Origin of the sequence: Pseudomonas sp. BS3782 TE3695, assembly GCF_050435305.1 — a bacterium.
GTDB lineage: Bacteria > Pseudomonadota > Gammaproteobacteria > Pseudomonadales > Pseudomonadaceae > Aquipseudomonas.
On sequence record NZ_JBNDKB010000001.1, the window covers coordinates 2,994,755 to 3,050,182 of the forward strand.

At 55.7% G+C, this 55,428-nt stretch carries 58 protein-coding genes, 7 tRNA genes and 1 pseudogene (1 of these 66 running past the window's edge); 49 read left to right on the plus strand and 17 right to left on the minus strand.

The annotated features are described in order from the left end of the window. The 13 genes from accD to ABH909_RS13780 all read left to right on the plus strand — a co-directional run. On the plus strand, window positions 1-827 hold the 3' portion of the coding sequence (accD, locus tag ABH909_RS13720) for an acetyl-CoA carboxylase, carboxyltransferase subunit beta (protein WP_007905946.1). The gene continues 94 nt to the left of window position 1, outside the view; the window shows 827 of its 921 coding nt (coding positions 95-921); its start codon lies beyond the left edge, outside the window; the stop codon is at window positions 825-827. After that, window positions 824-2,131 (plus strand): bifunctional tetrahydrofolate synthase/dihydrofolate synthase, encoded by a 1,308-nt coding sequence (folC, locus tag ABH909_RS13725; protein WP_429433852.1) that lies wholly within the window; start codon window positions 824-826, stop codon window positions 2,129-2,131. The genes accD and folC overlap by 4 nt, the downstream gene beginning before the upstream one ends. Beyond that, complete coding sequence (locus ABH909_RS13730; RefSeq protein ID WP_429433854.1) at window positions 2,115-2,777, plus strand: SPOR domain-containing protein; 663 nt, start codon at window positions 2,115-2,117, stop codon at window positions 2,775-2,777. Before folC ends, ABH909_RS13730 begins: the two co-directional genes overlap by 17 nt. Before the next feature lie 98 nt (window positions 2,778-2,875). After that, complete coding sequence (locus tag ABH909_RS13735; RefSeq protein WP_192343326.1) at window positions 2,876-3,436, plus strand: CvpA family protein; 561 nt, start codon at window positions 2,876-2,878, stop codon at window positions 3,434-3,436. Window positions 3,437-3,477: 41 nt separating this feature from the next. Further along, the gene (gene purF, locus ABH909_RS13740) at window positions 3,478-4,983 is read left to right on the plus strand and encodes an amidophosphoribosyltransferase (protein WP_007905939.1); all 1,506 of its coding nucleotides are present in this window, start codon (window positions 3,478-3,480) and stop codon (window positions 4,981-4,983) included. A 79-nt stretch (window positions 4,984-5,062) separates the two neighbouring features. Beyond that, window positions 5,063-6,274: an O-succinylhomoserine sulfhydrylase gene (locus tag ABH909_RS13745; protein ID WP_401177099.1), complete on the plus strand. Its 1,212-nt coding sequence runs from the start codon at window positions 5,063-5,065 to the stop codon at window positions 6,272-6,274. Further along, complete coding sequence (locus ABH909_RS13750) at window positions 6,271-7,047, plus strand: SDR family oxidoreductase (RefSeq protein WP_429433857.1); 777 nt, start codon at window positions 6,271-6,273, stop codon at window positions 7,045-7,047. The genes ABH909_RS13745 and ABH909_RS13750 overlap by 4 nt, the downstream gene beginning before the upstream one ends. Window positions 7,048-7,296: 249 nt before the next feature. Further along, a tRNA-Val gene (locus ABH909_RS13755) sits at window positions 7,297-7,372 on the plus strand. A gap of 55 nt (window positions 7,373-7,427) precedes the next feature. Next, a tRNA-Asp gene (locus ABH909_RS13760) sits at window positions 7,428-7,504 on the plus strand. 93 nt (window positions 7,505-7,597) lie between these two features. Further along, a tRNA-Asp gene (locus tag ABH909_RS13765) sits at window positions 7,598-7,674 on the plus strand. Window positions 7,675-7,933: 259 nt separating this feature from the next. After that, window positions 7,934-8,443: a sigma-70 family RNA polymerase sigma factor gene (locus ABH909_RS13770; RefSeq protein ID WP_429433860.1), complete on the plus strand. Its 510-nt coding sequence runs from the start codon at window positions 7,934-7,936 to the stop codon at window positions 8,441-8,443. Continuing rightward, a complete protein-coding gene (locus ABH909_RS13775) occupies window positions 8,440-9,384 on the plus strand; it encodes a FecR domain-containing protein (protein WP_429433863.1) in 945 nt (314 codons plus the stop codon). Before ABH909_RS13770 ends, ABH909_RS13775 begins: the two co-directional genes overlap by 4 nt. Window positions 9,385-9,451: 67 nt before the next feature. Further along, window positions 9,452-11,875 (plus strand): TonB-dependent siderophore receptor, encoded by a 2,424-nt coding sequence (locus ABH909_RS13780; protein ID WP_429433866.1) that lies wholly within the window; start codon window positions 9,452-9,454, stop codon window positions 11,873-11,875. Between the two features lie 118 nt (window positions 11,876-11,993). Here the strand turns inward: ABH909_RS13780 and ABH909_RS13785 are convergent, their stop codons facing one another. Then, window positions 11,994-13,277, minus strand: coding sequence for an NAD(P)/FAD-dependent oxidoreductase (locus tag ABH909_RS13785; RefSeq protein ID WP_429433868.1), 1,284 nt, complete (start codon window positions 13,275-13,277; stop codon window positions 11,994-11,996). Window positions 13,278-13,461: 184 nt separating this feature from the next. Here ABH909_RS13785 and ABH909_RS13790 point away from each other — a divergent pair. From ABH909_RS13790 to ABH909_RS13800, 3 genes are all read left to right on the plus strand, one after another. Further along, a tRNA-Val gene (locus tag ABH909_RS13790) sits at window positions 13,462-13,538 on the plus strand. Window positions 13,539-14,154: 616 nt separating this feature from the next. Further along, the gene (locus ABH909_RS13795; protein WP_429433871.1) at window positions 14,155-14,409 is read left to right on the plus strand and encodes a hypothetical protein; all 255 of its coding nucleotides are present in this window, start codon (window positions 14,155-14,157) and stop codon (window positions 14,407-14,409) included. Between the two features lie 2 nt (window positions 14,410-14,411). After that, window positions 14,412-14,729, plus strand: coding sequence for a hypothetical protein (locus tag ABH909_RS13800; RefSeq protein WP_429433874.1), 318 nt, complete (start codon window positions 14,412-14,414; stop codon window positions 14,727-14,729). Window positions 14,730-14,782: 53 nt separating this feature from the next. On the opposite strand, the gene ABH909_RS13805 is transcribed toward ABH909_RS13800, so the two are convergent. Next, on the minus strand, window positions 14,783-14,998 hold the full coding sequence (locus ABH909_RS13805) for a hypothetical protein (RefSeq protein WP_429433877.1): 216 nt from the start codon (window positions 14,996-14,998) through the stop codon (window positions 14,783-14,785). Window positions 14,999-15,285: 287 nt separating this feature from the next. Further along, window positions 15,286-15,549: a hypothetical protein gene (locus ABH909_RS13810; protein WP_429433880.1), complete on the minus strand. Its 264-nt coding sequence runs from the start codon at window positions 15,547-15,549 to the stop codon at window positions 15,286-15,288. Between the two features lie 11 nt (window positions 15,550-15,560). Here ABH909_RS13810 and ABH909_RS13815 point away from each other — a divergent pair. The 7 genes from ABH909_RS13815 (at window position 15,561) to ABH909_RS13845 (ending at window position 20,811) form a co-directional block, all read left to right on the plus strand. Then, window positions 15,561-15,649: transfer RNA gene (locus ABH909_RS13815), tRNA-Ser, on the plus strand. Between the two features lie 483 nt (window positions 15,650-16,132). After that, window positions 16,133-16,459, plus strand: a complete 327-nt coding sequence (locus tag ABH909_RS13820; RefSeq protein ID WP_429433882.1) for a hypothetical protein — start codon at window positions 16,133-16,135, stop codon at window positions 16,457-16,459. An 89-nt stretch (window positions 16,460-16,548) separates the two neighbouring features. After that, entirely contained in the window at window positions 16,549-16,860 is a 312-nt protein-coding gene (locus ABH909_RS13825; protein ID WP_429433884.1) for a hypothetical protein, read from the plus strand. 317 nt (window positions 16,861-17,177) lie between these two features. Beyond that, window positions 17,178-17,513 (plus strand): hypothetical protein, encoded by a 336-nt coding sequence (locus ABH909_RS13830; protein ID WP_138866186.1) that lies wholly within the window; start codon window positions 17,178-17,180, stop codon window positions 17,511-17,513. A gap of 4 nt (window positions 17,514-17,517) precedes the next feature. Beyond that, the gene (locus ABH909_RS13835) at window positions 17,518-19,542 is read left to right on the plus strand and encodes a DUF3883 domain-containing protein (protein ID WP_429433887.1); all 2,025 of its coding nucleotides are present in this window, start codon (window positions 17,518-17,520) and stop codon (window positions 19,540-19,542) included. Between the two features lie 194 nt (window positions 19,543-19,736). Beyond that, window positions 19,737-20,366, plus strand: coding sequence for a hypothetical protein (locus ABH909_RS13840; protein WP_429433890.1), 630 nt, complete (start codon window positions 19,737-19,739; stop codon window positions 20,364-20,366). A 1-nt stretch (window position 20,367) separates the two neighbouring features. Continuing rightward, the gene (locus tag ABH909_RS13845; RefSeq protein ID WP_429433893.1) at window positions 20,368-20,811 is read left to right on the plus strand and encodes a hypothetical protein; all 444 of its coding nucleotides are present in this window, start codon (window positions 20,368-20,370) and stop codon (window positions 20,809-20,811) included. 222 nt (window positions 20,812-21,033) lie between these two features. Here ABH909_RS13845 and ABH909_RS13850 read toward each other — a convergent pair whose 3' ends face one another. Together ABH909_RS13850 and ABH909_RS13855 are read right to left on the minus strand one after the other, a co-directional pair. Further along, window positions 21,034-21,660 carry a recombinase family protein gene (locus tag ABH909_RS13850; protein WP_429433895.1) on the minus strand — a complete coding sequence of 209 codons (627 nt, stop codon included), beginning with the start codon at window positions 21,658-21,660 and terminating at the stop codon, window positions 21,034-21,036. 529 nt (window positions 21,661-22,189) lie between these two features. Further along, the gene (locus ABH909_RS13855) at window positions 22,190-22,474 is read right to left on the minus strand and encodes a helix-turn-helix domain-containing protein (RefSeq protein WP_429433898.1); all 285 of its coding nucleotides are present in this window, start codon (window positions 22,472-22,474) and stop codon (window positions 22,190-22,192) included. A gap of 123 nt (window positions 22,475-22,597) precedes the next feature. Here ABH909_RS13855 and ABH909_RS13860 point away from each other — a divergent pair, with 123 nt between their 5' ends. After that, window positions 22,598-22,906: a hypothetical protein gene (locus ABH909_RS13860; RefSeq protein WP_429433901.1), complete on the plus strand. Its 309-nt coding sequence runs from the start codon at window positions 22,598-22,600 to the stop codon at window positions 22,904-22,906. Window positions 22,907-23,514: 608 nt separating this feature from the next. Here ABH909_RS13860 and ABH909_RS13865 read toward each other — a convergent pair. After that, window positions 23,515-24,144 carry a replication/maintenance protein RepL gene (locus tag ABH909_RS13865; protein WP_429433903.1) on the minus strand — a complete coding sequence of 210 codons (630 nt, stop codon included), beginning with the start codon at window positions 24,142-24,144 and terminating at the stop codon, window positions 23,515-23,517. A 1,180-nt stretch (window positions 24,145-25,324) separates the two neighbouring features. Next, window positions 25,325-26,281: a tyrosine-type recombinase/integrase gene (locus ABH909_RS13870; RefSeq protein ID WP_429433905.1), complete on the minus strand. Its 957-nt coding sequence runs from the start codon at window positions 26,279-26,281 to the stop codon at window positions 25,325-25,327. Between the two features lie 51 nt (window positions 26,282-26,332). On the opposite strand from ABH909_RS13870, the gene ABH909_RS13875 reads away from it, so the two are divergent. The 4 genes from ABH909_RS13875 to ABH909_RS13890 all read left to right on the plus strand — a co-directional run bounded on the left by ABH909_RS13875 (window position 26,333) and on the right by ABH909_RS13890 (window position 28,371). After that, window positions 26,333-26,403, plus strand: a tRNA-Val gene (locus ABH909_RS13875). 176 nt (window positions 26,404-26,579) lie between these two features. Further along, window positions 26,580-27,047 carry an anti-virulence regulator CigR family protein gene (locus ABH909_RS13880; RefSeq protein ID WP_429433908.1) on the plus strand — a complete coding sequence of 156 codons (468 nt, stop codon included), beginning with the start codon at window positions 26,580-26,582 and terminating at the stop codon, window positions 27,045-27,047. A gap of 178 nt (window positions 27,048-27,225) precedes the next feature. Next, entirely contained in the window at window positions 27,226-27,702 is a 477-nt protein-coding gene (locus tag ABH909_RS13885; RefSeq protein WP_429433910.1) for a hypothetical protein, read from the plus strand. Between the two features lie 213 nt (window positions 27,703-27,915). Then, window positions 27,916-28,371, plus strand: coding sequence for a DUF2214 family protein (locus ABH909_RS13890; RefSeq protein WP_429433913.1), 456 nt, complete (start codon window positions 27,916-27,918; stop codon window positions 28,369-28,371). Between the two features lie 192 nt (window positions 28,372-28,563). Here the strand turns inward: ABH909_RS13890 and csrA are convergent, their stop codons facing one another. Continuing rightward, the gene (gene csrA / locus ABH909_RS13895) at window positions 28,564-28,758 is read right to left on the minus strand and encodes a carbon storage regulator CsrA (RefSeq protein WP_007905913.1); all 195 of its coding nucleotides are present in this window, start codon (window positions 28,756-28,758) and stop codon (window positions 28,564-28,566) included. Window positions 28,759-29,006: 248 nt separating this feature from the next. On the opposite strand from csrA, the gene ABH909_RS13900 reads away from it, so the two are divergent. Further along, complete coding sequence (locus tag ABH909_RS13900) at window positions 29,007-29,372, plus strand: SPOR domain-containing protein (RefSeq protein WP_429433916.1); 366 nt, start codon at window positions 29,007-29,009, stop codon at window positions 29,370-29,372. A 74-nt stretch (window positions 29,373-29,446) separates the two neighbouring features. On the opposite strand, the gene ABH909_RS13905 is transcribed toward ABH909_RS13900, so the two are convergent. From ABH909_RS13905 to ABH909_RS13915, 3 genes are all read right to left on the minus strand, one after another. Further along, window positions 29,447-30,136 (minus strand): endonuclease, encoded by a 690-nt coding sequence (locus ABH909_RS13905; RefSeq protein ID WP_429433919.1) that lies wholly within the window; start codon window positions 30,134-30,136, stop codon window positions 29,447-29,449. Window positions 30,137-30,140: 4 nt separating this feature from the next. Next, the gene (locus ABH909_RS13910; RefSeq protein WP_429433920.1) at window positions 30,141-30,431 is read right to left on the minus strand and encodes a DUF1654 domain-containing protein; all 291 of its coding nucleotides are present in this window, start codon (window positions 30,429-30,431) and stop codon (window positions 30,141-30,143) included. A 162-nt stretch (window positions 30,432-30,593) separates the two neighbouring features. Beyond that, window positions 30,594-31,682, minus strand: a complete 1,089-nt coding sequence (locus ABH909_RS13915; protein ID WP_429433923.1) for an asparaginase — start codon at window positions 31,680-31,682, stop codon at window positions 30,594-30,596. 328 nt (window positions 31,683-32,010) lie between these two features. Between ABH909_RS13915 and ABH909_RS13920 the strand changes: the two genes are divergently transcribed. From ABH909_RS13920 to ABH909_RS13955, 8 genes are all read left to right on the plus strand, one after another. Then, a complete protein-coding gene (locus tag ABH909_RS13920) occupies window positions 32,011-32,463 on the plus strand; it encodes a hypothetical protein (RefSeq protein ID WP_429439889.1) in 453 nt (150 codons plus the stop codon). A gap of 178 nt (window positions 32,464-32,641) precedes the next feature. After that, window positions 32,642-33,598, plus strand: coding sequence for a sugar ABC transporter substrate-binding protein (locus ABH909_RS13925; protein ID WP_429433926.1), 957 nt, complete (start codon window positions 32,642-32,644; stop codon window positions 33,596-33,598). 55 nt (window positions 33,599-33,653) lie between these two features. Continuing rightward, window positions 33,654-35,207: a sugar ABC transporter ATP-binding protein gene (locus ABH909_RS13930; protein ID WP_429433928.1), complete on the plus strand. Its 1,554-nt coding sequence runs from the start codon at window positions 33,654-33,656 to the stop codon at window positions 35,205-35,207. After that, window positions 35,204-36,181 carry an ABC transporter permease gene (locus ABH909_RS13935; protein ID WP_429433931.1) on the plus strand — a complete coding sequence of 326 codons (978 nt, stop codon included), beginning with the start codon at window positions 35,204-35,206 and terminating at the stop codon, window positions 36,179-36,181. The genes ABH909_RS13930 and ABH909_RS13935 overlap by 4 nt, the downstream gene beginning before the upstream one ends. 3 nt (window positions 36,182-36,184) lie before the next feature. Continuing rightward, entirely contained in the window at window positions 36,185-37,204 is a 1,020-nt protein-coding gene (locus ABH909_RS13940; RefSeq protein ID WP_429433934.1) for a LacI family DNA-binding transcriptional regulator, read from the plus strand. Between the two features lie 38 nt (window positions 37,205-37,242). Then, window positions 37,243-38,160: a ribokinase gene (gene rbsK, locus ABH909_RS13945; RefSeq protein WP_429433937.1), complete on the plus strand. Its 918-nt coding sequence runs from the start codon at window positions 37,243-37,245 to the stop codon at window positions 38,158-38,160. Further along, window positions 38,157-38,561, plus strand: coding sequence for a D-ribose pyranase (rbsD, locus tag ABH909_RS13950; RefSeq protein WP_429433940.1), 405 nt, complete (start codon window positions 38,157-38,159; stop codon window positions 38,559-38,561). Before rbsK ends, rbsD begins: the two co-directional genes overlap by 4 nt. Window positions 38,562-38,594: 33 nt before the next feature. After that, window positions 38,595-39,623: a nucleoside hydrolase gene (locus tag ABH909_RS13955; protein ID WP_429433943.1), complete on the plus strand. Its 1,029-nt coding sequence runs from the start codon at window positions 38,595-38,597 to the stop codon at window positions 39,621-39,623. Between the two features lie 38 nt (window positions 39,624-39,661). Here the strand turns inward: ABH909_RS13955 and ABH909_RS13960 are convergent, their stop codons facing one another. Continuing rightward, on the minus strand, window positions 39,662-39,868 hold the full coding sequence (locus ABH909_RS13960; protein WP_429433945.1) for a hypothetical protein: 207 nt from the start codon (window positions 39,866-39,868) through the stop codon (window positions 39,662-39,664). Between the two features lie 131 nt (window positions 39,869-39,999). On the opposite strand from ABH909_RS13960, the gene ABH909_RS13965 reads away from it, so the two are divergent. Further along, window positions 40,000-40,305 (plus strand): hypothetical protein, encoded by a 306-nt coding sequence (locus ABH909_RS13965; protein ID WP_429433948.1) that lies wholly within the window; start codon window positions 40,000-40,002, stop codon window positions 40,303-40,305. Between the two features lie 157 nt (window positions 40,306-40,462). Then, on the plus strand, window positions 40,463-40,780 hold the full coding sequence (locus ABH909_RS13970) for an I78 family peptidase inhibitor (RefSeq protein ID WP_095631479.1): 318 nt from the start codon (window positions 40,463-40,465) through the stop codon (window positions 40,778-40,780). Window positions 40,781-40,852: 72 nt separating this feature from the next. On the opposite strand, the gene ABH909_RS13975 is transcribed toward ABH909_RS13970, so the two are convergent. Further along, window positions 40,853-41,065, minus strand: a complete 213-nt coding sequence (locus tag ABH909_RS13975; RefSeq protein WP_003179963.1) for a cold-shock protein — start codon at window positions 41,063-41,065, stop codon at window positions 40,853-40,855. A gap of 290 nt (window positions 41,066-41,355) precedes the next feature. Continuing rightward, window positions 41,356-41,658, minus strand: a complete 303-nt coding sequence (locus ABH909_RS13980) for a hypothetical protein (RefSeq protein ID WP_123498778.1) — start codon at window positions 41,656-41,658, stop codon at window positions 41,356-41,358. Between the two features lie 374 nt (window positions 41,659-42,032). Between ABH909_RS13980 and thrS (ABH909_RS13985) the strand changes: the two genes are divergently transcribed. From thrS (ABH909_RS13985) to ABH909_RS14030, 10 genes and pseudogenes are all read left to right on the plus strand, one after another. Further along, window positions 42,033-43,955, plus strand: a complete 1,923-nt coding sequence (thrS, locus tag ABH909_RS13985) for a threonine--tRNA ligase (RefSeq protein WP_429433951.1) — start codon at window positions 42,033-42,035, stop codon at window positions 43,953-43,955. Beyond that, window positions 43,955-44,506 (plus strand): translation initiation factor IF-3, encoded by a 552-nt coding sequence (gene infC / locus ABH909_RS13990; protein WP_429439892.1) that lies wholly within the window; start codon window positions 43,955-43,957, stop codon window positions 44,504-44,506. The genes thrS (ABH909_RS13985) and infC overlap by 1 nt, the downstream gene beginning before the upstream one ends. 60 nt (window positions 44,507-44,566) lie before the next feature. After that, complete coding sequence (gene rpmI, locus ABH909_RS13995) at window positions 44,567-44,761, plus strand: 50S ribosomal protein L35 (RefSeq protein ID WP_002553160.1); 195 nt, start codon at window positions 44,567-44,569, stop codon at window positions 44,759-44,761. Between the two features lie 28 nt (window positions 44,762-44,789). After that, the gene (rplT, locus tag ABH909_RS14000) at window positions 44,790-45,146 is read left to right on the plus strand and encodes a 50S ribosomal protein L20 (RefSeq protein ID WP_007905879.1); all 357 of its coding nucleotides are present in this window, start codon (window positions 44,790-44,792) and stop codon (window positions 45,144-45,146) included. A gap of 109 nt (window positions 45,147-45,255) precedes the next feature. Beyond that, on the plus strand, window positions 45,256-46,272 hold the full coding sequence (pheS, locus tag ABH909_RS14005; RefSeq protein ID WP_429433953.1) for a phenylalanine--tRNA ligase subunit alpha: 1,017 nt from the start codon (window positions 45,256-45,258) through the stop codon (window positions 46,270-46,272). Window positions 46,273-46,298: 26 nt separating this feature from the next. Continuing rightward, window positions 46,299-48,680 carry a phenylalanine--tRNA ligase subunit beta gene (gene pheT, locus ABH909_RS14010; RefSeq protein ID WP_429433956.1) on the plus strand — a complete coding sequence of 794 codons (2,382 nt, stop codon included), beginning with the start codon at window positions 46,299-46,301 and terminating at the stop codon, window positions 48,678-48,680. Window positions 48,681-48,683: 3 nt separating this feature from the next. Then, complete coding sequence (gene ihfA / locus ABH909_RS14015) at window positions 48,684-48,986, plus strand: integration host factor subunit alpha (protein WP_002553164.1); 303 nt, start codon at window positions 48,684-48,686, stop codon at window positions 48,984-48,986. Further along, on the plus strand, window positions 48,967-49,323 hold the full coding sequence (locus ABH909_RS14020) for a MerR family transcriptional regulator (protein ID WP_003179985.1): 357 nt from the start codon (window positions 48,967-48,969) through the stop codon (window positions 49,321-49,323). The genes ihfA and ABH909_RS14020 overlap by 20 nt, the downstream gene beginning before the upstream one ends. Before the next feature lie 89 nt (window positions 49,324-49,412). Further along, a tRNA-Pro gene (locus tag ABH909_RS14025) sits at window positions 49,413-49,489 on the plus strand. A gap of 246 nt (window positions 49,490-49,735) precedes the next feature. After that, window positions 49,736-50,766 (plus strand): annotated as a pseudogene (locus ABH909_RS14030) (IS3 family transposase). Between the two features lie 53 nt (window positions 50,767-50,819). Here the strand turns inward: ABH909_RS14030 and thrS (ABH909_RS14035) are convergent. The 3 genes from thrS (ABH909_RS14035) to ABH909_RS14045 all read right to left on the minus strand — a co-directional run bounded on the left by thrS (ABH909_RS14035) (window position 50,820) and on the right by ABH909_RS14045 (window position 55,421). After that, on the minus strand, window positions 50,820-52,733 hold the full coding sequence (gene thrS, locus ABH909_RS14035) for a threonine--tRNA ligase (RefSeq protein ID WP_429433959.1): 1,914 nt from the start codon (window positions 52,731-52,733) through the stop codon (window positions 50,820-50,822). A gap of 124 nt (window positions 52,734-52,857) precedes the next feature. Beyond that, window positions 52,858-54,276: a chorismate-binding protein gene (locus ABH909_RS14040; RefSeq protein ID WP_429433962.1), complete on the minus strand. Its 1,419-nt coding sequence runs from the start codon at window positions 54,274-54,276 to the stop codon at window positions 52,858-52,860. Then, window positions 54,273-55,421 carry a 3-deoxy-7-phosphoheptulonate synthase gene (locus ABH909_RS14045; RefSeq protein ID WP_429433964.1) on the minus strand — a complete coding sequence of 383 codons (1,149 nt, stop codon included), beginning with the start codon at window positions 55,419-55,421 and terminating at the stop codon, window positions 54,273-54,275. The genes ABH909_RS14040 and ABH909_RS14045 overlap by 4 nt, the downstream gene beginning before the upstream one ends. Window positions 55,422-55,428: the final 7 nt, after the last annotated feature.

Sequence of the window (55,428 nt, forward strand, 5' to 3'; positions counted from 1 at the left end):
CGTCTTGCGAGGCGGTGCTGTATCGTCCGGAGCTGGAAAAGACCCTGGATGTTTGTCCCAAGTGCAACCACCACATGCGTATTGGCGCTCGCGCGCGTATCGACATCTTCCTCGACGCTGACGGCCGTGCCGAACTGGGCGCGGACCTGGAGCCGGTTGACCGTCTGAAATTCCGCGACGGCAAGAAATACAAGGATCGCCTGACCGCTGCGCAAAAGCAGACCGGCGAAAAAGACGCACTGATCTCCATGAGCGGCACCTTGCTGGGCATGCCGGTCGTGGTGTCGGCCTTCGAATTCTCCTTTATGGGTGGCTCGATGGGCGCCATCGTCGGTGAGCGTTTCGTGCGCGCCGCCAACTACGCCCTGGAAAACCGTTGCCCGATGATCTGCTTCGCTGCCTCCGGTGGTGCGCGGATGCAGGAAGCGCTGATTTCCCTGATGCAAATGGCCAAGACCTCCGCGGTGCTGGCGCGTCTGCGTGAAGAAGGCATTCCGTTCATCTCGGTGCTGACTGACCCGGTCTACGGTGGTGTTTCCGCCAGCCTGGCGATGCTCGGCGATGTAATCGTCGGTGAGCCGAAAGCCCTGATCGGTTTCGCCGGCCCGCGCGTTATCGAACAAACCGTTCGCGAAAAACTGCCGGAAGGCTTCCAGCGCAGCGAGTTCCTGCTGGAACACGGCGCGATCGACATGATCATTCACCGTCAGGAACTGCGTCCGCGTCTGGGCAACCTGCTGGCACAAATGATGGGTCTGCCGACGCCAAAATTCGTCGCCGCGCCGATCGAGCCGATCGTCGTTCCGCCGGTGCCTGCCAACATATGATCCAACGCACCCTTGGCGAGTGGCTCGCCTACCTTGAGCAGTTGCATCCTTCGGCCATCGACATGGGGCTGGAGCGATCGCAACAGGTAGCGTCTCGCATGGGGCTGGGCAAGCCGGCGCCTCGGGTGATCACGGTTACTGGTACCAACGGCAAGGGTTCCACTTGTGCGTTCGTGGCTTCGTTGCTGCGGGCGCAGGGCCTGAACGTGGGTGTCTACAATTCTCCGCACCTGCTGCGTTACAACGAGCGGGTGCAGGTCAATGGTGTCGAAGCCACCGACGCCGAGCTGTGCGAAGCCTTTGCAGCGGTCGAAGCCGGTCGTGGCGACACTTCCCTGACGTACTTCGAAATGGGCACCCTGGCGGCGTTCTGGCTGTTTCAACAGGCAGGGCTTGATGCGGTGGTGCTGGAAGTGGGTCTGGGCGGGCGTCTGGACACAGTGAACGTGGTGGATGCCGATATCGCGCTGGTCACCAGCATCGGCGTCGATCATGCGGACTATCTAGGTGATACCCGAGAGTCCGTGGCTTACGAAAAAGCCGGAATTTTCCGCCAGGGCGCGCCTGCGCTCTGTGGCGATCTGAATCCCCCTCAGCCTTTGCTGGATAAGGCGCGCGAGCTCAATTGCCCGTTTTTCCTGCGTGGGCGCGATTTCGACCTGGGTATCACCGATCACAACTGGCAATGGCGCGGTCTTGATGCTCAAGGGCGTGGAGTCGAGTTGCATGATCTGCCATTGCTCGATCTGCCGATGGAGAATGCCGCTCTGGCGTTGCAGGCTTACCTGTTGCTCGGGTTGCCTTGGGTGGATGCACAAATTATTGCTGCGCTGAAAGCCACTCGGGTGGTTGGTCGTCTCGATCGCCGTCAGTTCGACTGGCAGGGCAAGCGCCTGAATGTGTTGCTGGACGTGGGACACAATCCCCATGCGGCAGAATATCTGGCCCGTCGTCTGGCCAGTCGACCACCGGCCGGCAAGCGTCTGGCGGTATTCGGGTTATTGGCGGACAAGGATCTGGATGGTGTTGTCGGTGAATTGAATGCTAGTGTCCAGCATTGGGCTGTCGCCCCACTGGATTCGCCGCGGGCGCGACCCGTTGAGCAGTTGCACGCGGCGTTGCAGAACCTTGGCGCCTCGGTAACGTCTTATGACAGCGTGGCCGCAGCCCTGGAAGGGCAGTGCGCGCAGGCGACGAGCGACGACGAAATTCTGTTGTTCGGATCATTTTATTGTGTGGCCGAGGCCCTTGAATGGCTGGCCCGGCACTCCACGGAGGAAGCGGCAAATGGCTTTGCTGGATAAGGCGTACAAGCAGCGCATGGTCGGTGCCCTGGTGCTGGTGGCGCTGGCGGTGATTTTCCTGCCAATGCTGTTTTCCCGTCAGGACGAACAGCGCCAGGTGAGGGTCGACGCACCGGCTGCACCGCAGGCGCCAACTGCACCACAAGTGCAAGTCGAACCGGTGGTGGTACCTGAACCGCAGGCGTTGCCGCAAGAACCTGTGCCCAGCGATGACGAAATTGCCGCGCAGCAAGCGCCGTCGACACCGATTGCGCCAAGTGCTCCCGTGGCCCCAGCGCCACCGGCTGCCAAACCGGTCACGCCACCTCCGGCACCAGTCGCCAAGCCTGTGCCGGCACCTGCCCAGCCAATCGCTGCTGCACCGACCAAGCCGGCAGCCACCCCAAGCCGCGTCGATGCCAATGGCCTGTCGGTCAGTTGGTCGGTGCAACTGGCCAGCCTGTCGAGTCGTGAGAGCGCTGAAAGCCTGCAGAAAACCTTGCGCAGCCAAGGCTATAACGCCTACATCCGCTCTGCCGATGGCAAGAATCGGGTGTTCGTCGGGCCGCTGATCGAGCGCGCGGAAGCCGATCGTCTGCGTGACTTGCTGAGCCGCCAGCAGAACCTTAAAGGTTTTGTGGTGCGTTTTCAGCCTGAGCGCGGTTAAAACTATCACCCTGATTTGAAAAGCACTGACAATCTCAGCTTACCGACAGCCATGGGCTCTGCTAAAATGCGCCGCCTTATCTGTCTGTAGGCTGCACTGTGCCATTTACCTGGGTTGACTGGGCGATCGTTGCAATCGTCGCCATCTCCGCTTTGATCAGTCTTAGCCGCGGCTTCGTCAAAGAAGCACTCTCGCTGCTGACCTGGATCATCGCAGGAGCCGTTGCCTGGATGTTCGGTGGTTCATTGTCCGAGTACCTCGGCGGATACATCGAAACGCCATCGGCTCGCGTGATCGCGGGCTGTGCCATCATGTTTGTCGCCACTTTAATCGTAGGCGCAATGATCAATTATCTTATCGGCGAGTTGGTTCGCGTCACCGGGCTATCCGGGACCGATCGATTCCTCGGCATGGCCTTCGGCGCCGCGCGTGGCGTGTTGCTGGTGGTCGTGGCGGTCGGGCTGTTGAGCCTGGGGCCGGTACAGCAGGACGGGTGGTGGCAACAATCACAGCTCGTGCCAAAATTTCTATTGGTCGCAGACTGGTCCAAAAACCTGATTCTTGGGTGGAGCAGTCAGTGGCTTGCCAGCGGAATCAGCGTACCCGCTGATATACCGTTCAAGGAGCATCTCTTGCCGACGGCCAAAACGCCTCAGTGAGTTATGTTCAGTTCAGATCCATTAAGTAGGGGTTGCGTCGCATGTGTGGCATCGTCGGTATCGTCGGTAAGTCGAACGTCAATCAGGCGCTGTATGACGCGCTAACCGTCCTCCAGCACCGCGGCCAGGACGCTGCCGGTATCGTGACCAGCCATGATGGCCGGTTATTCCTGCGCAAGGACAATGGGCTGGTGCGTGACGTGTTTCATCAACGTCACATGCAGCGCCTGGTCGGCCACATGGGCATTGGCCATGTGCGTTACCCGACCGCGGGCAGCTCGACTTCGGCCGAGGCCCAACCGTTTTACGTCAACTCGCCGTACGGCATTACCCTGGCGCATAACGGTAACCTGACCAACGTTGAACAACTGGCCAAGGAGATTTACGAATCTGACCTGCGCCACGTCAACACCAATTCCGATTCGGAAGTGCTGCTCAACGTGTTCGCCCACGAACTGGCCCAGCGTGGCAAGTTGCAGCCGACCGAAGAAGACGTGTTCGCTGCCGTCACCGACGTGCACAACCGTTGCGTCGGTGGTTACGCGGTCGTGGCGATGGTGACCGGTTACGGCATCGTCGGTTTCCGCGATCCGCACGGCATCCGCCCGATCGTTTTCGGTCAGCGTCACACCGACGAAGGCGTCGAGTACATGATCGCCTCCGAAAGCGTTTCGCTGGACGTGCTCGGTTTCACCCTGATTCGCGACCTGGCACCGGGCGAAGCGGTCTACATCACTGAAGACGGCAAGCTGCACACCCGTCAGTGCGCGACCAACCCCTCGCTGACGCCGTGCATTTTCGAACACGTCTACCTGGCGCGTCCGGACTCGATCATCGACGGCGTCTCGGTCTACAAGGCCCGCCTGCGCATGGGTGAGAAGCTTGCCGAGAAGATCCTGCGCGAGCGTCCGGACCACGACATCGACGTGGTCATCCCGATTCCGGACACCAGCCGCACCGCGGCCCTGGAGCTGGCGAACCATCTGGGCGTCAAGTTCCGCGAAGGCTTCGTGAAGAACCGCTACATCGGCCGGACCTTCATCATGCCGGGTCAGGCTGCACGGAAAAAATCCGTGCGCCAGAAGCTTAACGCCATCGAGCTGGAATTCCGCGGCAAGAACGTGATGCTGGTGGACGACTCCATCGTTCGCGGCACCACCTGCAAGCAGATCATCCAGATGGCTCGCGAAGCCGGCGCCAAAAACGTCTATTTCTGCTCCGCGGCACCGGCTGTGCGTTACCCGAACGTCTACGGCATCGACATGCCGAGTGCTCACGAGCTGATCGCGCACAACCGTTCGACCCAGGACGTGGCTGATCTGATCGGCGCTGACTGGTTGATCTATCAGGACTTGCCTGACTTGATCGAAGCGGTCGGTGGCGGCAAGATCAAGATCGAGAAGTTCGATTGCGCGGTGTTCGACGGCCAGTACGTCACCGGCGACGTCGACGAGGCTTACCTGAACAAGATCGAGCAGGCACGCAACGATGCCTCCAAGGTCAAGACCCAGGCAGTCAGTGCGATCATTGATCTGTACAACAACTGAGTAACTACCGGCCCCCTAGGGGCCGGTTTTGTATCTACTAAAGACTCTCTAAATCAAGAGCAGGGCAAGGAGTGACAGCATGAGTCAGGATTGGGATGCCGGTCGGCTGGACAGCGACCTCGAAGGCGTAGCGTTCGATACCCTGGCCGTACGCGCCGGTCAGCATCGTACGCCGGAAGGCGAACACGGTGATCCGATGTTCTTCACTTCCAGCTATGTATTCCGTACCGCCGCCGACGCGGCCGCGCGCTTTGCTGGCGAAGTGCCGGGTAACGTTTACTCGCGCTACACCAACCCGACCGTGCGCGCGTTCGAAGAGCGTATTGCTGCGCTGGAAAGCGCCGAGCAAGCCGTGGCTACTGCCACTGGCATGGCCGCGATCATGGCGGTGGTGATGAGTCTGTGCAGCGCCGGCGATCATGTTCTGGTCTCGCGCAGCGTGTTCGGCTCGACCATCAGCCTGTTCGAAAAGTACTTCAAGCGCTTCGGCATCGAAGTCGATTACGTGCCCCTGGCGGACTTGTCCGGCTGGGATGCGGCGATCAAGGCCAATACCAAATTACTGTTCGTCGAATCGCCGTCCAATCCGTTGGCCGAACTGGTGGATATCAAGGCGCTGTCGGAAATCGCGCACGCCAAGGGCACGATGCTGGTGGTCGACAACTGCTTCTGCACCCCTGCGTTGCAACAGCCGCTGAAGCTGGGCGCGGACATCGTTGTGCACTCGGCGACCAAGTTCATCGATGGCCAGGGCCGTTGCATGGGCGGCGTTGTGGCTGGTCGTAGCGAGCAGATGAAAGAAGTTGTCGGTTTCCTGCGTACTGCCGGGCCGACCCTGAGCCCGTTCAACGCCTGGATCTTCCTAAAGGGGTTGGAAACGCTGAGCCTGCGCATGAAGGCGCACTGCGCCAATGCCCAGCAATTGGCTGAATGGCTGGAGCAGCAGGACGGTATCGAGAAAGTCCATTACGCCGGTCTCAAGAGCCATCCGCAGCACGAGTTGGCCCTGCGTCAGCAGAAAGGCTTCGGTGCGGTCGTGAGTTTCGAAGTCAAGGGCGGCAAAGAGGGTGCCTGGCGTTTCATCGATGCGACTCGCCTGATTTCCATCACCGCCAACCTGGGTGACAGCAAAACCACCATCACGCACCCGAGCACTACCTCCCACGGTCGTCTCGCGCCGCAAGAGCGTGAAGCGGCAGGGATCCGTGACAGCCTGATCCGCATCGCGGTCGGCCTGGAAGACGTGGCAGACCTGCAGGCCGATCTGGCGCGCGGGTTGGCTGCCTTGTGATCGAGTTGTCGACGCCGGCCACGGGCACCCATGGCCGCGTCGCGCTGGTCACCGGTGCTGCGCGCGGTATCGGTCTCGGGATCGCGGCCTGGCTGATCAGCGAAGGCTGGCAAGTGGTGCTGACCGATCTGGATCGGGAGCGCGGTTCGAAAGTGGCGAAGGTGCTTGGTGAAAATGCCTGGTTCATCGCCATGGATGTCGCGAATGAAGCGCAAGTGGCGCTGGGTGTGGCCGAAGTGCTGGGGCAATTCGGGCGTCTGGATGCGCTGGTGTGCAATGCGGCGGTGGCCGACCCGCACAACATCACCCTGGAAAGCCTCGATCTGGCCTACTGGAACCGCGTGTTGGCGGTGAACCTCAGCGGACCGATGCTGTTGGCCAAGCACTGCGCACCGTACCTGCGCGCTCACAGCGGCGCCATCGTCAATCTGGCCTCGACCCGTGCCGGCCAGTCAGAACCCGACACAGAGGCTTATGCGGCGAGCAAGGGCGGCCTGTTGGCCCTGACTCACGCCTTGGCCATCAGTTTAGGGCCAGAAATCCGTGTCAACGCAGTCAGCCCGGGCTGGATCGATACACGAGACCCCGCAATACGGCGCGCCGAACCGCTGACCGATGCCGATCATGCGCAGCATCCGGCGGGCAGGGTAGGCACGGTCGAGGACGTGGCGGCGATGGTGGCGTGGTTGCTGTCCAGGAACGCCGGGTTCGTCACGGGCCAGGAGTTTGTGGTCGATGGTGGCATGACCAAGAAGATGATTTACAGCGAGTAATAGGGTGGGGCGCTGTCTCCAGCATTGATGTTGAATGTACCGCCATCTCGCGAGCAAGCCCGCTCCCATACTGAATTTATGTCGATCACAAACCTGTGGTCCGCCGCAGATCCAGTGTGGGAGCGGGCTTGCTCGCGAAAGCGGTCTGACTGTGTAAGACACGATTTTGTCTTTTTCAGAAAAACTTCAAGCGGGGTATTGACTTAGCTTCGGTACCTGCGTAAATTTCGCGGCCTCGGAGATGCAAACGGGTGATTAGCTCAGCTGGGAGAGCGTCTGCCTTACAAGCAGAATGTCGGCGGTTCGATCCCGTCATCACCCACCACTTCCGAGAGTCTTGCGAAAGCAAGATGGAAGCTTTTAAAAGCCTCCACCGACGCGCAGCGGTAGTTCAGTCGGTTAGAATACCGGCCTGTCACGCCGGGGGTCGCGGGTTCGAGTCCCGTCCGCTGCGCCATATTTTCCGAGTCAGGTTTACCTGGGTCGAGATTGAAAAGCCTCGAAGCTTTCCAGTCAGACGAGTTACTTGGGCGAAAGTCCAAAGCGATACGCAGCGGTAGTTCAGTCGGTTAGAATACCGGCCTGTCACGCCGGGGGTCGCGGGTTCGAGTCCCGTCCGCTGCGCCATATCTGCCTCAAGGCCCACTGAACGCCTTGGCGCTACGAAGCTAGTCGCTGGTAAAGCCAGTGTCTATTTCGAGTCGATAGCAAAGACCCTGGTCGAAAGGCCGGGGTTTTTTGTGTCTGCGATTTGGCTTTTCCTTTCTCATGTCCTTCCCGCCCAACCTTTCTGCGCCCCAATCGCATAAAGGACTTGGTTCACAGCTCCGACATTAATTAGAATCACTCTCATTTACGACAACTCCTTGGCACAGGGCTTCTTGAGATGAGTGATGCAGCGATGCCGAAGGAGCAAACCTTCCACGACCTGTACCGCGATCACCGTGGCTGGCTGGAAGGCTGGTTGAGAAGACGCATGGGCAATGGCTGTGATGCGGCGGACCTGAGCCAGGATACGTTCCTGCGTTTGCTCGCCAGCTCTCAACGAATTGCCGATCTGCAAGAGCCTCGTGCCTATCTGCTGACCGTGGGCAAACGCCTGCTGAGCAATTTCTATAAACGTCGAAGCCTCGAGCAGGCTTATCTGACGGCACTGGTGGCGTTGCCGGAAGACTGTGTGCCGTCGCCCGAGCAGCGCTGGTTATTGCTCGAAACCCTGCAAGCCCTGGATGAGCTGCTCGATGGACTGCCAGCGGCGGTGCGTAGGGCGTTTCTCTGGAGCCAGCTGGAAGGCTTGAACTATCAGCAAATCGCCGAGCGCCTGCAGGTATCTGAGCGCACGATCAAACGCTACATGGCGCAAGCCTATGAGCATTGCTTGTTGGTGGAACTGTGAACAGATCGATTCCCGATGCCCGTCAGGCCGTACGAGCTGCCGCGCAGTGGCTCGCCTTGCTGGAGTCTGGAAGTGCCAATGAGCGGGATCGTGCGAATCTGCAGCGTTGGCGCGACAGTTGCGTCAGCCACGAGCAGGCCTGGCAGAAGGCTCAGGCCTTGCGTCAGCGGTTTGCCGAGCTGCCTTCAGCGTTGGCGCTCAAAAGTCTGGATCGCCCCGAGCCGGGTCGACGTGTGGTGCTCAAGCGTGCATTGGGTGCGGTGGCGTTGGTGCCGGCAGCTTGGCTTATCAGCCGACAGTTGCCACTGGATGTCTGGCGAGCCGATCTGCATACGGCCGTCGGAGAGCGCAAACAGCTGCAACTCGCTGATGGCAGTTCCTTGCAACTCAACACGGCCAGTGCCGTCGATGTGGATTTGCAGAGTCGTCGCTTGAAGCTGATTGAGGGCGAATTGTCGTTGAAGGTGCCGAGCGCGTCGCCGCTGACGATTCAAACGAAGTTTGGACAGATCATCGTCAGCCAGGGCGAAGTCTGTGTTCGTCAGGAGGCAAGCGGTTGCCACGTGTCGGTGTACAACGGCGCCGTGAAGTTGCAGCCCTTACGAGGGGCGGTATTGGCGTTGCGTAGCGGTCAACAAGTCAGTCTTCAAGCAGCTGGTGTCGGACCGATCAGCCCATTCGATGTGCTTGCGCCAGGTTGGCGAGAAGGCGTGCTGATGGCGAAAAACCAGCCGCTGGGAGATTTCCTGCGCGAACTCAGCGCTTATCGACCGGGTGTGTTGCGTTGGGAGCCGGAGCTTGAAGCGTTGCGTGTCACCGGCAGCTTCCGCCTGGACGACACCGATCGCGTCCTCGCATTGCTCGCGGCCAGCCTGCCGCTGGACGTGCATTCACGTACCCGTTATTGGGTGACGTTGCTGCCGCGCAAAAATAGTGTGTGAAGCCTGTCCCCTTTTTTCGACTCGCTTGTCATTCAAGGCATGTGAACGAATCAAGAGAGCTCTCCCAATGCCCGCAGTAATACCTTGCTGTCCGCGCCCGGCTTCTTCCCGCCTGCGTCCGTTGTTGCACCTGGGCCTGATGCTGGGCCTGAGTGCTAGTCCGTTATTCATCGCTACCAGTTGGGCCGAAGACAGTGCCCGGCGCAATTATCAGGTGCCTGCCGGTAGCCTGAGCGATGCGCTGACGCGGTTTGCCGGTCTGTCTGGGGTCAATCTCTCGGTCGATCCGGCCCTGGTGGGCGGTCGCAGCAGCTCAGGTCTCTCCGGCGAATACGCTGTCGAGGAGGGTTTTGCCCGGCTGTTGCAGGGTTCCGGTCTGCAATTGCAATCGGTGGGCGAACAAGCCTACATCCTGACCCCGGCGCCAGAAAGCAGCAGCCTGCAACTGGCCCCCACTTCGATTCTCGGTGCCACGGGCGGGGCGGGCGATGAGGTGTATGCCGGCGGTCAGGTCGCGCGCCGAGGTTCGCAAGGCTTGCTGGGCTCGAAAGATTTCATGGAAACGCCGTTCAGCATGACCACCTACACCGGCGAGGCGGTCAAAAATCTGCAGGCTCGGACTTTGGGCGACCTGATCGCCAGCGATCCTTCGGTTCGCGCCACCAACCCGGCGGGCGGGCGTTATGAGCAGTTCACCATTCGCGGGCTCAGCCTGTTCAACAGTGATGTCGCCTACAACGGTCTCTACGGCGTCCTGCCGACCTATACGATCGACATGGAGATGGCTGACCGCGTCGACATCATCAAAGGGCCGAGCCAGCTCATCAACGGCATCTCGCCGCGGGGCAGTGTGGGTGGCGGGATCAACGTGGTGCCCAAGCGCGCGACCGACAAGCCCATCACTTCGTTCACCGGCAGCTACGCTTCCGACAATCAGGTCGGCGGTGCCGTGGATGTCGGCCGGCGCTTTGGTGAAGACAACAAATTCGGTATTCGCTTCAACGGCGTGAAGCAGTCCGGCGACACCGAATGGGATCACCAGAGTGTCGACCGCGAGATGGCCGTGCTGGGCCTGGATTTTCGCGGTGAGCGCCTGCGACTCTCGACGGACATCGGGCGCACCGAGCGAGATACCGATGCCCCGCAGGAGCGCGTGCAGGTTGGCGCCAATGCCAAGGTGCCGAATGCGAACGATGTGCGCGACAACTATGCGCAGCCCTGGAGCAAGGCGAGTACCAACGACACGTTCGGGGCGGTGAACGGCGAATTCGATGTCAGCGATTCCGTCATGCTGTACGGCGGCGTGGGCGCGCGTAAAAGTAATCATGACTTTCTCCGGCATGCCGTTGCGGTCACCAACGACGCCGGCGATTTCAGCGTTCAGCCGCGTGACTTCACCCGTGATGAAAATGTCCGCACGGCCACGGCAGGGGTGCGCAACTGGTTTCATACCGGCCCGGTGAGCCATGAAGTCAATCTGGCCGCCAGCTATTTCTACATGGACTTCGAAAATGGCGGCGCCCGTTATGCCGCCGCCCGCAGCAACCTCTACGACCCCGTGGAAACACCAACACCTGTCAGGCCTACTCGGCTCGATTCGAAGGTCTACACCGAAAACCGCTTCAGCGGCGTGGCATTGTCCGACACGCTGGGTTTCTTTGATGACCGGCTTTTGCTGACCCTCGGTGCCCGCTGGCAGCGCGTGAAGGTTGACGACTGGGCGGATGATGTCAAAGGTGCCACGGCCTACGATGAGGAAAAGGTTTCGCCGTCGGGCGGCATCCTGTTCAAGGCAACCGATAAGCTGTCGCTGTATGCCAACTACATGGAGGGCCTGAGCCAGGGCAAGATCGCGCCATCGACCTCGGTGAACGAGGACGAGATATTCCCGCCGTTCATCAGCCGGCAGATCGAGGTCGGGGCCAAGTATGACGCGGGTGCGTTCGCCGTGACTGCCGCGGTGTTTCGGATCAAGCAGCCGGCCTATGAAACCAACGCCACGACGCGGGTTTTCGGCCCGAACGGCAAGCGTGAGAACACGGGTATGGAGCTGAGTGTGTTCGGCGAACCGCTCAAGGGTTTTCGCCTGCTCGGTGGTGTCATGTACATCGACAGCGAGTTGACCAACACCACCAATGGCACCTTCGACGGCAACCGGGCGCCAGCCACGCCGAAATACAACGTCAACCTGGGCGCCGAGTGGGATGTGCCGACCGTACAAGGTCTGACCCTGACCAGCCGCGGCCTCTATTCCAGCTCGCAGTATCTGGATCAGTCCAACAATAAGGAAATCGACGCCTGGGAGCGTCTCGACGTGGGGGCACGCTACGCGTTCAAGATCGATGAAAAGAACATCACGCTGCGTGCCAATGTCGAGAACGTGGCGGACAAACGCTACTGGAGTTCGGCCGGGGCCTCGGATGACAGCGAGCCTGGCTTGACGCTCGCGACACCGCGCACCTACCTGCTTTCAGCGACAGTCGACTTCTGAATCAGCGAAGGGGCGCATTCAGCGTAATGCCAGTGAATGAACCGCTTTTCGCAGGAGCCAGGCTTGCCAGCGAAGGCGCGTGATGACGCCTTCGCTGGCACCTTTTCACTTCTATCGATCAGTATCCGAGCTTGTCCCGCAATCCGTAATACCAGGCGCCCAATGCAGCGAATGGTGTACGCAGCAATTGCCCGCCAGGGAATGGGTAGTGGGGCAGGTCGGCAAAGGCGTCGAAGCGCTCGGCCTGACCGCGCAATGCTTCAGCCAGTACCTTGCCCGCCAGGTGCGTATACGTCACGCCATGGCCGCTGCAACCCTGGGAATAGTAGATGTTGTCGCCTAGTCGTCCGACCTGGGGAAGGCGCGATAGCGTTAGCAGGAAATTACCGGTCCAGGCGTAATCGATTTTCACGTCCTTGAGCTGCGGGAAGGCCTTGAGCATCTTCGGTCGAATGATCGCCTCGATGTTCGCCGGGTCGCGCGCACCGTAGACCACGCCGCCGCCGAAAATCAGGCGTTTGTCAGCGCTCAGGCGGTAGTAGTCGAGCAGGTAGTTACAGTCTTCGACGCAATAGCCCTGAGGCAACAGGCGCTTGGCCAATTCATCGCCCAAGGGTTCGGTGGCGATCACTTGAGTCCCGCAGGGCATCGACTTGGCCGCCAGTTCCGGCACCAGGTTGCCGATGTACGCGTTGCCGGCGACGATGATGAATTTGGCCCTGACCTTGCCCTGAGGCGTATACACCACCGGATTGGCGCCGCGCTCGATGCGCACCGCTGGCGACTGCTCGTAAATAGTGCCACCCAGCGACTCCACGGCTGCTGCCTCGCCGAGGGCAAGGTTGAGCGGATGCATATGCCCGCCGCTCATATCGAGCATGCCGCCGACGTATTGATCGCAAGCCACTACTTCTCGGATACGTCGCTGATCCAGCAGCTCAAGTTGCGCATGACCAAAACGCTCCCACAGCCGTTTCTGGGATTCCAGATGGCCCATCTGCTTGGCAGTAATGGCGGCGAACACGCCGCCGTCCTTCAGGTCGCACTGGATATTGTATTTGGCCACCCGCTCACGAATGATCCGTCCACCTTCGAACGCCATTTGCCCCAATAGCTGAGCTTGTTTGGGGCCAACAGTGCGTTCGATTACATCGATATCGCGGCTGTAGCTGTTAACAATCTGGCCACCGTTGCGGCCCGATGCGCCAAAACCCACTTTGACGGCTTCCAGGACTGTTACCCGAAAACCGCTCTCCAGCAAAAACAGGGCAGAGGACAGGCCGGTATAGCCGGCACCGATGACACAGACATCAGTCTCTACATCGTCCTGCAAAACCGGGCGCGGCGGCGCCACGTTAGCCGACGCAGCGTAATAGGACTCTGGATAGGGAGTGTTCGCCATTCCTGTAGCCTCTGTTTAATATATTTTACGAGTGCATCGATCCTACCCGAGTTAAAAAACCACCGCCAGCCAGCGGAAAATCTTCTTTGCCACAGCAAAATTAAATATTTTGCATATTCATAGGGTTAGGTGAAAAAAAGGTGTTGACACCCCTTCGGAATTCCGTAGAATGCCGCCTCACAGCAGGCACGTAGCTCAGTTGGTTAGAGCACCACCTTGACATGGTGGGGGTCGTTGGTTCGAGTCCAATCGCGCCTACCAAACAAAATCCGCTCTGCTGGGCGGTGTGAAAAGGGTCAACCCACGGGTTGGCCCTTTTTTTCGTCTTGGATTTCATGCAGAACGTTCACAAAATATCGGGTTCGTTCACACTGGGCAATGTGAACGCCGATATTCGTATGGCGACTACAGCAATCGCAGCGAACCGTGACGGATGCATGCGTGTCATCGAGACGAAAAAAAATTTATTAACTTAAGAGTGAACAAAATTGCGCTTTATGTGAATTCATGTGCATTAAGACGCAATTCTTGCTTCCGTACACAATTTACGCACAGGTTTATCCACAGGTAGTACGTTGCAACACCCTGTAAAACGCATTATCTTGTATCTCAGCGGCGAAAAAACCCTACATGTTGGGGTTTGCCGTTAGCTTCTGACCTCGAACGAGGTACTTAGAAAAGTCTGCGAATGGTCGTGCTTCGGTCTCCACAACTTAGAACACAACCATCCGCACCAACTAAAGCTAAACAGTAGCGATTACGTTAGCCCTAGGGGGACTGCATTGAGCCAAACATTGACGTGATCGTCAACAGCTCTCTGCTGGCCGGTAATCCTTGGGGCTGACAAATCTATCCTTTGCTACAAAGGTAAAACGTCATGCCTAGTAATAAAAAGCAGTCCTCATCGAAATCGGCCAAACTGGCCTCTGAAACCCTCCGCGATCCCCATGCCTCTAAAATTGCCAAAAGTCTCGCAGCCTCCACGTTGGCCCAGGCCAACACTGGAAAGCAAACGAGTGCTGAGATGGAAACGGTTGCGGGCAAGGTTCTCCAGAGCAACAAATACAGTGAGGAAACGAAAGCCCTCGCGGCGTCTGTTGTCTCCCAATCCAACCAAGCGCGGGGGAATTAATCATGCCTTACCACGCGGTTGTAACGGTTGATTTGGATAACGGCGTCAGCTCAACAGCTCGCACGAAATTCAACGAGGAGCTGAAGAAAAAGAACTTCAGCAAACACAAACTCACGACTCTCTGGACAGCGATCTTTACACCAGCGACAACGAGAGAAGGCGCAGTCAAGTACGCACGCGACAGTATTGATGCTGCTGCTGCGTCCGCAGGTATTTCCACCTACGAAGCCTTCGTGTCAATCAGTGAAGCGCCACCGATAGAGTGGGCGAAAAAGGGAAAAGAGTCGCTAGTTGAAGCACTTATGCGATTCCAGAACTAATGCTTCGGCCCCACCTCGGTGGGGTTTTTCACATTTGGCCAGCTGGTTTTTAACTACTGATGATTCTGACGCAGCTTTTCTATGGCTGTGGTGATGACATCTGCGTTCAAATCTAACGTTTCTAATGCGGTGGTGATGTTGTCGTGCGTATCGACAGAGCCGCGTGCCTTGATCCACAACGCCACTTCCTCAAGTCCCGCGACGATAGCCTGTTGGTTGAGCAGAAGCAGTTCCAATGCGTCGGCCATCGTTTCGTTGTTGTCGGTCATCGGGTGTCATCCTTGATTGCGTCGGATGAAGATCGTAGCTCGGTTCAAGCTTGATTTCCCAGTTCCGGCGAAAATCGCGATAGCACTTCTGATCTAATTTCCCAAAATCCCGCCAAAAATAATGGCCCCGAGTTTGGAAGGCACCCCCCTTCATTCTGAAAACGGTCGGCCTGTCCCAGGTGCTAAGCAAAACGCACAGGGTCGATATAGAAAGCTGCGGAATATTGAAATAACCCTAGCCCGCCGGAAGCTCCTACAGCCTCAGAACGAAACGTTGAAAGTCAGCATCAGGCGACGTACTGCTGTTGGAGTGAACTCGCTACCACGAGCGGTACGGAAGCTTGAGCGTTGAGGCAATCGGCTACTGACTGAAGCGTGTTGATCTTGTCGTGCAGGCAAGCTTTAAGGTGCGGTTTTATGGCCGCTTGATGCGCATTCACGTTCTTCATGCGTTGATCATTGGCGACAGTAATATCAGCGACAGCACGGCCTTTGGGGAGTGCATCAGAACGGTTCTGCACCTTCTTCACTACAATTGCATCACCATCCACAGCACGACCTTGGAGATATGCCAGAGTGGCCGAATGGGACTGAGTCGAAATCCGTGTACCTTCACCAATGCCTAGGGTTCGACTCCCTATCTCTCCGCCATACATAGAAAAGCCCCGTAGATTAAGGTCTACGGGGTTTTTTCGTTTCTGCGTTGTACTACTCAGCTGTACTACTCAAGTTCCCTTCTAAAGCCGTCTTCTTGGCTTTTTCTGTCCCGGTCCTGTTGATCGCCGTAGCGTGTCTTGTGACAGGCTGTGATGCGCTCCTGTGCCTATCCAAGGCAGGATACTTTAACTAGGCTTCGATTCGGCGTTACGCTCCCCAAGCAGCGCAGGGGTTGCACGCCAGGACATCGTCAAACTGGTGGAGCTGAGTATCGAGGGGAGCTATCGGAGCTGAAATCTGAGCATGAGCACGTCAGGTGGCAGCTATCAGCTAAGCTGCTAGCGTATAGCCAATAGGCGGTGAAGCGTCTTAATGCGTATGCCGACGCAGTGGGCGGCGCATAAGTGGACGCCTGCGTAGTTACGCAAGGTGTGATGGGCGGACGCTTACACCAAGCGAGCAATTCAAGGAGGATGTATGGAAAAAGATGATCTATTCAGAGCAGTGTTGAGGGAAATGGAGCGTGTGTGGGGCGAGGATGGATTTGGCGGTGAGCTAGTGGCCTATGATTGGCTCTATGAGCATTACGGCATATCTGAGCGTGACGATCTTCATTGGCAGGACATTTTGAGCCATTACACTGATGAGCTGCCGGATTCGCTAGGAGACTTAACAGAGGAAGAAATTGCTGAGGTGATGGAATTTGTTGAGGATGACACACGGGTTGTGAGATTTCTAGAGCGCCTCCTAGAGCAATATAGAAGCTCTACTGCTGTATATCCTCAAAAATCAGAAGAAGATTAATCGTTGGTCGAACGTTACGGCTACTCGAACTGCGATTGCTTGACTATGCTTTGATAAAGCAATTAGCCACCTCTTGCAAGGACGGGGCGATGAACGAACAGATATTCGTACTGGTCAGCCAGAAGAGGAGCACCAACCATATTTTACACCTGCTTCTTTGCGTCCCGACGTTCGGATTTTGGCTGATCGTCTGGTTCATTGTTGCGATTAACAACGCGAATCATAACGATAAAATTCAAAGAAGAATTGACAAGCTCTTACAGCCCGAAGCCAGCGGTATGAATGATGCCGAAATGTATCGACGGAAAACACCCGAAGAAAGCGCCGCATCTCTTCGCAGAGCCTTATGGATTGTGGGGGGCATTGTAATAATGACTTTAATATCTTTCGCGTTTGGGTAGTTGGCATGGTTTAAGTCGAGACATGTGTGAAACTCTTGATGTGTTCCAGATTCGCTTGGGAAGGGAGCGGCCGCAGCGGCGACATTATAGTGGCCTTGTGCGGTCGTGATTGGCATTAATGCTTGCAAAGGTTGCGGTGTGTCAAGTATGAAGCAGGTGGCTAGCGTTGACTCTGCCTGAAATAGATCGATTGGTCCTAAGGTAGATGTACTAATATCCAAACTGTGCCCGTAGTTTCTTTTGTTTAGGTGCGATGTTGGATATAGAAAATTTGTTAAATTTAGTTGTTTAACTAGAAGTGCATAGGAGCAGGGTTTGTGGCAAAAGTTGATTTGACATCAAAGATTGAGCGGATTGAGGCTTTTGAAGAGCGGGTTGGAGTGAGATTTCAGGGGATGTCCGCCTTCCTGGAAGCTGACGACGACTATATTTCACTACAAGTTCACGGAGAGATACATGCTTCTAGTGGTGCAGAGCTGATGGATGACGTAACCGTGGTTATCGCGGTTTATGATCAGTCGGATCGGGTGATTGGTACGGATACTAGCTATTATTATAGTGAGTCATTTTTTGGATTTGAGGCTTTCAGTGAGTCACTGAATCTTTCGGTTAAAAATATTTCTAAAATCAGAGTTTATCCGAAGAAAGGGTGATTAAATGTTACAGGAAGTTCGTTTGCCTTTGCTGGAAGAAGCACAGCGTTCCCCTCATCTGCTTTCTGATTTGGCAGGTCTAGAGAAGTATGTGGCTGAAAGCTATGACTCTCGATCGTTTATAGAGTTGCTTCAGAATGCTGATGATGCAAAGGCTACGAGCTTTCTTGTAAAGAAAATTCATGGTTACTTGATAGTTGCAAATAATGGAAATCCATTTACAGTAAGTGATTTTGAGTCTATTTGCAGGAGTGCGTCATCTACAAAGTCTCGTGGGAGTAGTATTGGCTATCGAGGAATAGGGTTTAAGTCGGTAGTTGGCTTGGCTGAGGTGGTTCATATTATTAGTGATGGGCTGGAGACTACTTTCTCTAGAGATTTGACAGCTAGGGCGGTACCTCAAGCTAGTCGAGTTCCGCTTATACGCATACCGCATGAGTTGGACAGTGCGACTCGCCAAGCTATTATTCCTGAAGTTGAGGTGCTTCGAAAACAAGGCTATGTGACATTTTTTGTATTTGGTGACTTTACTGCAAGTGCGATAGATAATGAGTTTTTGAGTTTTGATGCTACCTCTCTGTTGTTTCTGAGGAATATTCAAAAATTAAGTCTTGTAGCTGGCGCTGTGGAATCTTACGTGGTCGGTAGGGAAGAGTGGGGCGGAGCGGTGCGACTGGTGCAGATCAGTTCAGAACGTGAGGTATCTAATTGGATTGTTGTAGGTAATCAGGAGGGTTCAGTTGCCTTTTATCAAGACTCCGTTAGCGAGGTAATTGAGAGACTTCCTGAAAGTGATGCGGTAGTTCATGCATTTCTGCCGACTAATGAGTCTACTGGTCTTGGCGTTAAGCTCAATAGTGATATTAGTACAGATCCTTCAAGGACTAGGATTGTTTTTGATGATAGGACAGATCAAGGAGTTTCGGATTTAGCAGCGATATTAGCTGGCTTGGTGAATGATATAGTTCTAGATAAGCCAATGCCTGACTCAATCGGAATGCTAAAGGCACTTCTTCCTCTTGATGACCCTAGAATGCATAAATACCAGAAAAGGTCATTTAAGTCAGAGCTGTTCAGGAGGCTCCAAGAAGTATGCAAGTTGGATAGGTTTGTGCTGCGTCCGTTGTGGCTTAATTCCATAGACTTCGAGTTATTGGCTAAGTTGAGCGGGCTTGAACCTATGCCTCAATCTGTCGAAGGTGTTGACGGGGCGTCTGCTTTAATGCGATATCTTGGCGCTAAGGATGTCGGCGTTAATGACATGTCGAGGTCATTCGTGAGTCAAAATATCTCGCAGGGTGGGTGTTCTGAGATAGTGTCTGAGTTAGTTAGGTTGGCTGATACGAAGCAAATAAATGTTAGTGATATAGATGTGTCTTGGCCTATTTGGGTATCTGGAAACAAAAAGCTTTCTATAGCTCAGATTGATGAAAGTGAGTTAGTGTTGGATGAGGCTTTCATTGATATGGTGGTTGAAAAAACCGCTGGAGCTGGAGGGGTGTCGCGTCTGGTGAGTGCCCTTACAAATCTAAGTGCTGCTTCAAAAATTATTCCTACTGTTAGAAAGGAAACTGCCTCCTTAGATAGTGTGCTTCAGAAGAACTCAGAATGGTCGGTTGATTCTGTTTTTGATCAGGTAACCTCCTTGAGTCTGAAGAAGTGGAGAGGGGCGGAAGAGCAAGTTAAGCATATTTTCATGGCGCAAGGATGGATTGCTAATGATGTAAGTAGGCAGAATCTTGGCTATGATATTGAGTGTGTCGATAAGGATGGGAAAAAGATTTTTGTTGAAGTCAAGTTGATAGCTTCACCGTCGCAGCCATTTACTTTGACAAGTAATGAAGAGGCTGTTGCTAGACAGAAGGGTGATTCGTATTACTTGGCAATAGTTCAGCAGTTGGGCGATTTTTTGGATGTGTGCTTTATACCTAATCCAGTTGACAAGCTAGAGCTTGTTCGATCTTGTAGGCAGTGGGTGTGGGAATGTAGTCAATATCCATTCGCGCCTGTTCGATTTGAACTGTGTTGATGGTTCCTTGGCGAGTGTCTGGGGTTCATCAATGGAGTTAGATCAGCGACGTCCTTCGCGGCAGTACCTCAGAGTATCCGTGCATGCCCTCGCAGACGGACCGAATGAGGATAAGGGGCGACTAGCAATCGGAGACATGCTTACTCTATAGACGAAGAAGTCTGCTCTAAATACCGCTCAGGGAGAAATGGCAGATGTTCAGCGAGATAATCTTGGATGGTAAGGACAAGACGGCAGAAATCAGGGAGTTTGTGGAGACCATCGGCTTGAACCGCCTTTCCCTTGGTAGGTACAGCACTTACTTTGCCATGCAGCTCTACTGTCAGTCGGTATTGGCTGGCACACTACCGATTGGGCGTGTGATGGCAGAAGTTGAAGCACTGGAGAACTCGGAGAAAGAGAGTGCAACCAAACCACCCGTTCGTTTCAACAGATTGCCATTGAAGGGGCTTTGGCATAAGCACCATCCGGTGATCGGCATATCGTCGATGGCGACGAATTTGCGGAACGCTCTCAACAGGTACGGGCTGCCGAAGCTTGAACAGAAAGTTAAAGAGGTAGAGGCATCGGGGGAAGAACGCTACTTTGAAGTTTCAGACATAGCTGAAATTGTCCAAGAGGTTGTCCAGGAGAATTACGAGAGGCGATACGACGCGGGCGAGATGACTGGCGAGTGGATTGTCTATGCCATCTACGAAGGACAGAACTACTACCTTTGCCTCGGGACGCATAAGTCAGGCGACGATGCTCTGAGACAACAGATCGACCTAACCTGTGTTCCAGAGTTTCCATTCCTGAGGGAAATTCTTGCTCCGGTCGCCTGAGATGCAGTTAGCCCTAGGTAACATTGCCAGATCACATATCGAGGGCGTCACCATGAAGGCAGGAATAGCGACAGCGGTCGCACTGGCAGCGACAACGAATGCATGGGCGGCGGAAGACTACCGCTGCACGATTGAAAGCACGGTTGCCGCGAAAGAAAAGCCGATAAACCGAATCTACATCGGCAAACAGTTCACCGTAGAAAGACGGACTGGATTGATGGCGGGAGCTTTGAAGAACTCTTACGTCACCGACCCACAAGTGATTGACTACGGATCGACTGAGAATAGCTACAAGGCCGTAGCGACCATGCGGAAAGACCAAGGGGCTGGAGTCGGCTCAAGCATCTATGCCTTGACCGTCAACGAGTACGAAGAGGATGGCAAAAAGCCGTTCATCTTCTTGAGTAATGACGAGGCGTTTCTTGGTTGGTGCGAACACTTCTGATTGGGTAGACATTTTTCCTGAGGCCATACCCCCCGCCGCCAGAAAATCAATGCACTTCGATATCGGTTTGGTTCGTTGGCTGGAAAAAGTAATCCTGGTGGTTTTGCCTGACCTTCTAAGCCATGCGTGAGGGGGGCAAATGAGCACCGCCAAAATCGATAAATAAGTTCAAGCTTGCTCTGTAGCTGCTGATCATATCAATAGACACAGGGCGAACATCTATCACGCTGCTGTCGTCTCTTTCTTGATCCGATACACAGTGGCGACACCACAGTCAGCCTGCTTGGCGATCATGTCAGCAGACATCGTTGGATGCTTCCGCATCAGCGCCTGTACCTCTGCCCACTTGGCAGCGTTTCTACCTTTGCCTGCTGGCTTCCACTCAGGATCAGCAGCACGCTTGTTCTCCAGTCCTTGCTTGATGCGTTCCACGCGTTTCTCTTGATCCAGTCGTGCCATGGTTGCCATAAGATCAATCAGCATGTTGTTGATAACATCCATGATTTGGCCTGTTATTCCCTTGGCTTCAACCAGCATGTGACTAGTAGGCAGATCAGCTACAACCAACCGTAGCCCCTTGGCCTTGATGGTGGCCTTGAGAGTGTCCCAATCAGCCTGTGAAAGGCGACTGAGGCGGTCTACAGACTCAACCAGTAGAACGTCTCCCTTCTCGGCAGTATCAAGCAAGGCGAGCAACTGAGGACGGTCGAGCTTGGTGCCACTGATGTTTTCTGCATACACGCCAACGATGCTCAAACCTTTTTCGGCAGCGAACAACTGCAGTGCAACTTTTGCACGGTTGGCGTCTTGGTCTTTGGTCGATGCTCGGAGGTAGAGGTGGGCATTCATGGCGGACTATCCTTTGAACTTGAATTCGATAGAGCAATGATAGTTGAATCAAATGGCTGTCTGCAATAGATATTTGATAGTGGTTGGCGAGCGGCTATCGAGCTACCAGTTACGTCTACTCCATTGATAGCGGCAATCGATTCGTGGGGTTGTGGAATGATGGTGGCTGACGGCTATAGTCAAGTCGCCACAAACTGCTGGCTATAGAGGGACAAGGAGAAGTTATGGCGCTGTATAAAAATGGTGGGGCACTGACTCACACGCTCGATAACGCATTTGATGGAACTCATTCCCCCGGAACCGCTGCCCCTCACCCCGGAATCTATAGGTGCACTGGCTGTGGAGACGAAATCGCAATTGCGGGCGGGCACATCCTGCCGCCTCAGAATCATCGGCAGCACAACACGGCGGCAAAAATTGCTTGGCAACTATTGGTTTACCCTGTCCAGCAGAAGTAGGGACTGTGATTGATCGACCGAGCGGATTTGTGGTGCTGAGCGGTAAGGCATGTGCGAACAACTCCGCAAGGTCACTTTTCTGGATCGAGGCAACGAGCGGCAACTGAGCCCTCGACCAGTAGTAAATTCTCAAATTCCTCTACTAGCTCTGCAAGACCAACTCCCAGGACTTTGCACAAGTCGCGAAGCTGCACGATATCCAAACGACGTGTCCCGCTTTCAACGTCACTCATAAAGGACTGTGGACGCTCCAGAGCCTTTGAGCACTGGACTTGAGTTAGGCCAGCCGCTTTCCTGTGCTTCTTCAGCAACGACAGAAGCACGGCGTGTTCGGGTCTATAGATGGTCTTGGGCATGGCTGAATGGCTACGGGTGGGCAGCCCTCAACCTATATCTGGTTTTCAGATATCTGAATTTGGGATAAATTCAATTCCCAAGAAACTCCACTCAAACCACCAGCCATGTCGCAGGGATGAATCATGAACGAGAAGCTATTTGTACTCACCAGCCAAAAGAAGAGCACGAACCACATCTTGCACGTGATTATGACCGTGCTGACCGGAGGTCTTTGGTTGATCGTGTGGGGGCTAACCATGCGAAGCAATGACGCCCACAACACAAAGCTCGACCGACAGATCAATCAGATCATGCACTACAAGACACAAGGCTTGAGCGACGTGGACACCTACAAACAGATCAAGGTGGACAAAACCAACTCTGACGTAATCCAAGGACGTTTGATATTCGTCGTTCTGGTTGTGGTGTTCCTCTACTTCTACCTCCGGTAGCTGTTGCACACGCAAGATAACTGTTGCACACGTAAAGCGGAGCTTTGAGCATGATACCTTCCCAGCTCCGCTGAAGTGTGTTTGCACCAAAGTGTTCGCATCGAAAGCGTGAGCTTTCAACTGTACTCAGCTACGGCGTGACCGCCGACTTTCCTTCGGATGTACTCTAGTAATTAAATGAAATTTACACAAACCCAGCTCTTCGCTTGTGATCTTGATCTTGTTTGTTGGTGCAGAAATGAATACGGAAGTATTCAGTGTTCCCCCGTCAGCGGACGCTGACAGTTTATACACATCACCTTCGGTGGGAGCAGATCAAGAGCAAGAGCTTGGATGTGTATTGATTTCATTTTATTAACTGGAGTGTTGATCCAGAATCGGGACGATGCAGGTAGGTGCCAGTTTTCAGTGTGTAACTGTGGACGCTTCGTCCCAATGGATTTAAAGCTGTAAGCTGTAAGCTGTCGCTTACCGCAGAGTTCCTTCGTCGGCGTCGCCGAAGAAACTTCTTTTATATAATAGGACTAATAGGACTTTTTCACACCCCTTGATTTACGTGGCCTACAGGCGATTTCTTGCGTAGATTTTTTAAAAAAGCTACGTATTTACTACGCAGCCATATTGATGCATTGACCCAGCTCATTTGCGTCTTCCAGTCTCGAAGACAGCCCGTCAACAGGGCGATACCAGTCCATAACGTACTCTCCACGCGAGTAGTCGCCTCCCCTGAAAACGAATCGAGGGTTAATAGCGAGTTTGATTTCACCCTTGCGCATGTTGCCATTTCGCGAAGTGGTCACACGCAACAGATTCGCCTCTTCCAGCACTTTCAACTTCTTCATCAGGTTTGACTCGACAGTGCCTAACGCACTTGCCAAGGAGGCTTGCGTCATGAAGATAACATTGCGGTACACAACGAGCTGATGCAGTCTTTCCAACAACCTTTGCTGGGGTACCGTGATACGACAATCGACTCCTTCGCGACACCACACGCCACGAGCATAGTCCACCTCATCACGTAGTAGGTGCAGGGTATGTGCAGGTAATTTGCGTCGATCAACAAACGTTAAGTAGCGTTCAAAGTCGTCCACGCTTCGGCAGTCATGTAGGCTCGGCTGATAGTAAGCCAGGGTGGAAAAGGCCGATGGTTTAACAATTTCTCCCGTGAGCTTGTCTACTACAAAGCCATCAACGGTGATCAGATTCTTCGTGGGGATAGCGGGGGGCATGTTGCTCATTGTGGTTCTCCTTGTTCAGTTCAATTTCATAGGCATTCCTCTCGGGTATTGCCGATTTAGTTATCCAAGTATTTTTCTGAGGGTGTGCTTTACCAAATACTGGCAATTACACCCCCGCATATGCTGGCTGAAACCCATGTAAAAACACCCAGCCCATAGGGTAGGTAGGGGTAGGCTTTTTTGCATGAGTTTAGACCAGCAAATAGTGGCTCTAGCCCCGTGCCTGTAACAACTCAAGAAACGCAGGGCTGACACTCGCTAGCTCTCCGGCGTCTACCAAAGTTCCGTTTCGGGACCGCAGTCCGGCCCTTTTATCATATTTAGCCAAAATGGCATCGGACGCCCGTATCGCTCGATACTTTGCGATTAGTCTCGGCTTGACGCTTGAGCAAATAATTTTTACGATCAGATTTGATTCTTTGTCTACAACGATGTAGTTCGACACTTTCTATTTCTCCTTGTGTTGTTTTGTGTTGGCGTTCACCTCTATTTGGTTGTGCCTGTATATTTTTTGTCGCGGCAACTTGCTAATGCATGGCCGATGCAGTGCAGGCGAGTTAGGTAGGGTCGATGTTCATATATACCTCCGTATGTTGAAATTTTTGCAAAAAAATACCGACACATTGGTCGGCATCATCGGCAGTATTCTTTCTACGAAGTAGTATTGAATTCAGCTATTTGATGTCGGCGACCTCGTGGTTGTTTTTGCTTGCTTTTGCAATGTTCATGGCATTTCTCATGGTTTGCATTGACCGTCGGTGGTGGTCAGCCAATTTGCAGACGCAACAACACCGATCATCTGGCACTGTATGGGTGCGGGACGTATTCGGTATGTTTGGTTGAAGTGGCGAATTCTACACGCCCCCCCGTTTCTTGTCAACCAGCTAGTTGACGCGACGTGAACTTGTTGATCTAGAAAGTTGCTCTTGCACCATTTGGCTCAGTCTATTCTTCGCCCTTTTCAGTTCGAATCTTTATGAAACCGATTTTCGGTGCGGAATACGCCCTTTGCTTAGCCCAGACGGTCAGTTCACCTCGTAAACACTGGGTGGAATGGAAGTGGGTGATTGGAGCATGACGAATTCAGTGCAGGTTATGCTTGGGTTTACCGTTGGTTTCTGACGAGTTTTCGAGGCCGCCAACCCTTCAGTTAATCGAGGCTGGCAGCCCATCCGGTTGGTCAATCAATAAGGTGCAGCACATCTCTGACGTTCAAGTGAGAGTAACGCGCTACGGATCGAGTATCTCTGTGTCCTGAGACGATCATGATCTGGGCGTTGTTGAATCCTTTCTTCGCCACATTGGTGATTCTGGTGTGCCTGAGCTGGTGCAGTCGGACGCTGCTATCAAGTCCGGCCTTTACGCGTGCAAGACGCACGGCCTGAGATACTGCGTGTGGAGTGACAGTGAAGAGCAGGTTGTTGGGGTGGCGCTCCACAGTGGCCCATAGCTGGGCGAGTTCAAGAATCTCTATAGCACGGTGGGTGAGGGGAACGGATCGTGTGCCGTTCTTTCCGTCAATCACATCAGCAATACGGTCCTTGAGGTGTAGGCAGTCTTTGGTTAGCTTTAGGATTTCAGATCGCCGCATGGCAGTCTCATATGCCAGCTCAACAATGAGCTTCATGGTGGGAGACAGTTTGGCCAGCAACAGCTCAAGCTCACTCGCACGGATCACCTTGTCAGAAGACCGATCAAGCTTTGGCAGTGCGATATCGCTGACTGGGTTGTGGATGTCGATCAGCAATCCGCGTTTAGCGAATCTGTAGAACCGCGACATGAAGGCGAGCTGCGTCCTACACGTCGAAGGCTTTACCTTCTTCAATCGCATGATCTTGAAGTCGTTGATCATCTGCGGGGTGATTTCGTGAATGGGCTGCGTGAAGTGCTTGCCCAGATGCTCCACGATCTTCATTGCGTGGTCGTAGCTGCCTTTACCTTTGAGCATCGTTTCGCAGTACGTCATGCCCAGCGTGTAAATGGTGTGGTGCTTGCGATCCATCGTCACAGCTTCGACCTGGCTCGCCCATGACTCTGCTTCAGCTTTGGTGCTGAAGGTTTTCGACTGTGGAGATTTACCCTTTACCCGTACCTGTGCGTTCCAGTTGCCGGACGGAAGTAAGCGGAAATTGGCCATTTTTGACGCCTCATAATGTGAATGGGCGTTCTGTGAAACCCTTGAGCACCAAGGCTTGCAGCTTGCTCAAGCAGACCTTGACATGGTGGGGGTCGTTGGTTCGAGTCCAATCGCGCCTACCAAACAAAATCCGCTCTGCTGGGCGGTCTAGAGGGGCTCACCGAAAGGTGGGCCCTTTTTTGTTCTCTGCGATTTAACTTGAGCCCATGGCCCACCCCCAGCGAACATAGTTTCTGAACTAACACAGCCATAACCGTCTATACATTGCAGGGGCCATCCCCTTTCTGAGAGAACGGATATGTTTAGATCTCGCTCGTTGATTGCCGCTATGACGTGTCTTGCCTTGGCGTCCGGTTCAATGACTGCATTGGCCGACCCGGGAAACGGGAAGGGCCAGGGAAGCGGCAAGGGAAATCCACAAAACAGCCAGGACCATGGCAATGCCAGTCATGGAAACAAAGGCAAAGGTTCAGGGGGTGACGATTGGAGTCACGGCCCGAGCATCAACCATGGAAGCGTCCTCGGCGTCCTGGGTGGTTATCGCGACTACTGGAGCCCCGGGCCTGCCTTGCCCCCCGGCATTCAGAAAAACCTCGCCCGCGGAAAACCGCTACCGCCGGGGATCGCCAAAAAACTCGATGGCCGATTACTCGGCAGACTTCCGCATTACGATGGCTACGAGTGGCGCCAGGCTGGCACTGACTTGATATTGGTGGCGATCGCTACTGGGATCATCTACGAGGTACTCAATGGCGCATTCGATTGATATGAAGCTGACCCATTCAATCGCGTCCCCGCACCATAACGACCTGTAAATCACGGGAAGCAATGTGCATTTTTTTCGATAATTGCACATTGCCTGCCCGCTGGTCGTCGGTTGTTGAACTGTGTGCCACCGAAACAGTCAATTACTCCGTGCAATATCAACCACACGGAATCTCCCCATGTTATTAAAAAACAAGAGTTTTGCAGCCGTCATGTCATGCGTGATGATGCTCGCAGCCGCCCCATTATTGCCTGCTGACCTGTCCATCATGAGTTCCGCCTATGCGAAGGGTGGTGGTGGTGGTGGTGGTAACGGCGGCGGCAATGGTGGTGGTAATGGTGGTGGCAATGGCGGCGGTAACGGCGGTGGCCACGGTAGTTCCGGCCATTCCGGCGGTGTCAGCAATGGCCACGGTAATGGTTTGAGCAGTGATCACGCAGGCAAAGCTGTTCGCGACCGTGGCCTCAGTGGTAACCACTACGGTAACGATCGTAATGGTGATAGCGGCCATGGTTCGGTGACTTCGGGTATTGCGAATTCCCGGGATACGCGGGGAGTAACGAAGGCTTCTGCCATTTCGGCCTCTACACCCGGTGATCACAATGCGAAAGGATTGAGCAACGCTCGCACTTCGACCTCAAAAAGAACGGATTAAATCCAAAGTTCTCAAAAAGCCGGGTATCCATCAGGAGCCCGGCTTTTTTGTGCGTGCGATTTGCCAATTGAGCCTGGCGTTGAAACCCCGGCCCTTGATCGCCCCGGCGGTGGTGATGTACGGGTAATCAGCAAAACCAGGTGCGTGGGCAAATCCCCTCGAATGGACTACTACTGTAGGGCTGTTTCAACTTCGTCTGTAAGGAGTATGCCGATGCTGGTTCACTGGTTTCTGGCGGCGATTCACCTCTTGGCCTTTGCGCTAGGTTTCTGGGCGGTACTGACTCGCGGTACGGCGTTACGTCGCTTGATTGCCGGGATGGGGGAGGCGCGCAGTGTTTTGGTTGCGGATAATCTGTGGGGGATCTCTGCAGTCACTCTCTTGGTCACGGGAGGGATGCGAGCTTTTGGTGGGTATGAAAAAGGCACTGATTACTACCTTCACCAACCGCTGTTCCACCTCAAGATGACCCTCTTTGTCCTTATTCTGCTGCTTGAAATTGCCCCGATGGTGGCGCTGATCAAATGGCGGATTGCGCTGGGGCGTGGGGCGGCGATCGATACCCGGCGCGCAACGCTGTTTGCCCGTATCAGTCATATCGAAGCGCTGTTGCTGGTGCTGATGGTTGTGGCCGCCACGGGCATGGCGCGAGGGGTCGCGTTTAGCTAGCCGGGGACGAGAAAGCCCTTTCTCGCAGCAGATCCGAAACGTCTGACAGTCAGGCGTGAGGCGAGGGCGCTAGTATCGGCTCCACGGTGCAAAGGCATAGCAAAAAGGCTGGGCGGAGAACGATGCGGTGCTTGAATCTTTAGCCAGCCGTTGTTCGAGGCTGAATAGGCTGGCTACTGACCACAGCAGGATTCAGGGGGTTTGTGGCTTGTCTGGAGCGGTCAGGCCAGCCTGAATACGTTGATAGATTTCTTCGCGATGCACCGCAACGTCTTTCGGGGCGTTGATGCCAATCCTGACTTGCTGGCCGCTAACGCCCAGAATGGTGATCGTTATGTTGTCACCGATGTTTATGCTTTCACCGACTTTGCGGGTGAGTATCAGCATGGTTTTCTCCTTGATTGCTTGTAGGGCACCTGATTCGGACAGTGCAGAGGTCGGTATATTTATAGATTAGTGCGAAGTCTCGCGGTTTGGGTGCCTCTTTCTGACGCGCAGATGCTGCATTAATTCCCAAGGCGTAACTATACAGAGGCCGCACCCATCATTCTCGTTGTTTTGCGCCCATTTTGCGGCACTCGAGTCGGATCCATGAGTGTTAAAATCGTCGCTTTCAGCATTCAGAGGGAAGCGTTGTGCGCAAAGTGGCCTTGGTAATCGCAGTATTGATGTTGGTCGGGTGCGATAAGGCTAAGGAGGCTGGCACTCAAAAGCCGCAACCGGCAGTCGCCTTCGCGCCCGCAGCGACAACCGGTCCACAATGGGACGTCGAGGTGCGCGGCGAAACTCCTCAGGCGGTCAGTGACCTGAGCGGCTGGTTGATTGAGCATAGCTTCGTTTCCAGCGTCATCAGGGAGAATGGAAAGGTTCGTATCCTGATAGGGCCGTTTAATTCCAAAGCCGAGGCACAAGCCAAGCAAGCTGAGGTGACGGCAGCGCTCACCCGGGCAAAGAAAAGGAATATCGAGGCGTTGGTGGTCGAACATCCGACGGCTCAATAAACAGAAAACGGCGGTTGGAAACGAACAAAGGCCTGAGGTGTGATGCCCCAGGCCTTTGTGTTTTCAGCGGCCGGTCAGCCGCAGGTTTTCATGTCCACCGGGCCGACAAACTCGTTGCCGCGCCCCATCACGCACGCAACGCTCTGATTGCGTTGACGTTCCCAGGCCTGAACCGGATAGGTCTTGTTCCAGGCTTCATACAGTTGCCGATCCTGTTTTGACAGGCGCAAGCCGTATTGCTTACTCATGTAGAAATAAGTCCGGGCGATCATGCCGCGAATGGAAGGGCGAGGCATGACCTTCTTCGCCTTGAAGTCGACCTGCGTCAGGCACGAACCGTATTGACCGGTTTGCACTGGCAACCAGCCGAAACTGAAGTTGCTGCGATCGCCATTCACCTCGCCGATGCTCGGCACCAGATTGTGCAGATCGGCCTCGGCTTTCTGATAGGTCGGGTCGTAGCGTGTGCAGTTCTTGCGACCGCCTTGTTGCCAGCATTCGCGCTGATGGCCGATCTGCCAGGCCGGGACAATGTGCTCCCACTCGATGCGCGAGGCGCGTTTGGCATTTTTGCGCGGCACATAACCGCAGGCCGCGAGGTCTATGCGGTTGCCAGTGTATTTGCAGCCACAATAAAACTCGGTGGATTGCGGAGCGTACAACTTCCACGCGACTTTCTTGGCTTCGTTAAAGGTGCGAGGGGCGCCAGCCTGGGCGCCAAGGGTGATACACAGAAGCAGTAAAGCAAACCAGCGGACACTCATTGACTCAGTCTTCCTTCGGCACAACCCAGAAAATCTGCACACCGCCATCGTCGCGATGGGCAAGGGTGACGTTGTCGTTCTCGTCGATTTCTTCGAGCAAGCGTTCCCACTCATCCACCGGTTCATCGGGGAGACGGAAGATCAGTGCTGCTTTGGCTTTCTGAGCGGTGGGGGAATTGATGATTTTCTGAACCCGCATACCCAGGCGTTCATAGGTATCAGGAGGGAGAGAGGTAGTGGCCACGGAATTATCCTTATTAAGCTGTACGGGCATACAGTATTTAACTGTAGGCATTTTCGCAACTGCTTAAAATTCAAGAAAATCCTCTGACAGTAGTTTTTTCCGTTTGGTGTAGGACGATGGGAAATTTTTTATCGGAATAGGTCATGAACCACTCGCCAAGGCTGGCGAGTGGTGACCGCCTTGCCCGACCAGGACAGGTCGGGCGAGGGTGGATCAGTATTCCCAGAACATCCGTTGCAGTTCTTTGCTGTCATTGGTCTTGGCCAATGCGACCATGGCCAGGATGCGGGCTTTTTGCGGATTCAGGTCATGCGCCACAACCCAGTCGTACTTGTCGTCGGGCTGTTCGGCGTTACGCAGCACGAAACCACCGGCATTGACGTGAGAGGAACGAATGATTTGTACGCCGTCCTTGCGCAGGGCTTGCAGGGCGGGAACTACGCGGGACGAGACCGAGCCATTGCCAGTGCCGGCGTGGATGATGGCTTTGGCGCCCGATTGAGCCAAGGCTTTGTAGGCGGTGTCGCTGACGTTGCCATAGGAGTAGGCAATTTCGACGTCAGGCAGGCTCTTGATGGTTTTGATGTCGAATTCCGAATCCATCGTGTGGCGCTTGGCCGGCAAGCGGAACCAGTAGGATTTGCCTTCGACCACCATACCCAATGGCCCCCAGGCACTTTTGAATGCCTCGGTCTTGATATTGATCATTTTGCTGACGTCGCGACCCGACTGGATTTCATCGTTCATGGTCACCAGTACGCCTTTGCCGCGTGCGTCTTTGCTGCTGGCCACAGCGACGGCGTTGTACAGGTTCAGCATGCCGTCGGCCGACATCGCGGTGCCTGGGCGCATGGAGCCGACGACGATGATCGGCTTGTCGGTTTTTTCCACCAGGTTGAGGAAGTAAGCAGTCTCTTCCAGCGTGTCGGTGCCGTGGGTGATGACAATACCATCGACGTCACTGCTGTCGGCCAGCTCAGCCACCCGGCGACCCAGTTGCAGCAGGTTATCGTTGGTGATGCTTTCGGAAGCAATCTGCATCACCTGTTCGCCGCGAACGTTGGCCAATTGGCTCAGTTCCGGAACCCCTGCGATCAACTGTTCGATACCGACTTTCGCCGCTTGATAGGTGGCGCTGTTGGCGGCGCTGGCACCCGCGCCCGCGATGGTGCCGCCGGTGGCGAGGATCACCACGTTCGCCAGTTTCTGTTTTGTTTCGGCTTCTTTTGCCTGAAGGGCGGTCGGAAGCAGAAGCAGGAGGGCCAAAGCGCCCGGAATAAAAGTGTTGAAGACAGATTTCATTATTGTTTTCTCTAGTAGTGAGACAGCCAAATTCATCTAGAAGCGCCCCAGGCAAATCTGAACGCCGGGGGTGTAGAGGAAGAGCAGGATCTGTACCAGCCTGACATTCAACAACGCGATCTTTTAAACCCATGATTTTTATATAAATTATTGAAACATTCGGAAAAGTGTTCGCGCTCGCTCGTCCGGGTTCCCGAACATGGATAACTTTTGCGTTCGGCTCTCCGACTCCCATTTAGAAAGTCGCCTTGCAAAATCGACAATCAGTGCTAAAGAAACTGGCGCGCAGGTCGATGCTCTTTTAAAGGGATCTTTTCCAGGAGTTCACATGTCGTTTGCTGTCGGTTTTCCAAATGCAGGTGCCATCACTATCGCGAGCAAGTCTGCGGCGACCATCAATGCCTTGAGTGAGGCGACATCCGACGCCTCGGCTCAAGCGCTGGGTGAAGAGGCGGGTAGTGAGAATCAAGTCAGAACCGGTGGCGGTACGCAGACTCCGGGCGAAACCAAATCCGGAAAAAGCAGCAATCAAAGTATTGCGGTGCAGGTATTGCTCAAACGCATGCAGGAACTTCAGCAGCAATTGCGTGAACAGCAGCAGCAACTGGCAGCTACTCAGGCAGCGAATTATCCGACTCCGGAAGCCAAGGCCACCGCTGTCATGTCGATTCAGGGGCAAATTGCCGATACCAGTGCTGCGCTTGCGCAAGTGACGGGCAATCTGGTGAAAGAGCTGGCCAAGGGTTCCAGCAGCGGCAATCTGGTCAGCACCACGGCGTGATGTAAAAGACCAGCCGAGACACAAAACGGGTCGTTGACAAAACTCCATAGTCTTCGCATAGTTCTGTCTACGCAAACGTTTGCGCGGTTGTCTCAGGGCTTGATCCAGTGAAGTCAGGATTCCAGGGAGAGTCCAGCGCAAGCGTTGCTCAGAATAATCATAAGATCGGAGTGCACCCATGAAGCTGCCATTTGCTGGACGTCTTCTCGCTGTCGCCATGCTGGCTGCCGCGTCCGCTGCGTTGCCCGTCTCTTCGGCTTTCGCCGAAACCCCTGCAAAACCTAAAGTCGCATTGGTCATGAAATCCCTGGCCAATGAATTCTTCCTGACCATGGAAGATGGCGCCAAGGCTTACCAGAAAGATCACTCCGGCGACTTCGAGCTGATCTCCAATGGCATCAAGGACGAAACGGACACGGCCGGCCAGACGCGCATCGTCGAGCAAATGATTTTGTCCAAGGTCAATGCATTGGTCATCGCTCCGGCAGACTCCAAGGCTATGGTCCCGGTTATCAAGAAAGCGGTCGATGCCGGCATCACTGTGATCAACATCGATAACCAGCTGGACCCGGCCGTGGTCAGAAGCAAAAACATCACCGTTCCATTCGTAGGCCCGGATAACCGCAAAGGCGCGCGTCTGGTGGGTGAGTACCTGGCCAAACAACTGAAGGCGGGTGACGAAGTCGGCATCATTGAAGGCGTTTCCACCACCACCAACGCCCAGCAGCGTACGGCGGGCTTCAAGGATGCGATGGAAGCGGCGCAGATCAAAGTCGTGTCCCTGCAATCCGGTGATTGGGAAATCGACAAGGGCGGTAAAGTTGCCTCGTCGATGCTCAGCGAATACCCGAACATCAAGGCTCTGTTGGCCGGCAACGACAGCATGGCCGTCGGCGCAGTATCTGCCGTGCGCGCGGCGGGCAAGGCCGGCAAGGTGCAAGTGGTCGGTTACGACAATATCAACGCCATCAAGCCAATGCTCAAGGATGGCCGCGTCCTGGCCACCGCCGACCAGTTTGCTGCCCGGCAAGCGGTGTTCGGCATCGAGACGGCGCTGAACATCATCAGCGGCAAGAAAGTCGATAGCGGCGTCAACGGCGTCATCGAAACTCCGGTAGAGCTGATTACCAAGTAGTCCTTCTGGCAACACAACGGTGCTCGCCTCTTGGGCGAGCACATGGAGCGTTTTTATGTCCGTTTGCGCCCCGAGCGCTGTCCTTTCGGTCAGCGGGATCGGTAAGACCTATGCTCAACCTGTCCTCACCGGCATCGACCTGACGCTGATGCGCGGTGAAGTGCTGGCGCTGACCGGCGAGAATGGCGCCGGTAAAAGCACCTTGTCGAAGATCATTGGCGGGCTGGTCACACCGACTGCCGGCCAGATGCAATTCCAGGGGCAGGATTACCGTCCCGGCAGCCGGAGCCAGGCCGAAGAGCTGGGCATCCGCATGGTCATGCAAGAACTCAATCTGTTGCCGACATTGTCGGTGGCGGAAAACCTGTTTCTCGACAACCTGCCCAGCCACGGTGGCTGGATCAGCCGCAAGCAATTGCGCAAGGCGGCGATCGAGGCCATGGCCCAGGTCGGACTGGACGCCATCGATCCGGATACGTTGGTTGGTGAGCTGGGTATTGGTCATCAGCAAATGGTCGAGATCGCTCGCAACCTGATCGGCGATTGCCACGTGCTGATTCTCGATGAGCCGACAGCCATGCTCACGGCCCGTGAAGTCGAAATGCTGTTCGAGCAGATCACGCGCCTGCAGGCTCGTGGCGTGTCGATCATCTACATTTCCCACCGCCTTGAAGAACTGGCACGGGTGGCCCAGCGCATCGCGGTATTGCGCGACGGCAACCTGGTCTGCGTCGAGCCGATGGCCAATTACAACAGCGAGCAACTGGTCACCCTGATGGTCGGCCGTGAATTGGGCGAGCACATCGACATGGGGCCGCGCAATATTGGCGCGCCGGCCTTGACGGTCAAAGGGCTGACCCGTTCCGATAAGGTTCGAGACGTGTCCTTCGAAGTGCGCGCCGGTGAGATTTTCGGGATTTCCGGTTTGATCGGGGCAGGGCGCACCGAGTTGTTGCGCTTGATCTTCGGCGCCGATACAGCTGACAGCGGCACCGTCGCGCTGGGGGCGGCGGCTCAGGTGGTGAATATTCGTTCGCCAGCCGACGCGGTCGGTCATGGCATCGCGCTGATCACCGAAGATCGCAAGGGTGAAGGCCTGCTGCTCACGCAATCGATCAGTGCCAACATCGCCTTGGGCAATATGCCGGTGATTTCCAGCGGTGGCTTCGTCAACAACGGTGACGAGATTTCTCTGGCCCAGCGTCAGATCAACGCCATGCGCATTCGCAGTTCCAGCCCGACGCAATTGGTTTCGGAATTATCCGGCGGCAATCAGCAGAAAGTCGTGATCGGCCGCTGGCTCGAGCGCGACTGCACGGTGATGCTGTTCGACGAGCCGACCCGTGGTATCGACGTCGGCGCCAAGTTCGATATCTATGCATTACTCGGCGAGTTGACCCGTCAGGGCAAGGCGCTGGTGGTGGTATCCAGCGATTTACGTGAACTGATGCTGATCTGCGATCGCATCGGTGTGTTGTCGGCAGGGCGTCTGATCGACACCTTCGAGCGGGACAGCTGGACCCAGGATGATTTGCTTGCCGCCGCATTCGCCGGCTACCAAAAACGTGATGCGCTGCTCAACGAAGCAGCGCCTAGGGACCTTCCATGAATACTGCATCTTTGGCCGGCAAACGTAGTGGCAATTTTTACGGCCTCGGTACTTATCTGGGCCTGGCCGGTGCCTTGCTGGCAATGATCGCGCTGTTCTCGGTCTTGAGCAGCCATTTCCTGTCCTATGACACCTTCAGCACCCTGGCCAACCAGATTCCCGATTTGATGGTGTTGGCAGTCGGCATGACCTTCGTATTGATCATCGGCGGTATCGACTTGTCGGTGGGGTCGGTGCTTGCGCTCGCGGCTTCGGCGGTCAGCGTGGCGATTCTCGGTTGGGGCTGGAGCGTCTTGCCCGCGGCCTTGGTCGGCATGGCGGTAGCGGCATTGGCCGGGACCATCACCGGCTCGATCACCGTGGCCTGGCGGATTCCATCGTTCATCGTGTCCCTCGGCGTGCTGGAGATGGCGCGAGGCCTGGCGTATCAAATGACCGGTTCGCGCACTGCCTACATCGGTGATGCCTTCGCCTGGCTGTCCAACCCGATCGCGTTTGGCATCTCGCCGTCATTCATCATCGCCTTGCTGATTATCTTCATCGCCCAGGCCGTGCTGACGCGTACCGTTTTCGGTCGTTACCTGATCGGCATCGGCACCAACGAAGAAGCCGTGCGTCTTGCCGGGATCAATCCGAAGCCCTACAAGATCATGGTCTTCAGCCTGATGGGGCTGCTGGCCGGGATCGCTGCGTTGTTTCAGATTTCGCGCCTGGAAGCGGCGGACCCGAACGCCGGCTCCGGTCTGGAGCTGCAGGTGATCGCCGCGGTCGTGATCGGCGGCACCAGCCTGATGGGCGGACGCGGTTCGGTCATCAGTACATTCTTTGGCGTCCTGATCATCTCGGTACTGGCGGCCGGTCTGGCGCAGATCGGCGCGACCGAACCCACCAAGCGCATCATCACCGGTGCGGTTATCGTGGTGGCGGTGGTGCTCGATACTTATCGCAGTCAGCGCGCAAGCCGGCGGACCTGAGTCATGGCAACAATCAAGGATGTAGCGGCACTCGCGGGCATTTCCTACACCACGGTTTCCCACGTGGTGAACAAGACGCGGCCGGTCAGTGAAGAAGTGCGGCTCAAGGTCGAGGCGGCGATCAAAAGCCTCGACTATGTGCCCAGCGCCGTGGCCCGGTCGTTGAAAGCGAAAACTACCGCGACCATCGGCCTGCTGGTGCCCAACAGCCTCAACCCGTACTTCGCCGAGTTGGCCCGTGGCATCGAGGATCACTGCGAGCGCAACGGCTATTGCGTCATCCTCTGCAACTCCGACGACAACCCGGACAAGCAACGCAGCTACCTTCGCGTGTTGCTGGAAAAACGCATTGACGGCCTGATCGTAGCGTCGGCCGGAGGGGATAGCGGTCTGGCCGAAGGTCTGGCGGGTGTGCGTACGCCGATGGTGATCGTCGACCGAGGGCTCGAAGGTCTCGATGCCGATCTGGTACGCATCGATCATGAATACGGTGCCTACCTGGCGACCCGGCACCTGCTGGATCTGGGGCATCGGGACATCGCCACGATTGGCGGGCCGGCGAGCACCAGCGTGGCGCAGATGCGTCTGGCCGGTTATTGCCGCGCCTTGAAAGAGGCAGGCGTCGAAGTGCCGCGCGAGCGCATGCTGGAGAGCGACTTCACCAGCACCGGTGGTTACAACGCCGCCGCGATCCTGCTGGAAAACAACCCGCCCAGCGCGATCTTCGCCGGTAACGACATGATTGGCATCGGTGTGTTGCGCGCCGCTGCCGAGCGCAATATTCGTGTGCCCACCGAGTTGTCGGTGATCGGCTTCGACGATATTCAGATGAGCCGTTACGTCTATCCGGCGCTGACCACCGTTGGTCAATCGATCCTGCAGCTTGGCGAGATGGCGGCCGAAGTGCTGTTGCGCAGGATTGCCACGCCGGATCTGGCAACCGATCAGCGCATCGTGACGCCCAGTATTGTCCTGCGTGAATCGACTGCGCCGCTGGCCAGTACATTCTCCCAATACCGCTGAAAAAGCACCGCAGAAACAGAATTGACGAGTAGTGATGTATGCCAGCAAAAGTAGTGGTAATAGGCAGCCTGAACATGGACCTGGTAACCCGGGCGCCACGGCTGCCCCGTGGTGGTGAAACGCTGATTGGAAAATCGTTTGCCACGGTTTTCGGTGGCAAGGGCGCGAACCAGGCCGTGGCCGCGGCGCGGCTGGGGGCGCAGGTGTCGATGGTCGGTTGTGTCGGCAACGACGCCTATGGCGAAGCGCTGCGCGGGGCGTTGTTGGCCGAGCAGATCGATTGCCAGGCAGTCAGCACGGTCGAAGATTCCAGTGGCGTGGCGTTAATCGTGGTCGATGACAACAGTCAGAACGCGATCGTGATTGTTGCCGGTGCCAACGGTGCGCTCACGCCCGAAGTGATCGACCGTTTCGACGCGGTATTACAAGCGGCGGATGTCATCATCTGTCAGCTGGAAGTACCGGATGCCACAGTCGGCCATGCTCTGAAGCGGGGTCGTGAGCTGGGTAAAACCGTGATTCTTAATCCGGCGCCGGCCAGTCGCCCGCTGCCAGCGGATTGGTATGCGGCCATCGATTATCTGATCCCCAACGAAAGCGAAGCTTGGGCCCTGAGCGGTTTGCCAGTGGATTCCCTGAGCACTGCCGAAACCGCCGCCACCCGCTTGATCGCCATGGGCGCCGGCAAAGTGATCATCACCCTGGGTTCTCAAGGATCACTGTTCGCCGATGGCCAACGCTTCGAGCATTTCCCGGCAGCGAAAGTGAAGGCGGTCGATACCACCGCAGCCGGCGACACGTTCGTCGGTGGTTTCGCTGCGGCGTTGGCGGCCGGCAAAAGCGAGGCCGATGCGATCCGTTTCGGCCAGGTCGCCGCTGCGCTGTCGGTCACCCGGGCTGGCGCGCAACCTTCGATTCCCACCTTGTCCGACGTACAGGCTTTTAACGCACCATGAAAAAGACCCCTTTACTCAATGTTGCGCTGTCACGGCTGATCGCCTCTCTGGGTCATGGCGATACGGTGGTGATCGGCGATGCCGGCCTGCCGGTTCCGCCCGGCGTCGAATTGATCGACCTGGCTTTGACCCACGGGATTCCGGATTTCGTCAGTACCTTGAAGGTCGTGCTCAGCGAAATGCAGGTCGAAAGCCATGTGCTGGCCCATGAAATTCTGGACAAGAAACCGTCGGCCTTGAGCGCGCTGGATGAGTTGAATGCCGACGGTGCGCTGGGGCGGCGCGAGCTGCTCAGTCATGACCAATTCAAAGTGCTCAGCCGACAAGCACGGGCGATTATCCGTACAGGCGAATGTCAGCCGTACTGCAACATCGTTCTGGTGGCTGGAGTAACGTTCTAACGACCCGTTCTTCCCACGCGCAAGGAGTGCGCTATGTACCGCTATGCTCAGAAATTGCATCATCTGCTTCGGAGTCTGCTGCTTTTGTCCCTGATTACCGCAACGAGCGCCCAAGCGGCGGAAACGATCGACTTGATCATCGACACCGATCCAGGTGCCGATGATGTGGTCGCCTTGCTGTTTGCCCTGGCATCGCCGGAAGAGCTGAATATTCGTGCGCTGACCACCGTTGCCGGTAATGTGCGTCTGGACAAGACTTCACGTAATGCGCGTCTGGCCCGCGAGTGGGCAGGGCGCGAGGAGGTACCCGTTTACGCGGGCGCGCCGAAACCCATGATGCGCACGCCGATCTATGCCGAGAACATCCACGGCAAGGAAGGCTTGTCGGGTGTCACGGTGCACGAGCCGAAGAAAGGCCTGGCCGAAGGCAATGCAGTCAACTATCTGATTGATACCCTGAAGGCCGCCAAACCCCACAGCATCACCATCGCCATGCTCGGTCCACAGACCAACCTGGCGCTGGCGCTGATCCAGGAGCCGGAAATCGTGCAGGGCATCAAGGAAGTGGTGATCATGGGCGGTGCGCATTTCAATGGCGGCAACATTACCCCGGTGGCCGAATTCAACCTGTTCGCCGACCCGCATGCTGCGCAAGTGGTGCTCAAAAGTGGCGTCAAGCTGACCTACCTGCCGCTGGACGTGACCCACAAGATCCTGACCAGTGAAGCACGCCTGAAGCAGATCGCCGCCCTGAACAACAATGCCAGCAAGCTGGTGGGCAATATCCTCAACGAATACGTCAAAGGCGACATGGAGCATTACGGCATTCCGGGTGGCCCGGTGCATGACGCCACGGTCATCGCTTACTTGCTCAAGCCAGAGCTGTTCACGGGGCGTTCGGTCAACGTCGTGGTTGATAGCCGCGAAGGGCCGACCTTCGGCCAGACCATTGTCGACTGGTATGACGGGCTGAAGGCTCCGAAAAATGCCTTCTGGGTTGAAAGCGGCGACGCTCAGGGCTTCTTCGACCTGTTGACCCAGCGTCTGGCTCGCCTGAAGTAAGTCATAGGCCCGCAGGTGTCAGCCTGCGGTTTTTTGCGCTACTCGGTCTCTATTGCGCCCTTATAGTCGGCGGGGTACTTCTCGAGCACCTGTTTGATGAATGTCTGTGCGGCTTGTGTTCCCAGTTCCTTGACCAGCAAATCGATACCAATGATTGCCAGCTCTTCCGGGCTACCCGGGCTGTAAGAACTGTGGCCCTGTGGCCACTTGGCTTTGATGTCGGCGTCGATGCTTACGGTGGTCATGATGGCGCTCGTGAAGTCGGAAAGGCTGAGTATCGAGTTAACCATTTTGCGCGGCGTTTGGCACTGCGACTTAGGCATGAGGGGAGGGCTATGCGACACTTGGTCTTTGACGAATTTTCAAGGACCGTGCTGTGCAGATCGATTTGAACACTCCCCGCGGCTTGACCCTCGAAGCGGTGCGTCAGTTGCTGGCCTCTGCCAGCGACGATGTACACACTCAGTTGCGGGTCACCAAGGGCGGCATCGCCTACATTTCATCGGGTATTGTGGGTGGCACGGACATCGACGGGTTGCTGTTTCGCCTGGAAACCTGGGCCAAGGGTTCCGGTTATGTCGGATTGGTCGCGGCCAGCGACGAGGTCTGGGTGATGCAGATTTTCAATGCGCTCAAGGAGAACTGGCCGAAGCCGCCTTTCGACTACATCGACGTCTATTGAGCGCTGTTCATATTCAGTCACGATTGAGGGATAAACGGCGTGCCGATGCTCAGGCACACTCGCCGCTATCGAGGGCGACGCGATAGCCCGCCTTGAAACCAAACGCCAAAATGGCGGTCGCACGATCTCAGCTTAATTATTGAAAAAAGGAGGCTTCATGCCTTGGAAGCTCGCGTCATTGGGTACTTTGTTGGCCGCCACCTTGCTGGCCGGTTGCAGCAGTACGTCCACCGAGTCGGCAAAGGATCCCGTGGCGACCGATACCGGCCACAGCCGTTGTGAAGCAAAAGCTGCCGAATTCACCATTGGCAAAAAGGCTTCGCCCCAATTGCTGGAGCAGGCACGTACCCGCGCTGGCGCGCAGAATGCCCGGTTCCTCAAGCCCAATGATATGGTGACCCTGGAGTACCGCTCCGATCGCCTGAACCTGAACACCGACAACAACCTGGTGGTCACCCGCGTCAACTGCGGCTGATTGCTTCAGGCTTTTGCTTCGGCCATAAAAAACCCCGTCACATGGACGGGGTTTTTTTAGTGCGCCAGAAAATTACTCTGGGCGGACTTGTGCAGCTTGCATACCCTTTTGGCCTTTCTCAGCCACGAAGGAAACGGTCTGGCCTTCTTTCAGGCTTTTGAAACCGTCGCTTTCGATAGCTTTGAAGTGTACGAACAGGTCGTCACCGCCACCTTGAGGAGTGATGAAGCCGAAGCCTTTTTCATCGTTGAACCATTTAACGGTGCCGGTTTGGCGATTAGACATGGTGTATCTCCAAGAAACATATATTTTCAGTAGTACTGTGCTGCTCAGGCCAACTGGGCACACCGGAGTATCATAGTCGAAATGTTCGCTTTGGGAGCCCCCCGGCTGTGCTGTTTGCCCTGCAGTCGTGTTTTCTTTGTTGCTTTGTATGGCTGAAAGCCCCGGTTTAAAAGGCTTTCAGTCGAAAGTAAAGACAATAAAAAAAGCTGAAAAACCTTCATAAATCGTACGGAAAAGCTGAAATCCATCCTTTTTTATCAGCGTTTGGTCGCGTCAAAAGGATTTTTTTCTCACTTTTTCGCCGGGGCATTGGCCTTGCATTTGGCTATCTGACCCAGCGCCTTCTGTTGCAAATCCGGGCTGGCCTTGTTGTCCATCAGGGCCTGAATGTCGCTGGCCGGGTACGATTTGATTGCATCGGCGCCACAGGCGCAATGTGACTTGGCTGCTGCAGCGCCGATCTGCGGAGTGGCCGCCTGAGTGCACTGAGCCATGTATTTCTCGCGCTCGCCCTTTGGCCAATCGGCATGGGCAGCCAGCGGCAGCAACAGAACGACGGGTGCGACGATGGCGAATAAACGATTCAGACGCATGCTGGGATGCTCCTTTTGGGTCAATGTCTTGTTATCTGAGGGGTAAAGCGGCGTTCAAGTTCAGCACTCTGGCATAAAAATGCCTGATTTGCCCCCGCAGAAAACCTTGCCGCCGCGATGACCGTTCATCTGTGCTAGCATGCCTCGCTTGGGCGTTTGCAAGCTCCGGATGACCTTCAGTCCCGGCAGCGGCAGCGGCTCGAATAACCCTGATTTGAATCCCAGTCACTCTGGTTCGGTTTTCCGGTTGGCCGCAAGGCTCCTGCCGCTGTAAGGCAGGCGTTCGTCATTGAATGGCCTGGATCGGATCTTGTACTGGCTCATCCCAACCCACGTGACCTTTGGTAGGGGTCACCACTAGGAGAGGAGGCGCCATGCCAACTATTACTCTTCCCGACGGCAGTCAACGTTCATTCGATCACCCGGTTTCCATAGCCGAGGTCGCCGCATCCATCGGTGCCGGTCTGGCCAAGGCCACCGTGGCCGGCAAGGTCAATGGCAAGCTGGCCGACGCCAGCGACATCATCGACAGCGATTCTTCGCTGCAAATCATTACGCCAAAGGATGAAGAGGGGCTGGAGATCATTCGCCACTCTTGTGCCCACCTGGTGGGTCATGCGGTCAAGCAGCTGTACCCGACTGCGAAGATGGTCATCGGTCCGGTCATCGACGAAGGCTTCTATTACGACATCGCCTTCGAGCGTCCTTTCACGCCGGACGACCTGGCTGCGATCGAACAGCGCATGCAGCAGTTGATCGAAAAAGATTACGACGTGATCAAAAAAGTCACTCCGCGCGCCGAAGTGATCGAAGTGTTCAAGGCCCGCAGCGAAGACTACAAGCTGCGTCTGGTCGAAGACATGCCGAACGAGCAGGCCATGGGCCTGTACTATCACGAAGAATACGTCGACATGTGCCGCGGTCCGCACGTGCCGAACACGCGCTTCCTGAAATCCTTCAAGCTGACCAAGCTGTCCGGCGCCTACTGGCGTGGCGATGCCAAGAACGAGCAATTGCAGCGCGTCTACGGCACCGCATGGGCGGACAAGAAGCAGTTGGCGGCTTACATCCAGCGCATCGAAGAAGCTGAAAAGCGCGATCACCGCAAGATCGGCAAGCGTCTGGGCCTGTTCCACACCCAGGAAGAGTCGCCGGGCATGGTGTTCTGGCACCCGAACGGCTGGACTTTGTACCAGGTGCTCGAGCAGTACATGCGCAAGGTTCAGCGCGACAACGGTTACCTGGAGATCAAGACTCCACAAGTCGTTGATCGCAGCCTGTGGGAGAAATCCGGGCACTGGGCCAACTACGCCGACAACATGTTTACCACTCAGTCGGAAAACCGCGACTACGCCATCAAGCCGATGAACTGCCCGTGCCACGTGCAGGTGTTCAATCAGGGCCTGAAAAGCTACCGCGAGCTGCCGATGCGTCTGGCCGAGTTCGGTGCCTGCCACCGTAACGAGCCGTCGGGTGCACTGCACGGCATCATGCGCGTTCGCGCCTTCACTCAGGACGATGCTCACATCTTCTGCACTGAAGAGCAGATGCAGGCCGAATCCGCTGCGTTCATCAAGCTGACCATGGACGTCTATGCCGACTTCGGTTTCAAAGACGTCGAGATGAAGCTGTCCACTCGTCCGGAAAAACGCGTCGGTTCCGACGAGCTGTGGGATCGCGCCGAAGCTGCACTGGCTGCCGCCCTTGATAGCGCTGGCTTGCCGTACGATCTACAGCCGGGCGAGGGGGCGTTCTACGGGCCGAAGATCGAGTTCTCGCTGAAAGATTGCCTCGGTCGCGTCTGGCAATGTGGTACCCTTCAGCTCGATTTTAACCTGCCTGTCCGTCTGGGAGCCGAATACGTCTCCGAAGACAACAGTCGCAAGCACCCGGTTATGTTGCACCGGGCGATCCTGGGTTCGTTCGAACGTTTCGTCGGAATCCTGATCGAGCACTACGAGGGTGCATTCCCCGCGTGGCTGGCTCCGACCCAGGCAGTGATCATGAATATCACTGATAAACAGGCTGATTTTGCCGCTGAGGTTGAAAAAACCCTCAATGAAAGCGGATTTCGTGCCAAGTCTGACTTGAGAAATGAAAAGATCGGCTTTAAAATCCGCGAGCATACTTTGCTCAAGGTTCCCTATCTCTTGGTTATCGGAGATCGGGAAGTCGAGATGCAGACTGTCGCTGTGCGTACTCGTGAAGGTGCTGACCTGGGCTCGATGCCCGTCGCCCAGTTCGCTGAGTTTCTCGCGCAAGCGGTTTCCCGGCGTGGTCGCCCAGATTCGGAGTAATTATTATTAAGCGTGAAATGAGACAAGATAAACGAGCTGCACCGAAAGCCCCGATCAACGAGAATATCTCGGCACGCGAGGTTCGGTTAATTGGAGCTGAAGGTGAACAGCTTGGGATTGTGTCAATTGAAGACGCGCTTCTTAAGGCTGAAGAGGCCAAACTGGATTTGGTGGAAATTTCCGCCGATGCAGTACCCCCTGTTTGCAAACTGATGGACTACGGCAAATCGATCTTCGAGAAGAAGAAGCAGATTGCCGCGGCCAAGAAAAACCAGAAGCAGATTCAGGTTAAAGAAATCAAGTTTCGTCCAGGGACGGAGGAAGGGGATTACCAGGTAAAACTGCGCAACCTGGTACGTTTCCTGAGTGATGGGGACAGGGCCAAGGTATCCTTGCGATTCCGCGGCCGTGAGATGGCCCACCAGGAGCTGGGGATGGAACTCCTCAAGCGAGTTGAGAGTGACTTGCTCGAGTACGGTTCGGTCGAACAGCATCCTAAGATGGAAGGACGCCAGCTGATCATGGTCATCGCCCCGAAAAAGAAGAAGTAATCAATAGGGCACGGCAGGCCTTCTGATTATGTTTATCAACTGAATGCGGAGTATCCGAACATGCCAAAAATGAAAACTAAAAGTGGTGCTGCTAAGCGGTTTTTGAAAACTGCTAACGGTATCAAGCACAAGCACGCTTTCAAGAGCCACATCCTGACTAAAATGTCGACCAAGCGTAAGCGTCAACTGCGCGGTAGCAGCTTGCTGCATCCGTCTGACGTGGCAAAAGTCGAGCGCATGCTGCGCCTTCGTTAATTTTAGTCAAGAATAGAGGAAGTAACTCATGGCTCGTGTAAAGCGTGGCGTCATTGCCCGTAAACGTCACAAAAAAATTCTGAAACTTGCTAAAGGCTACTACGGCGCTCGCTCGCGCGTATTCCGTGTTGCCAAGCAAGCGGTAATCAAGGCAGGCCAATACGCCTACCGTGACCGTCGTCAGAAAAAACGTCAGTTCCGCGCTCTGTGGATCGCTCGTATCAACGCTGGTGCACGTATCAACGGTCTGTCCTACAGCCGTTTCATCGCCGGCCTGAAAAAAGCGTCCATCGAGATCGACCGTAAGGTTCTGGCTGATCTGGCAGTGAACGAAAAAGCGGCGTTTGCTGCGATTGTCGAGAAAGCTAAAGCCACCTTGGCTTAAGTACCCCCGACAGTCACCCGGCCCCACCTCTGTGGGGTCAGGTGTTAAACGTCATAAATAGGGGAAGAGCCTTCAAGCTCTTCCCCTATTTTGTATCTGGAGTCTGTACATGGAAAACCTGGATGCGCTCGTCTCTCAAGCACTAGAGGCTGTGCAAAGCGCTGAAGATATCAATGCCCTGGAGCAAATCCGGGTTCACTACCTTGGCAAAAAGGGTGAATTGACTCAGGTGATGAAGACCCTGGGGAATTTGCCGGCAGAAGAGCGCCCGCAAGTCGGCGCGCTGATCAACGTTGCCAAGGAGCGTGTCACAGAGGTTCTCAATACGCGCAGGGCGCTGTTTGAAGAGGCCGACCTGGCCGCCAAACTGTCTGCCGAGTCCATTGATGTAACCCTGCCTGGCCGCGGTCAGACCTCTGGTGGTCTGCATCCGGTTACTCGCACTCTGGAACGTATCGAACAGTTCTTCACCCACATCGGCTACGGCATTGCCGAAGGCCCTGAGGTCGAAGACGATTACCATAACTTTGAAGCGCTCAACATCCCAGGCCATCACCCGGCCCGGTCGATGCATGACACCTTCTATTTCAATGCCAACATGTTGCTGCGCACCCATACCTCGCCGGTACAGGTCCGCACCATGGAATCGAAACAGCCGCCGATCCGCATCGTCTGCCCAGGCCGTGTGTACCGTAGCGACTCCGATATCACTCACTCCCCGATGTTCCACCAGGTCGAAGGCCTGCTGGTCGACCGCGATATCAACTTCGCCGACCTGAAAGGCACCATCGAAGAGTTCCTGCGCGTGTTCTTCGAAAAAGAACTGGCCGTGCGTTTCCGTCCTTCGTACTTCCCGTTCACCGAGCCATCCGCCGAAGTCGATATGGAATGCGTGATGTGCAGCGGTAAAGGCTGCCGCGTCTGCAAGCAGACTGGCTGGCTGGAAGTCATGGGCTGCGGCATGGTTCACCCGAACGTGCTGCGCATGTCCGGGATCGACCCGGAAGAGTTTTCGGGCTTTGCCTTCGGCATGGGCGTTGAACGTCTGGCCATGCTGCGTTACGGCGTGAACGACTTGCGTCTGTTCTTCGACAACGACTTGCGGTTCCTCGCGCAATTTCGCTAGTCGTAACGAATTCTTAGGAGAGCAGGATGAAATTCAGTGAACAATGGCTGCGTGGCTGGGTAAGCCCGCAGGTAAGTCGCGACGAGCTGGTTGCCCGTCTGTCGATGGCCGGTCTTGAGGTCGATAGCGTTACGCCGGCCGCCGGTGAATTCAGTGGCGTGGTGGTTGGCGAGGTGCTGAGCACCGAACAGCACCCGGACGCTGACAAGTTGCGTGTTTGCCAGGTCAGCAGTGGCTCGGAGACTTTCCAGGTCGTGTGCGGTGCGCCAAACGTGCGTCCGGGCCTGAAGATCCCGTTTGCCATGATGGGTGCCGAACTGCCAGGCGACTTCAAAATCAAGAAAGCCAAGCTGCGTGGCGTTGAATCCAACGGCATGCTGTGCTCCCAGGCCGAGTTGCAAATCGGCGAAGGCAACGATGGCCTGATGGAATTGCCGGCCGATGCGCCGGTCGGTCAGGACATTCGTGAGTACCTGAGCCTCGACGACGCCAGCATCGAGGTCGACCTGACCCCGAACCGCGGTGACTGCCTGTCGCTGGCCGGTCTGGCCCGCGAAGTCGGTGCGCTTTATGCCGCCCAGGTCGTGCGCCCGGCGATTGCCAGCATTCCCGCTGTGCACGACGAAGTGCGTTCAGTTGAAGTCCTCGCGCCAGCCGCGTGCCCGCGTTACCTGGGGCGCGTGATCCGTAACGTTGACTTATCCAAGCCTACGCCGCTGTGGATGGTCGAACGTCTGCGTCGTGCCGATGTGCGCAGCATTGACGCCGCCGTCGACATCACCAACTACGTGATGCTGGAATTGGGTCAACCGCTGCACGCGTTCGATCTCGCCGAAATCAACGGCGGCATCCGCGTACGCATGGCCGAAGAAGGCGAGAAGCTGGTTCTGCTTGATGGTCAGGAAGTCAGCCTGCGCAGCGATACGCTGGTGATTGCAGACCACACCCGTGCCTTGGCTATCGCCGGCGTCATGGGGGGCGAGCACAGCGGTGTCAACACCGCGACCACTCGCGATATTTTCCTTGAAAGCGCGTTCTTCGACCAGATTGCTGTCGCTGGCAAGGCGCGCTCCTACGGCCTGCACACCGATGCCTCACACCGTTACGAGCGTGGCGTGGATTGGCAACTGGCCCGTGAAGCCATGGAACGGGCCACTGGCCTGTTACTGAACATCACCGGCGGCGAAGCTGGCCCGATCATCGAAACCGTCAGCGAGCAGCACCTGCCGTCGATCGCGCCGATCACCCTGCGTGCCCAGCGCATCACCCAGATGCTGGGCATGGAAATGGATTCGGCCGAAGTCGAACGTCTGCTCAGCGCTTTGGGCCTGACCATTACCGCCGATGGGGCAGGGCAGTGGCGCGTAGAAGTGCCAAGCTTCCGCTTCGATATCAGTCTGGAAGTCGATCTGATCGAAGAGCTGGCCCGTCTGTACGGTTACAACCGTCTGCCGGTTCGCTACCCGCAAGCCCGACTGGCGCCGCAAGCCAAGGCTGAAGCGCGTAGCGATCTGCCTGAGTTGCGTCGCCTGCTGGTAGCCCGTGGTTACCAGGAAGCGATCACTTATAGCTTCATCGATCCGAAACAATTCGAGTTGTTTAATCCGGGTGTCGAGCCGCTGCTGCTGGCCAACCCGATTTCCAACGACATGGCTGCCATGCGTTCGTCCCTGTGGCCTGGTCTGGTCAAGGCGCTTCAGCACAACCTTAACCGTCAGCAGGATCGCGTCCGTCTGTTCGAAAGCGGCCTACGCTTTGTCGGTCAGCTGGAAGGCCTGAAGCAAGAGCCCATGTTGGCCGGTGTGGTATGCGGTAGCCGTCTGCCGGAAGGCTGGGCACAAGGTCGCGATGTCGTGGATTTCTTCGACGTCAAAGCCGATGTGGAAGCGGTACTGGGCTTCGCCGGTGCACTGGATACGTTCACGTTCGTGCCGGGCAAACACCCTGCGTTGCACCCGGGCCAAACCGCGCGCATCGAGCGTGAAGGCCGTTTGATAGGTTTTGTTGGCGCGATCCACCCTGAATTGTCGAAAACCCTCGGTCTCGACCGTCCGGTCTTCGTATTCGAGCTGGTTCTGGCCGAAGTGGCATTGGGAAAAATGCCTGAATTCCAGGAGTTATCGCGCTTTCCTGAAGTGCGTCGTGACCTGGCACTGCTGGCGGACAAAGACGTTGCGGCCACTGCCGTACTGGACGTAATCCGTGAAAATGCAGGTGAATGGCTGACAGACCTCAGGCTATTTGACGTGTATCAGGGTAAAGGCATTGATCCGCATAGAAAAAGCCTTGCAGTTGGCTTGACCTGGCAGCATCCATCGCGCACTCTTAATGACGATGAGGTGAATACCACGACGCAAAACATCCTCACCTCGCTCGAACAAAGGTTGAACGCCACGTTAAGGAAGTGACGTATGGGGGCTTTGACGAAAGCTGAGATGGCGGAACGTCTGTATGAAGAGCTGGGCCTGAACAAGCGGGAGGCCAAGGAATTGGTCGAACTGTTTTTTGAAGAAATCAGGCACGCTCTTGAAGACAACGAACAAGTCAAATTGTCCGGTTTCGGCAATTTCGACCTTCGGGACAAACGCCAGCGGCCTGGCCGCAATCCGAAAACGGGAGAAGAAATCCCGATCACGGCTCGCCGTGTGGTCACCTTTCGTCCAGGGCAGAAGTTGAAGGCCCGAGTTGAGGCTTATGCTGGAACCAAGTCATAACGACGAACTACCCGTCATCCCGGGCAAACGCTACTTCACTATTGGTGAAGTCAGCGAGCTATGTGCAGTAAAGCCGCACGTGCTGCGCTACTGGGAACAGGAGTTTCCTCAACTCAACCCCGTCAAACGCCGCGGAAACCGCCGGTATTATCAGCGCCAGGACGTGCTGATGATCCGGCAGATCCGCGCGCTTCTTTACGATCAGGGGTTTACCATCGGCGGCGCACGCTTGCGTTTGTCCGGCGATGAAGCCAAAGACGACACCACCCAATACAAACAAATGATCCGCCAGATGATCGCCGAGCTTGAAGATGTGCTGGTGGTTCTCAAGAAATAAATTCCTGCTTTTAAATACTTCCAGTTTTCAAAAGCTTGCGATATATTCTTGAGCGTTCCTCGAGATGAGGAACAAATTCAACGCCTAGTCGGGGCGTAGCGCAGTCCGGTAGCGCACTAGCATGGGGTGCTAGGGGTCGAGTGTTCGAATCACTCCGTCCCGACCATATAATTCAAGGGGTTGCGAGATTCTATCTCGCGACCCCTTTTTATTTTTGGTCGTTTTTACCCCTACAAAATGACTGGCTCTGGGTGGAGTCTTAGGTCGCGCGTAGATTCTGGAAAGGTTGAACAGGGGGGCAGGAAATTCCACTCGAGGTTCACCTAAGGTCCGAACGTGTATGCTGTATGTAGTGGTCTAATTTCCCCGGACACCTCGATAGGTGGAGAATGCATCTATCGAGGAGTTTTTCATGACTGGCAAACGCAGGGCATTCGACGACAGCTTCAAGCTGCAAGTCGTAAAGATGATCAAGGACCAGGGACTGGCCGTTCCGCAGGTCTGTCGCGACCTGAATATTGGTGAGACCGCCGTCCGCCGCTGGGTACAGCAGTACGAGGCTGAACAGCTGGGAGAGGCCGGAATCGGCAAACCGTTGACGGCTGAGCAACAGCGCATCCGGCAGCTGGAGCAGGAAAACCGCCAGCTCAAGATGGATAACGATGTATTAAAAAAAGCCACCGCCTTCTTTGCCCGCGAGCTGAAGTAACGTATCGCTTGGTTCGGCAGCTGCAACAGAAGGCTTATTCGGTGGCGTATGTCTGTCGGCTGCTGGTTATCAGCCGATCCGGTTTCTACGAGGCCAACAAGCGTGCTGAAGCGCCAGCATCGATTTGTCCCGTGACGGTGCAACTCAAGGCGTCGTTTGCTGCGAGTGGCGGCTGCTATGGCAGTCGCCCGTTGCGTAAAGCGTTGCGCGCCAAGGGCATGGAAATAGGCGTTTATAAAATTCGCCGCTTGATGCGCGCCAACGGTCTGCGTTCGGCCTGGAAGCGCAAGTTTGTGCACACTACCGATAGCAACCACGACCTGCCGATTGCTGAAAATGTGTTGAATCGCCAATTCGAACCCGAGGCGGTGAACAAGGCTTGGGTGGCGGACATTACCTATATCCGGACCCGTAGCGGCTGGCTGTACCTAGCCGTGGTGCAGCAAAGTATGAGCCGTAAAGGTAACTGTTGGGACAACTCAGTGATGGAGCGCTTGTTCCTGAGTTTGAAAATGGAGCGGGTATGGCGGCGTGATTACGCCAACCACGCCGAAGCGATACGTGACATCACTGAATACATCGTTGGGTTTTACAACAACGAGCGGCTGCACTCAAAACTGGGATATCTATTGAGGTGTCCGGAATTAGTTGACCACTGCACTCCTTATTCAGGTTCGCTCGTCTGGTCATGCATTAGGAGGGCGGGTGGACCGAGGGCCAACTTGGGGTCGTAAAAAAGGCCATTCTTGCGAATGGCCTTCGGTGTGTCGAGCGCAGAACCGGGCAATCAGCCGGCAGTGGTTTGTTCGTTCAACAGGTAGGTGTGCAAGGCGTCCATTGTCATGCTGCCCAAGTCTTCGCCGGAGCGGGAGCGAACGGTGACGGTGCCGTTTTCTTTCTCTCTCTCTCCGACCACGAGCAAATACGGAACGCGCTGTAAGGTGCTTTCACGAATTTTGTAGCCGATTTTTTCATTACGCAGATCAGCCTCAACCCTGAAGCCCAACTGAACCAGATGATTGCGCGTCTGTTCGGCGTAATCATTTTGGGCATCGGTGACGGTGACCACGATGGCCTGCACCGGCGCCAGCCATAGAGGGAACTGACCAGCATGGTGTTCGATGAGGATGCCGAGGAAACGCTCCAGAGATCCGACGATTGCCCGGTGCAGCATGACCGGCTTGCGTCGCTGCGAGTGCTCATCAACGTATTCGGCGCCCAGGCGATCAGGCATGTGGTAGTCGACCTGCATGGTCCCCACTTGCCATTCACGACCGATGGCGTCGCGCAGGTGATATTCGATCTTGGGGCTGTAGAACGCGCCTTCGCCAGGCAGCTCTTCCCATTTGACATCACACTCGGATAGCGCCGAGCGCAGCAGATTCTCGGCTTTGTCCCAGACTTCGTCGCTGCCCAGGCGTTTGCCCGGTTCTGGGCGCAACGCGATCTTCACGGCAATATTGGTAAAGCCGAAATCGGCATACACCTTCAGCGCCTGATAGTGGAACGCCTTGATTTCCGCCGCGATCTGCTCTTCGGTGCAGAAGATATGGCCATCATCTTGCGTGAATGCCCGCACGCGCATGATGCCGTGCAAAGCGCCGGACGGCTCATTGCGGTGGCAGCCGCCGAACTCGCCGTAACGAATCGGCAACTCTCTATGGCTGCGCAAACCATGTTTGAAAATCTGGATATGACCCGGGCAGTTCATCGGTTTGAGTGCGTACTGGCGGTTTTCGGACTCGGTGACAAACATGTTTTCCTTGTAGTTGTCCCAATGCCCCGATTTTTTCCAAAGCGCGCTGTCCAGTACTTGTGGCGATTTTACTTCGCGGTATCCGCCATCGCGGTAAACCCGGCGCATGTACTGCTCGACCGATTGCCACAGTGACCAGCCTTTAGGGTGCCAAAACACCATGCCTGGCGCTTCTTCCTGTTGGTGGAACAAGTCGAATTGTTTTGCCAGTTTGCGATGATCGCGTTTTTCCGCCTCTTGAAGTTGATTCAAATAGGCCTTGAGTTCTTTTTCGTTGGTCCAGGCAGTGCCATAGATACGACTGAGCATGATGTTGTTAGAGTCGCCACGCCAATAGGCACCGGCCACTTTCATGAGTTTGAAAGCGCCCAGTTTCGAGGTGTTTGGCACATGCGGGCCGCGGCACAGGTCAGTAAATTCGCCTTGGGTATAAAGCGACAGAGGCTCATCCGACGGGATGGAATGGATGATTTCTGTCTTGTAGCTCTCACCGATATTCTGGAAAAACGCCAGCGCTTCATCGCGAGACATTTCAGAGCGCACCACGGGTAGCTGCTCTTTGACGATAGTGGCCATCTCGGCCTCGATCAACGGCAGGTCATCCATCGTGAACGGGCGATTGGTGACGAAATCGTAATAGAAACCGTTATCGATAACCGGCCCGATAGTAACTTGGGTTCCGGGGTACAGGCGTTGGACGGCCTGTGCCATCAAGTGAGCAGTGGAGTGGCGCACCAATTCCAGCGCTTCTGCGCTTTTAGTGGTAATGATCTCTACGGTGGCATCTGTTTCCAGAAGATAACTAGCGTCAACTAACGTTCCATTTACCTTGCCGCCGATTGTCGCGGCAGCTAATCCCGTCCCAATGGATTGGGCCAGTTGTTGAACAGTCAAAGGTTCTGGAAAATCTCTAAGATTGCCGTCCGGTAGAGCGATAGTGACCATATATAAGAATGCTCGAGTATTAAATGAAATCTAACGCATGAACGCGTTATGAGTGGGCGTTAGTCTAGAAACACCACGTCATGGGTGTATTGAGTGGGCAAGCTGCACAGTACATTCAACCATATTACGGCAGGTTCCAGACATATTCATTGGCTAAATAGGGCTTCATTTTGTTATTTGTCTCCAGCCATTCCCTGTACGGGTCACTGGCCTTGACGATACCGCTGCCAGCATAGACGTGAATATGGGTGGCTGTGAGCTTGGCCGTGCGTATTGCCAGTGCAAAATTCGCGTCATCGCCCAAGGTGAAGTAGCCCAATCCGCCGGTGAAAAAGCCACGTTCGATCTGTTCGTATCGGCGGATTCGTTCGCCGCACGCTGCCAATGGCTTGCCCCAGATCGTTGCTGGCGGGTAGACCGCAGCCAGCGCGTCAAATACGTTCAAACCCGTTTTTACCGTACCGCTGATCAAGCTTTTAAGGTGCTGAACATAGCCCAGATCGATCACGCTTCGTGATTCGCGCAACGACAAGGAGCCGCTTTCGCAGACGGTTGAGAGCTGCTCGAAGAACAGCCCGGCAGCGGTTTCATGTTCTTCGAGTTCCTTGAGGTCGCTCATCAGTTCCTGGCGGTAGCGGGCACTTTTGTCGTGCTCATGGGAACCTTTGCGAGTGCCTGCCAGTGGTTCGACCACCAGGCTGCGACCGTTCTTGCGTAGCAGCGTTTCCGGTGAAATACCAACCCATGCCGCCTCGTCCGCCCAACGAAATACGTACTCGTAATGCGGGTTGGGGCGAGGTGCTACCAGGCGCAATAAAAGCGCCGGGGCGATGGGCCGCTCCAGCGTCAGCTTGACTTCACGCCCGATGACGACCTTGTCGGCGGTTGTCGGTGCCAGTTCGCTCAACAGCCCGATCAGGTTGTCCACATAGTCGGTGCAGGAGGGAATGTCTTCGCGTCCGGTAACCCGTGGATTGGCCGTGGGGGTAAAGTTCGTCGCAAAGGTGATGAGGCTTTCATCAATCGCGTACCAAATGTCCTCGTGGAAACAACTGAACTCCAGTTGCTGATCGCTGATCCGGCACATTACCCGTGGCAACGTGAAAATCACCGGCTCGTTAAGGCGCTCGGGATGCGTTGCACAGCGCCAACCCCCCAGGAAAGCGGTCGATGGTGGCAAGCCGTAGTGTTCCTGGAGCCACGGGCTCAACTGGTTGATGAACCGGGCGACTGCCCCGAATAGCTGTTCATGGAACAGTATCGAGGGATCCAGCGCGAGGGTGCGTGACAGGCACACGCTGTCCCCGTGCTGAAGCTCCAGGTTCAGGTGTTCGCCATCGTTGAGTGCAACCAGGCGAAACTCGCAGCCCAATCCCACCAGCGAGCTATTGACGCCTTCGGTGTGATGGCTGAACAGACCGATGAATTCGCTCGCCAGTAGCGGGAAGCGCCGTTCCAGGATGGGTAACAACGCCGCCCCGAGTTCGTGCGCGGTCAACGCCGGATAGGGGTTGGCAAAGCTCGCATGCTTGAGGTTTTTCATGGCGACTCCCGGTAGACGTGGGCCAAGTGGCTGCACAGTTGCAACGTTTTTTGAAAATCGAAGAACGCCCCCGGATTTTCGTCCGGCTCAGGGGCCAATCGATTGGAGTCGCTGTTGCGCACTTCCAATGCAATGCCGTGCAATTGGCTGTCAACGGTGCGGTGCAGCCGCAAGGTTTGATCCCATTCGCGCGCGACGTTCTGTGCCAGGCTTGCCGTGTGACGACGCGAGTCTTGTGCGTTCAATGGATCACACAGCCATATCACGGGTGAGCGACGGGCCTGCAGGACACGGATGGTTTCGCCCAACACGTCTGGCGCATCCCCCGCACTGGCGATGAGCAGGATTTTCCCCGTTTGCCGTTCGGGATTGAGCTGCTCAACCGCCTCGATCAACACACCGGGGTCGACCGCCTCACTCAGGCGCAGGGCGATAGGGTTTTCCAGGCCCCGTGCAAACTCTACGTAGCAGCTGTCGTTGAACAGGTTGCATCCATCAATCCACAGCAATGACGCGCTGGTGGCGTAGAACTTGGCGTTTCGCGCACGTCGCACCAGGGCTTCTTCATATTCCAGATGCGCGCATTCATGGGTCGTATGGACAGCAGATTCCTTGTTTCGCAGAACCTGCATCGCCGCCTGCGAAGCCTCATAGGCCCAGAGCAGGCGATTGGGGTCGGGGCGTCGGGCCCAAGGCGTGGCCTCCCGGCAATTGACCATCTCACCGAAGTAGCGGTCCAGCGTTGCTCCGCCAAGGATCTCCGTGGCTTGCGGCTGGGTGCGACCGTAACTCCCGGTGACAGAACCAATCGAAAGCACGGGTTGGCCGAGCATTAATGCCAGGTAGCGGCTCAGCGATTCCAGTGCCTTCAGGCGTTGATCGAGGCTGGCCGCACTGGCGTCGTTCAGGCTTTGATCGCGCTGGCCCATGAGCTGCACGAATTCCTTGCCTTCAGCGGCGCGGACCAGCGCGCGCCTCAGTCGAAGAATCTCGCTTTCATCCACCAGTCCGGGAAGACGGGACAGTTGCTTGAGCACGGCCGGAAGCTGTTTCCCTTGATAGTCGGGCATGTGGCGGCGTTCTTTGTCGCGCCAGCTTCCAGGATGCCAGGATAGCGATGCGTATATCGAATCAAGGTTCAACATTTCAAGT

Bases quoted from the DNA above. Each gene is read 5' to 3' on its own strand.
- ABH909_RS13930 (WP_429433928.1), top strand. From the start codon at position 33,654: ATGTCCGTTTGCGCCCCGAGCGCTGTCCTTTCGGTCAGCGGGATCGGT.
- ABH909_RS13785 (WP_429433868.1), bottom strand. From the start codon at position 13,277: ATGGCGAACACTCCCTATCCAGAGTCCTATTACGCTGCGTCGGCTAAC.
- ABH909_RS13860 (WP_429433901.1), top strand. From the start codon at position 22,598: ATGAACGAGAAGCTATTTGTACTCACCAGCCAAAAGAAGAGCACGAAC.
- ABH909_RS14020 (WP_003179985.1), top strand. From the start codon at position 48,967: ATGCTGGAACCAAGTCATAACGACGAACTACCCGTCATCCCGGGCAAA.
- rplT (WP_007905879.1), top strand. From the start codon at position 44,790: ATGGCTCGTGTAAAGCGTGGCGTCATTGCCCGTAAACGTCACAAAAAA.
- ABH909_RS13845 (WP_429433893.1), top strand. From the start codon at position 20,368: ATGCAGTTAGCCCTAGGTAACATTGCCAGATCACATATCGAGGGCGTC.
- ABH909_RS13920 (WP_429439889.1), top strand. From the start codon at position 32,011: ATGTCGTTTGCTGTCGGTTTTCCAAATGCAGGTGCCATCACTATCGCG.
- ABH909_RS13975 (WP_003179963.1), bottom strand. From the start codon at position 41,065: ATGTCTAATCGCCAAACCGGCACCGTTAAATGGTTCAACGATGAAAAA.
- ABH909_RS13880 (WP_429433908.1), top strand. From the start codon at position 26,580: ATGTTTAGATCTCGCTCGTTGATTGCCGCTATGACGTGTCTTGCCTTG.
- ABH909_RS13770 (WP_429433860.1), top strand. From the start codon at position 7,934: ATGAGTGATGCAGCGATGCCGAAGGAGCAAACCTTCCACGACCTGTAC.
- ABH909_RS13855 (WP_429433898.1), bottom strand. From the start codon at position 22,474: ATGCCCAAGACCATCTATAGACCCGAACACGCCGTGCTTCTGTCGTTG.
- ABH909_RS13910 (WP_429433920.1), bottom strand. From the start codon at position 30,431: ATGCCTACAGTTAAATACTGTATGCCCGTACAGCTTAATAAGGATAAT.
- ABH909_RS13795 (WP_429433871.1), top strand. From the start codon at position 14,155: ATGCCTAGTAATAAAAAGCAGTCCTCATCGAAATCGGCCAAACTGGCC.
- pheS (WP_429433953.1), top strand. From the start codon at position 45,256: ATGGAAAACCTGGATGCGCTCGTCTCTCAAGCACTAGAGGCTGTGCAA.
- ABH909_RS13870 (WP_429433905.1), bottom strand. From the start codon at position 26,281: ATGGCCAATTTCCGCTTACTTCCGTCCGGCAACTGGAACGCACAGGTA.
- ABH909_RS13825 (WP_429433884.1), top strand. From the start codon at position 16,549: ATGAACGAACAGATATTCGTACTGGTCAGCCAGAAGAGGAGCACCAAC.
- ABH909_RS13780 (WP_429433866.1), top strand. From the start codon at position 9,452: ATGCCCGCAGTAATACCTTGCTGTCCGCGCCCGGCTTCTTCCCGCCTG.
- ABH909_RS13940 (WP_429433934.1), top strand. From the start codon at position 36,185: ATGGCAACAATCAAGGATGTAGCGGCACTCGCGGGCATTTCCTACACC.
- ABH909_RS13890 (WP_429433913.1), top strand. From the start codon at position 27,916: ATGCTGGTTCACTGGTTTCTGGCGGCGATTCACCTCTTGGCCTTTGCG.
- pheT (WP_429433956.1), top strand. From the start codon at position 46,299: ATGAAATTCAGTGAACAATGGCTGCGTGGCTGGGTAAGCCCGCAGGTA.
- ABH909_RS13850 (WP_429433895.1), bottom strand. From the start codon at position 21,660: ATGAATGCCCACCTCTACCTCCGAGCATCGACCAAAGACCAAGACGCC.
- rbsK (WP_429433937.1), top strand. From the start codon at position 37,243: ATGCCAGCAAAAGTAGTGGTAATAGGCAGCCTGAACATGGACCTGGTA.
- ABH909_RS13955 (WP_429433943.1), top strand. From the start codon at position 38,595: ATGTACCGCTATGCTCAGAAATTGCATCATCTGCTTCGGAGTCTGCTG.
- rbsD (WP_429433940.1), top strand. From the start codon at position 38,157: ATGAAAAAGACCCCTTTACTCAATGTTGCGCTGTCACGGCTGATCGCC.
- ABH909_RS14045 (WP_429433964.1), bottom strand. From the start codon at position 55,421: ATGTTGAACCTTGATTCGATATACGCATCGCTATCCTGGCATCCTGGA.
- ABH909_RS13820 (WP_429433882.1), top strand. From the start codon at position 16,133: ATGGAAAAAGATGATCTATTCAGAGCAGTGTTGAGGGAAATGGAGCGT.
- ABH909_RS13840 (WP_429433890.1), top strand. From the start codon at position 19,737: ATGTTCAGCGAGATAATCTTGGATGGTAAGGACAAGACGGCAGAAATC.
- ABH909_RS13885 (WP_429433910.1), top strand. From the start codon at position 27,226: ATGTTATTAAAAAACAAGAGTTTTGCAGCCGTCATGTCATGCGTGATG.
- purF (WP_007905939.1), top strand. From the start codon at position 3,478: ATGTGTGGCATCGTCGGTATCGTCGGTAAGTCGAACGTCAATCAGGCG.
- ABH909_RS13805 (WP_429433877.1), bottom strand. From the start codon at position 14,998: ATGACCGACAACAACGAAACGATGGCCGACGCATTGGAACTGCTTCTG.
- thrS (WP_429433951.1), top strand. From the start codon at position 42,033: ATGCCAACTATTACTCTTCCCGACGGCAGTCAACGTTCATTCGATCAC.
- ABH909_RS13970 (WP_095631479.1), top strand. From the start codon at position 40,463: ATGCCTTGGAAGCTCGCGTCATTGGGTACTTTGTTGGCCGCCACCTTG.
- ABH909_RS13865 (WP_429433903.1), bottom strand. From the start codon at position 24,144: ATGAGCAACATGCCCCCCGCTATCCCCACGAAGAATCTGATCACCGTT.
- ihfA (WP_002553164.1), top strand. From the start codon at position 48,684: ATGGGGGCTTTGACGAAAGCTGAGATGGCGGAACGTCTGTATGAAGAG.
- thrS (WP_429433959.1), bottom strand. From the start codon at position 52,733: ATGGTCACTATCGCTCTACCGGACGGCAATCTTAGAGATTTTCCAGAA.
- ABH909_RS13915 (WP_429433923.1), bottom strand. From the start codon at position 31,682: ATGAAATCTGTCTTCAACACTTTTATTCCGGGCGCTTTGGCCCTCCTG.
- ABH909_RS13935 (WP_429433931.1), top strand. From the start codon at position 35,204: ATGAATACTGCATCTTTGGCCGGCAAACGTAGTGGCAATTTTTACGGC.
- ABH909_RS13835 (WP_429433887.1), top strand. From the start codon at position 17,518: ATGTTACAGGAAGTTCGTTTGCCTTTGCTGGAAGAAGCACAGCGTTCC.
- folC (WP_429433852.1), top strand. From the start codon at position 824: ATGATCCAACGCACCCTTGGCGAGTGGCTCGCCTACCTTGAGCAGTTG.
- rpmI (WP_002553160.1), top strand. From the start codon at position 44,567: ATGCCAAAAATGAAAACTAAAAGTGGTGCTGCTAAGCGGTTTTTGAAA.
- ABH909_RS13925 (WP_429433926.1), top strand. From the start codon at position 32,642: ATGAAGCTGCCATTTGCTGGACGTCTTCTCGCTGTCGCCATGCTGGCT.
- ABH909_RS14040 (WP_429433962.1), bottom strand. From the start codon at position 54,276: ATGAAAAACCTCAAGCATGCGAGCTTTGCCAACCCCTATCCGGCGTTG.
- ABH909_RS13730 (WP_429433854.1), top strand. From the start codon at position 2,115: ATGGCTTTGCTGGATAAGGCGTACAAGCAGCGCATGGTCGGTGCCCTG.
- ABH909_RS13745 (WP_401177099.1), top strand. From the start codon at position 5,063: ATGAGTCAGGATTGGGATGCCGGTCGGCTGGACAGCGACCTCGAAGGC.
- ABH909_RS13905 (WP_429433919.1), bottom strand. From the start codon at position 30,136: ATGAGTGTCCGCTGGTTTGCTTTACTGCTTCTGTGTATCACCCTTGGC.
- ABH909_RS13960 (WP_429433945.1), bottom strand. From the start codon at position 39,868: ATGACCACCGTAAGCATCGACGCCGACATCAAAGCCAAGTGGCCACAG.
- csrA (WP_007905913.1), bottom strand. From the start codon at position 28,758: ATGCTGATACTCACCCGCAAAGTCGGTGAAAGCATAAACATCGGTGAC.
- ABH909_RS13980 (WP_123498778.1), bottom strand. From the start codon at position 41,658: ATGCGTCTGAATCGTTTATTCGCCATCGTCGCACCCGTCGTTCTGTTG.
- ABH909_RS13800 (WP_429433874.1), top strand. From the start codon at position 14,412: ATGCCTTACCACGCGGTTGTAACGGTTGATTTGGATAACGGCGTCAGC.